Source organism: Pseudoalteromonas sp. SWYJZ12, assembly GCF_015864395.1.
GTDB classification, from domain to species: Bacteria; Pseudomonadota; Gammaproteobacteria; order Enterobacterales; family Alteromonadaceae; genus Pseudoalteromonas; species Pseudoalteromonas arctica.
Genome location: NZ_JADYXH010000001.1, coordinates 57,672 through 115,342 on the forward strand (window position 1 = coordinate 57,672; position 57,671 = coordinate 115,342).

50 protein-coding genes (2 of these 50 cut by a window edge) are annotated in these 57,671 nt (G+C 39.0%); 23 read left to right on the forward strand and 27 right to left on the reverse strand.

Translation table 11 applies throughout. The features are described 5' to 3' along the window. The 3 genes from I6F42_RS00245 to I6F42_RS00255 form a co-directional block, all read right to left on the reverse strand. On the reverse strand, window positions 1-9 hold the 5' portion of the coding sequence (locus tag I6F42_RS00245) for a helix-turn-helix domain-containing protein (RefSeq protein WP_029753647.1). Its footprint begins 318 nt before the window's first position; only the first 9 of its 327 coding nucleotides appear in the window; the start codon lies at window positions 7-9; its stop codon lies beyond the left edge, outside the window. Between the two features lie 272 nt (window positions 10-281). Then, a complete protein-coding gene (locus I6F42_RS00250) occupies window positions 282-1,415 on the reverse strand; it encodes a DUF1570 domain-containing protein (protein WP_197149849.1) in 1,134 nt (377 codons plus the stop codon). A gap of 2 nt (window positions 1,416-1,417) precedes the next feature. After that, window positions 1,418-1,903: a hypothetical protein gene (locus I6F42_RS00255; protein ID WP_197149852.1), complete on the reverse strand. Its 486-nt coding sequence runs from the start codon at window positions 1,901-1,903 to the stop codon at window positions 1,418-1,420. A 418-nt stretch (window positions 1,904-2,321) separates the two neighbouring features. On the opposite strand from I6F42_RS00255, the gene I6F42_RS00260 reads away from it, so the two are divergent. Next, window positions 2,322-3,326 carry a nuclease-related domain-containing protein gene (locus I6F42_RS00260; RefSeq protein ID WP_197149854.1) on the forward strand — a complete coding sequence of 335 codons (1,005 nt, stop codon included), beginning with the start codon at window positions 2,322-2,324 and terminating at the stop codon, window positions 3,324-3,326. A gap of 897 nt (window positions 3,327-4,223) precedes the next feature. Continuing rightward, the gene (locus I6F42_RS00265) at window positions 4,224-7,376 is read left to right on the forward strand and encodes a DUF3427 domain-containing protein (RefSeq protein ID WP_197149857.1); all 3,153 of its coding nucleotides are present in this window, start codon (window positions 4,224-4,226) and stop codon (window positions 7,374-7,376) included. Between the two features lie 28 nt (window positions 7,377-7,404). Here I6F42_RS00265 and I6F42_RS00270 read toward each other — a convergent pair whose 3' ends face one another. The 5 genes from I6F42_RS00270 to I6F42_RS00290 all read right to left on the reverse strand — a co-directional run bounded on the left by I6F42_RS00270 (window position 7,405) and on the right by I6F42_RS00290 (window position 14,311). Continuing rightward, window positions 7,405-9,375, reverse strand: coding sequence for a hypothetical protein (locus I6F42_RS00270; protein WP_197149859.1), 1,971 nt, complete (start codon window positions 9,373-9,375; stop codon window positions 7,405-7,407). A gap of 35 nt (window positions 9,376-9,410) precedes the next feature. Then, window positions 9,411-11,255 carry a hypothetical protein gene (locus I6F42_RS00275; protein ID WP_197149862.1) on the reverse strand — a complete coding sequence of 615 codons (1,845 nt, stop codon included), beginning with the start codon at window positions 11,253-11,255 and terminating at the stop codon, window positions 9,411-9,413. Between the two features lie 68 nt (window positions 11,256-11,323). Next, complete coding sequence (locus I6F42_RS00280) at window positions 11,324-12,037, reverse strand: hypothetical protein (protein WP_197149864.1); 714 nt, start codon at window positions 12,035-12,037, stop codon at window positions 11,324-11,326. Between the two features lie 580 nt (window positions 12,038-12,617). After that, window positions 12,618-13,718: an HNH endonuclease gene (locus I6F42_RS00285; protein ID WP_197150657.1), complete on the reverse strand. Its 1,101-nt coding sequence runs from the start codon at window positions 13,716-13,718 to the stop codon at window positions 12,618-12,620. Next, on the reverse strand, window positions 13,715-14,311 hold the full coding sequence (locus I6F42_RS00290) for a bifunctional 2-polyprenyl-6-hydroxyphenol methylase/3-demethylubiquinol 3-O-methyltransferase UbiG (protein ID WP_197149866.1): 597 nt from the start codon (window positions 14,309-14,311) through the stop codon (window positions 13,715-13,717). The genes I6F42_RS00285 and I6F42_RS00290 overlap by 4 nt, the downstream gene beginning before the upstream one ends. 340 nt (window positions 14,312-14,651) lie before the next feature. Here I6F42_RS00290 and I6F42_RS00295 point away from each other — a divergent pair, with 340 nt between their 5' ends. From I6F42_RS00295 to I6F42_RS00320, 6 genes are all read left to right on the forward strand, one after another. After that, window positions 14,652-15,392 carry an ABC transporter substrate-binding protein gene (locus tag I6F42_RS00295; RefSeq protein ID WP_197149869.1) on the forward strand — a complete coding sequence of 247 codons (741 nt, stop codon included), beginning with the start codon at window positions 14,652-14,654 and terminating at the stop codon, window positions 15,390-15,392. 7 nt (window positions 15,393-15,399) lie between these two features. Then, the gene (locus tag I6F42_RS00300) at window positions 15,400-16,140 is read left to right on the forward strand and encodes an ABC transporter substrate-binding protein (RefSeq protein WP_197149871.1); all 741 of its coding nucleotides are present in this window, start codon (window positions 15,400-15,402) and stop codon (window positions 16,138-16,140) included. A 292-nt stretch (window positions 16,141-16,432) separates the two neighbouring features. Next, window positions 16,433-18,031 (forward strand): ABC-F family ATPase, encoded by a 1,599-nt coding sequence (locus tag I6F42_RS00305; RefSeq protein ID WP_010555514.1) that lies wholly within the window; start codon window positions 16,433-16,435, stop codon window positions 18,029-18,031. 515 nt (window positions 18,032-18,546) lie between these two features. After that, window positions 18,547-19,290: a ferredoxin--NADP reductase gene (locus tag I6F42_RS00310; RefSeq protein ID WP_197149873.1), complete on the forward strand. Its 744-nt coding sequence runs from the start codon at window positions 18,547-18,549 to the stop codon at window positions 19,288-19,290. 251 nt (window positions 19,291-19,541) lie between these two features. Next, on the forward strand, window positions 19,542-20,285 hold the full coding sequence (locus I6F42_RS00315) for a nuclear transport factor 2 family protein (protein WP_197149878.1): 744 nt from the start codon (window positions 19,542-19,544) through the stop codon (window positions 20,283-20,285). A gap of 9 nt (window positions 20,286-20,294) precedes the next feature. Continuing rightward, window positions 20,295-20,615, forward strand: a complete 321-nt coding sequence (locus tag I6F42_RS00320) for a hypothetical protein (RefSeq protein ID WP_007583509.1) — start codon at window positions 20,295-20,297, stop codon at window positions 20,613-20,615. Between the two features lie 692 nt (window positions 20,616-21,307). Here the strand turns inward: I6F42_RS00320 and hemH are convergent. Beyond that, complete coding sequence (hemH, locus tag I6F42_RS00325) at window positions 21,308-22,327, reverse strand: ferrochelatase (protein WP_007583511.1); 1,020 nt, start codon at window positions 22,325-22,327, stop codon at window positions 21,308-21,310. Between the two features lie 74 nt (window positions 22,328-22,401). Further along, a complete protein-coding gene (locus tag I6F42_RS00330) occupies window positions 22,402-23,730 on the reverse strand; it encodes an HD domain-containing phosphohydrolase (RefSeq protein ID WP_007583513.1) in 1,329 nt (442 codons plus the stop codon). A gap of 200 nt (window positions 23,731-23,930) precedes the next feature. Here I6F42_RS00330 and I6F42_RS00335 point away from each other — a divergent pair, with 200 nt between their 5' ends. The 3 genes from I6F42_RS00335 (at window position 23,931) to arfA (ending at window position 28,084) form a co-directional block, all read left to right on the forward strand. Next, on the forward strand, window positions 23,931-24,884 hold the full coding sequence (locus I6F42_RS00335; protein ID WP_007583514.1) for a sensor histidine kinase: 954 nt from the start codon (window positions 23,931-23,933) through the stop codon (window positions 24,882-24,884). A gap of 253 nt (window positions 24,885-25,137) precedes the next feature. Beyond that, window positions 25,138-27,678 (forward strand): TonB-dependent siderophore receptor, encoded by a 2,541-nt coding sequence (locus I6F42_RS00340; protein ID WP_197149891.1) that lies wholly within the window; start codon window positions 25,138-25,140, stop codon window positions 27,676-27,678. A gap of 205 nt (window positions 27,679-27,883) precedes the next feature. Next, complete coding sequence (gene arfA / locus I6F42_RS00345) at window positions 27,884-28,084, forward strand: ribosome alternative rescue factor ArfA (RefSeq protein WP_165722939.1); 201 nt, start codon at window positions 27,884-27,886, stop codon at window positions 28,082-28,084. Window positions 28,085-28,722: 638 nt separating this feature from the next. Here the strand turns inward: arfA and I6F42_RS00350 are convergent. Beyond that, window positions 28,723-29,673: a helix-turn-helix domain-containing protein gene (locus tag I6F42_RS00350; RefSeq protein ID WP_197149893.1), complete on the reverse strand. Its 951-nt coding sequence runs from the start codon at window positions 29,671-29,673 to the stop codon at window positions 28,723-28,725. A 220-nt stretch (window positions 29,674-29,893) separates the two neighbouring features. On the opposite strand from I6F42_RS00350, the gene I6F42_RS00355 reads away from it, so the two are divergent. The 3 genes from I6F42_RS00355 to eat are packed head-to-tail and all read left to right on the forward strand — an operon-like array spanning window position 29,894 to window position 33,650. Beyond that, entirely contained in the window at window positions 29,894-31,300 is a 1,407-nt protein-coding gene (locus I6F42_RS00355) for an ethanolamine ammonia-lyase subunit EutB (RefSeq protein ID WP_197149894.1), read from the forward strand. Beyond that, window positions 31,297-32,184 carry an ethanolamine ammonia-lyase subunit EutC gene (eutC, locus tag I6F42_RS00360; RefSeq protein ID WP_101164387.1) on the forward strand — a complete coding sequence of 296 codons (888 nt, stop codon included), beginning with the start codon at window positions 31,297-31,299 and terminating at the stop codon, window positions 32,182-32,184. The genes I6F42_RS00355 and eutC overlap by 4 nt, the downstream gene beginning before the upstream one ends. Before the next feature lie 59 nt (window positions 32,185-32,243). Next, window positions 32,244-33,650: an ethanolamine permease gene (gene eat, locus I6F42_RS00365; RefSeq protein WP_197149895.1), complete on the forward strand. Its 1,407-nt coding sequence runs from the start codon at window positions 32,244-32,246 to the stop codon at window positions 33,648-33,650. A 129-nt stretch (window positions 33,651-33,779) separates the two neighbouring features. On the opposite strand, the gene arfB is transcribed toward eat, so the two are convergent. Further along, complete coding sequence (arfB, locus tag I6F42_RS00370) at window positions 33,780-34,193, reverse strand: alternative ribosome rescue aminoacyl-tRNA hydrolase ArfB (RefSeq protein WP_007583522.1); 414 nt, start codon at window positions 34,191-34,193, stop codon at window positions 33,780-33,782. 192 nt (window positions 34,194-34,385) lie between these two features. On the opposite strand from arfB, the gene I6F42_RS00375 reads away from it, so the two are divergent. After that, window positions 34,386-34,958, forward strand: a complete 573-nt coding sequence (locus tag I6F42_RS00375) for a hypothetical protein (protein WP_010555231.1) — start codon at window positions 34,386-34,388, stop codon at window positions 34,956-34,958. Between the two features lie 162 nt (window positions 34,959-35,120). Here the strand turns inward: I6F42_RS00375 and katG are convergent, their stop codons facing one another. After that, on the reverse strand, window positions 35,121-37,301 hold the full coding sequence (gene katG, locus I6F42_RS00380; RefSeq protein ID WP_197149896.1) for a catalase/peroxidase HPI: 2,181 nt from the start codon (window positions 37,299-37,301) through the stop codon (window positions 35,121-35,123). Between the two features lie 907 nt (window positions 37,302-38,208). On the opposite strand from katG, the gene I6F42_RS00385 reads away from it, so the two are divergent. After that, a complete protein-coding gene (locus I6F42_RS00385) occupies window positions 38,209-39,099 on the forward strand; it encodes a tetratricopeptide repeat protein (RefSeq protein WP_007583526.1) in 891 nt (296 codons plus the stop codon). 284 nt (window positions 39,100-39,383) lie between these two features. Here I6F42_RS00385 and I6F42_RS00390 read toward each other — a convergent pair whose 3' ends face one another. The 3 genes from I6F42_RS00390 to I6F42_RS00400 form a co-directional block, all read right to left on the reverse strand. Continuing rightward, on the reverse strand, window positions 39,384-39,602 hold the full coding sequence (locus I6F42_RS00390; RefSeq protein WP_165722933.1) for a hypothetical protein: 219 nt from the start codon (window positions 39,600-39,602) through the stop codon (window positions 39,384-39,386). Window positions 39,603-40,388: 786 nt separating this feature from the next. Further along, window positions 40,389-41,093: a purine-nucleoside phosphorylase gene (gene deoD, locus I6F42_RS00395; RefSeq protein ID WP_002959109.1), complete on the reverse strand. Its 705-nt coding sequence runs from the start codon at window positions 41,091-41,093 to the stop codon at window positions 40,389-40,391. Beyond that, entirely contained in the window at window positions 41,093-42,325 is a 1,233-nt protein-coding gene (locus I6F42_RS00400; RefSeq protein ID WP_010555228.1) for a phosphopentomutase, read from the reverse strand. Before I6F42_RS00400 ends, deoD begins: the two co-directional genes overlap by 1 nt. Before the next feature lie 192 nt (window positions 42,326-42,517). On the opposite strand from I6F42_RS00400, the gene udk reads away from it, so the two are divergent. The 3 genes from udk to I6F42_RS00415 all read left to right on the forward strand — a co-directional run bounded on the left by udk (window position 42,518) and on the right by I6F42_RS00415 (window position 45,411). After that, a complete protein-coding gene (udk, locus tag I6F42_RS00405; RefSeq protein ID WP_007583533.1) occupies window positions 42,518-43,150 on the forward strand; it encodes a uridine kinase in 633 nt (210 codons plus the stop codon). A gap of 17 nt (window positions 43,151-43,167) precedes the next feature. Next, complete coding sequence (locus I6F42_RS00410; RefSeq protein ID WP_007583535.1) at window positions 43,168-44,394, forward strand: NupC/NupG family nucleoside CNT transporter; 1,227 nt, start codon at window positions 43,168-43,170, stop codon at window positions 44,392-44,394. A gap of 306 nt (window positions 44,395-44,700) precedes the next feature. Continuing rightward, window positions 44,701-45,411, forward strand: coding sequence for an ABC transporter substrate-binding protein (locus tag I6F42_RS00415; RefSeq protein WP_197149899.1), 711 nt, complete (start codon window positions 44,701-44,703; stop codon window positions 45,409-45,411). Window positions 45,412-46,277: 866 nt separating this feature from the next. Here I6F42_RS00415 and I6F42_RS00420 read toward each other — a convergent pair. The 11 genes from I6F42_RS00420 to I6F42_RS00470 all read right to left on the reverse strand — a co-directional run bounded on the left by I6F42_RS00420 (window position 46,278) and on the right by I6F42_RS00470 (window position 54,753). After that, a complete protein-coding gene (locus I6F42_RS00420; protein ID WP_002959120.1) occupies window positions 46,278-46,487 on the reverse strand; it encodes a cold-shock protein in 210 nt (69 codons plus the stop codon). A 235-nt stretch (window positions 46,488-46,722) separates the two neighbouring features. Beyond that, window positions 46,723-47,439 carry a hypothetical protein gene (locus I6F42_RS00425; protein ID WP_010555226.1) on the reverse strand — a complete coding sequence of 239 codons (717 nt, stop codon included), beginning with the start codon at window positions 47,437-47,439 and terminating at the stop codon, window positions 46,723-46,725. After that, window positions 47,436-48,176: an iron transporter gene (locus I6F42_RS00430; protein ID WP_197149902.1), complete on the reverse strand. Its 741-nt coding sequence runs from the start codon at window positions 48,174-48,176 to the stop codon at window positions 47,436-47,438. Before I6F42_RS00430 ends, I6F42_RS00425 begins: the two co-directional genes overlap by 4 nt. Continuing rightward, on the reverse strand, window positions 48,163-48,516 hold the full coding sequence (locus I6F42_RS00435) for a cupredoxin domain-containing protein (protein WP_007376645.1): 354 nt from the start codon (window positions 48,514-48,516) through the stop codon (window positions 48,163-48,165). The genes I6F42_RS00430 and I6F42_RS00435 overlap by 14 nt, the downstream gene beginning before the upstream one ends. Next, entirely contained in the window at window positions 48,509-49,822 is a 1,314-nt protein-coding gene (locus I6F42_RS00440; protein ID WP_197149904.1) for an ATP-binding protein, read from the reverse strand. The genes I6F42_RS00435 and I6F42_RS00440 overlap by 8 nt, the downstream gene beginning before the upstream one ends. Window positions 49,823-49,848: 26 nt before the next feature. After that, entirely contained in the window at window positions 49,849-50,508 is a 660-nt protein-coding gene (locus I6F42_RS00445) for a response regulator transcription factor (RefSeq protein ID WP_007583549.1), read from the reverse strand. Between the two features lie 7 nt (window positions 50,509-50,515). Beyond that, on the reverse strand, window positions 50,516-51,163 hold the full coding sequence (locus tag I6F42_RS00450) for a hypothetical protein (RefSeq protein ID WP_165735955.1): 648 nt from the start codon (window positions 51,161-51,163) through the stop codon (window positions 50,516-50,518). Window positions 51,164-51,184: 21 nt separating this feature from the next. After that, window positions 51,185-51,955: an SDR family oxidoreductase gene (locus I6F42_RS00455; protein WP_165735954.1), complete on the reverse strand. Its 771-nt coding sequence runs from the start codon at window positions 51,953-51,955 to the stop codon at window positions 51,185-51,187. After that, window positions 51,952-52,641 carry a TenA family transcriptional regulator gene (locus I6F42_RS00460; protein ID WP_165726406.1) on the reverse strand — a complete coding sequence of 230 codons (690 nt, stop codon included), beginning with the start codon at window positions 52,639-52,641 and terminating at the stop codon, window positions 51,952-51,954. Before I6F42_RS00460 ends, I6F42_RS00455 begins: the two co-directional genes overlap by 4 nt. Continuing rightward, window positions 52,634-54,103, reverse strand: a complete 1,470-nt coding sequence (locus I6F42_RS00465; RefSeq protein ID WP_197149907.1) for an AMP-binding protein — start codon at window positions 54,101-54,103, stop codon at window positions 52,634-52,636. The genes I6F42_RS00460 and I6F42_RS00465 overlap by 8 nt, the downstream gene beginning before the upstream one ends. Beyond that, a complete protein-coding gene (locus I6F42_RS00470; RefSeq protein ID WP_033026818.1) occupies window positions 54,100-54,753 on the reverse strand; it encodes a thermostable hemolysin in 654 nt (217 codons plus the stop codon). The genes I6F42_RS00465 and I6F42_RS00470 overlap by 4 nt, the downstream gene beginning before the upstream one ends. A gap of 277 nt (window positions 54,754-55,030) precedes the next feature. Between I6F42_RS00470 and I6F42_RS00475 the strand changes: the two genes are divergently transcribed. From I6F42_RS00475 to I6F42_RS00490, 4 genes are all read left to right on the forward strand, one after another. Next, window positions 55,031-55,654 (forward strand): fused MFS/spermidine synthase, encoded by a 624-nt coding sequence (locus I6F42_RS00475; protein ID WP_007583564.1) that lies wholly within the window; start codon window positions 55,031-55,033, stop codon window positions 55,652-55,654. Next, entirely contained in the window at window positions 55,647-56,531 is an 885-nt protein-coding gene (locus tag I6F42_RS00480; RefSeq protein WP_101216032.1) for a spermidine synthase, read from the forward strand. Before I6F42_RS00475 ends, I6F42_RS00480 begins: the two co-directional genes overlap by 8 nt. A 134-nt stretch (window positions 56,532-56,665) precedes the next feature. Continuing rightward, window positions 56,666-57,133 carry a MarR family transcriptional regulator gene (locus I6F42_RS00485; RefSeq protein ID WP_007583567.1) on the forward strand — a complete coding sequence of 156 codons (468 nt, stop codon included), beginning with the start codon at window positions 56,666-56,668 and terminating at the stop codon, window positions 57,131-57,133. An 8-nt stretch (window positions 57,134-57,141) separates the two neighbouring features. Continuing rightward, a protein-coding gene (locus I6F42_RS00490) for an HlyD family secretion protein (RefSeq protein ID WP_121953524.1) crosses the window boundary here: on the forward strand, window positions 57,142-57,671 show its 5' portion. 535 nt of this gene lie beyond the right edge of the window; 530 of the gene's 1,065 nt are visible here — the first part of the coding sequence; its start codon is at window positions 57,142-57,144; the stop codon falls past the right edge of the window.

Sequence of the window (57,671 nt, forward strand, 5' to 3'; positions counted from 1 at the left end):
TTCACTCATTAAAGGTCAACTATAGTTTACTTATACAATTTATTTTAGGGTAGCCCACCCAAAAGTCAAATATAACTTACTTTTAAGTTTGAACGTATATTTACTGCCCATAAGTAAACCTTAACTTACTTATAGACAGTAAAATAAAACCCAACTCCATAAGTAAAGCATAAGTTACTTATGGAAAGTTAATGACATTTTGAGCTTAATAGCCAAGCTAAACACCTGTAGGCGCGAAGCTTGCTCGCGCGAAAAGCGAAGCTTTCAAACTTTTACCTTATTTAAAATATATGCGCTTTCAAAAGTTTTTTTAACCTCTGAGAATATTCACGATTAAGATTAGGAAATTGCTTATACATCATCGTTTTTAATTGCTTTTCAGATAGCTTATTACAGAGAAATTCTTGCTCAGCAAGCATTATATTCTTAAGTAACGATCGCCCTGCTTGCGTATCCATTAAAAAGTAAATTGCAGCCCAACTGCTTGCGTACAGCTTACTGGTATCACCTTTTTTCCACGAGTCATCCAAACCCACTAACGAATCAATCGAAAATACACTTTTAGTAATATTGTTATTTTTCGTCCATGAACTATTCGACTCAACAATAGCTGTTTGCATATTACTTTTAGTAAGCTCAAAGTATTCTGCAAATCCCTCATTAAACCATCTCGGGGTGTAGCCTAAAACTACTTTATTAATGGCGTGCACTGCTTCATGTACCGCAGTTCGCATTGCACTGTGTGCATTATCATAATGAATAAAAGCAGAATTACTCGCGTGAAAATACATACCCGCAGTGTTTGTAGAGTCACCACCGCGTTGCTTAATTGCGGCCTCATAAGTACCACGCGTAGGCAATACCGTTAAATTAAGCTTTACCTTTTTAAGTGCATGCACGCCAATAATCTGTCCATATACCTTAAATACAGTATTGAGTTTTATGCGTAACTCTTGGTTAAATGACGAAGGTAAATTAGGCGTATTTAAAGTTAGGTCAAAGTAATCTAACGGTTCAATAAAACCTGTATCGTAAGTTGCTACTGCGAAGTCCGGTTTTTTATCACTAAAATGCGGCACCCCGTCACTGTCTGTCCATGTAAATATATCGCCACTTCGTTTATATTTAACCTTACCCAACGACACATCCACGCAGCGCGTATTGTTAGCTTGCGATAAATGATTATCGGCAGATACTGATACATTTTGTAAAGTTGCCGAGCTTACATTTTTGAGCTGTTTAGTTGCTAACGGTTCAGTAGCTACCTGCGACGATAAACTACTATAAATTCGTTTAACCTCGCCTATAGGATCATGATAATTAAATACCCGCCCAGTAAAATGATTAGCTATGAGCGCCGATGCAATTAGCAGCACAAAAAATACAAACACCACACGTAATTTTGTTTTGAACATATTTATGGGCGCCCTTGCCACTGTGCTTCAAATAACTCTTTTTGCTTACCCCGATACTCGCTACACCATACAAAGTCGGCCGACTCCATCCCTTTTTTACGGCAACGTTTAGGCAATTTATAAAATTTTGACCAAGCATCAAGCTTAGCGGCATCTTTATAGCTATCGCTGTGCAAAGACATGTTTGACACTTTTTGATTGAGTAACCAATTGCTATTAGGCGTACGAGTTGGGGTAGAAGAAGTAGCCTGATAAGCACTGCCACTCTTTTTAGGCTTACTGCAGTGATTAGCAAGTAAGGTAAATAGCGCTTTATCGCGTGCAGTTAAACGCTCACCTTCTTTATTACTGTAGCCACTTCTAAATTGAGGGCGAATAGCTTCGCGCTGCTTTTTAATGCTATCGCATTGGGATTGTGTGTAAGCCTCACCAGCTTGAGGAAAAGTTGTAAATACGCTAATAAATACCAGTAAAATCCATTTAATCATTATTCATTCCCTGAATTAAAACTTTAAAATAGTGTACCTACAAATGTGAAAAAACACATCAACATTACTAATCCAAAAAGCAAAAATTAAAGCTGTGGGTGGGAGTTCACCTTGTGTCTTGGTTTTTGTAAAGCACCCGCGAGGTATAAAACCTCACCCACAATAATTTAAACCACCACACTCAACAAAACCGTAGGTGCGATTTTACATCGCGCTTTCTCTTTAGTAACTAGCTCATTACCCCAATCAACGCTACAAAGCCCGCCTAAACACCTGTAGGCGCTCAGCTTGCTCGCGCGAAAAGCGAAGCTTTTAAATTGTAGGTGGGAGTTTATCTCGCGTTTTTTGAACTTAAGCAGTATTCTTATTCGGTACTTCAATGATATTCTAAGCAAATACATGATTGAAAGGACGCCTCATGATTCTAAAAGATAAAACCCTCATCAACAGCAACTCAGCTAAAATACAAGCAGGTCAAAAGCAAGAACTCGACGTTGCTTTTTATTTACGCCGCGCCTTTAAAGATCATAGTCAGGTATTTGTGTTTAACGATGTGAAATTTAAACACAATGGCGAAACCGCACAAATAGACCATCTAATCGCATACACCTATGGCTTTATTCTCATCGAATCTAAAAGCATTACAGGCGAAGTAACGATTAATGAACATCAAGAATGGAGTCGCAGTTATCGCGGCAACTGGCAAGGTATGCCATCGCCAATAAAACAGGTTGAATTACAACTAGAGCTATTAAAAAGCCTAATGCGCGACAATGCACCAAACCTACTCACTAAATTATTTGGCAAGCTGCAACAGGGTTTTGGTGGCAGAGAGTGGCATAGTATTTGTGCCATATCCAGCAACGCCATTATCAACCGGAAAAACACACCAAAAGCAATTGAAGACAGGTTAGTCAAATCAGAATTTATAACTGATAAATTACTCGAAATAATGAAGCTTCCTGCGTCTAAACCTAATGCGCTTCATCTTTTTACAACGAACGTTCGACCGTGGTTCAGTGAAGAAACACTCGATAGAATTTGCCAGTTTATTTTAGAGCAAAATATATCACCTAACTTACAAGAGCCTTCATATGTGTCTGCAAAGATAAGCGAATCAGAATCTTTTTACGATGAGGCTTTAATAGCGACTAAGCAAACCATTACTGAACAAGTAAAACCTAAAAGTGATCTAATCAAAGAGATAACATTAGCTTGTAAGCAATGTAATAGTTCGAGTAATTTACAGCCTCTTTCCGGACGTTATGGTTACTTTGTGAAATGCGGTAATTGCAGTGCAAATACACCAATGAAATCACCATGCCCAGAGTGCTCAAGCACCAATACTAAAACAAGCAAACGTAAAGAAAATTACTCTTTAGTATGCAAGGATTGTGAGATAAGTACGCCTATTAAGCTTTAGCATTTGTAGGTGCGATTTTACATCGCGCTTTCTCTTTAGTAACTAGCTCTATAGTAACTAGCTCATTACTCCAATCAACGCTACAAAGCTCACCTAAACACCTGTAGGCGCTCAGCTTGCTCGCGCGAAAAGCGTAGCTTTTAAAATAATTTACTTATATCGCGTTGGCGATGGCAACCAAAGAGAAGTAACCGCCGACTTCTCTTTGGAATCTCTCGGCGCCCCTCAATTTCACTTATCTTTAAACACTAAATTAATATGAACGTAAACGCGATGAAAGCACATCCATGTGCAAGCATCGCTTTCCTCGAATCCATGCGAGGTAATTACTCATTAATTATGTGTTTGTAGGTGAAGTTGAAGGGGGAAATGTCTGAGCAGCGTTCTTAAAACTTACTGTAGGCGCTCAGCTTGCTCGCGCGAAAAGCGTAGCTTTTAAAATAATTTACAAATATCGCATTGGCGATGGCAACCAAGGGGCGGTCTTCTTCAAATAAGCTCTGCTGCTAATAAGTCATCCCTGAAGCCGGGTTCCTGTCAGCATCCATGCTTCCACTTTCTCAAGCTGCAAAGCTACGCTTTGGTCATTCGTCACCCACGGCGCCCCTCAATTTCACTTATCTTTAAACAAATAATTAATATGAACGTAAACGCGATGAACGAACATCCATGTGCAAGCATCGCTTTCCTCGAATCCATGCGAAGTAATTACTCATTAATTATGTGTTTGCAGGTGAAGTTGAAGGGGATAATTTCTTAGCATCATCATTTGATTACTCTCTTGGCTAATACTTAACTCACTCGTTTGTACTTAATTACTAGTAACTTAGTCGATTAATACTTGTAGCTGTACCGTATTTAAGTAAACTAACCACTCGCAAACAGGGAGTGGTTTTAATGCAGCAAATTGGTATTTACGAGCAGTTAATTACGCAAGTAATTAAGCAAAACTTAAATCGTGATCAATTTTATGTGGGCGAGCGCCAGCTTGAAACGGCCGAAGCGGCAACTTGGCTTTCACGTTTTTTAGGTAAGCTTGTTGAGCATGCCATAAATGCCATTCCTAACTCGAACGAGCGCCTACAAGAACAAATTAGCCTAGCTAACAGCCTTGTACTTTGGCTTAAAGATCATATTCGCGATGACGAGCTAATTAACGAAAATCTTATCGACAGCCAAGGCCAAATACTCACTGCGCTGTTTAATACCCAAAACCCTATTGCGGCCAACCTTAAAGATTACTCAAGCGATATATTTCCACTCACAGGGCTTACACAAAGCGAATTATTTAGCGGTGCTAATGCAGGTATATCGCTCGAAACCGAGCTAAAGCGCGAGATTAAATCGTCCGACACTATTTACTGGCTGGTCTCATTTATAAAATGGACAGGCCTGCGCATTTTTAAAAATGAGCTTGAAGCGTTTACCAAAAGCGGCAATAAACTCAAAGTTATTACAACTTCGTACATGGGCGCAACGGATGCTAAAGCCGTTGAGTTTTTAGCAAACCTACCAAATACCGAAGTAAAGCTAAGTTATAATAATCAGCAAGAACGCCTACACGCTAAATCCTACTTATTTATGCGCAATACGGGTTTTCACACAGGCTATATTGGCTCGTCTAACTTATCTCATTCGGCGCTTACCAGCGGCCTTGAATGGAACTTAAAAATTACCGCGCAAGAAATTCCGCACATAATAGCTAAAACCAAAAGTACGTTTGAAACCTACTGGGAATCAAAAGACTTCGAGCTATTTACAGGCGCTGTTGAGTGTAAAGAAAAGCTCATCAATTCACTTAACGAACAGCGCGGTGTTGGGCAATCAAGCAGCCAGTTTTATTTTGATATAACACCAAAAACGCATCAGCTCGCTATTTTAGAAAAGCTAAGTGCTGAGCGCAGCGTACATAATCGTTTTAAAAACTTAGTAGTTGCTGCAACCGGCACGGGTAAAACCATCATATCGGCGTTCGACTTTAAAACCGTTTACGATAAAAACCCAAACGCACACTTTTTGTTTATAGCCCACCGTGAAGAAATACTAAAACAAGCACAAAGCGCTTACCGTGGAGTGCTTAAAAATAACGACTTTGGTGAGCTGTGGGTCGGTAACTACAAACCACAACGCTACAATCAATTATTTGCGTCAATCCAAACATTAAACAGCCAAATTGAATCGCTCAATTTAACCAGCAATTACTACGACTACATAGTGATAGACGAAGTACATCACGTAAGCGCTGCAAGTTATCGCGCTATTTTAAGTTACTTTACGCCCACAATATTACTTGGCCTCACCGCTACACCAGAGCGACAAGATGGCGCAAATATACTCGATGATTTTTGCGGAGTTATAGCCGCTGAAATTCGCTTACCAGAGGCAATAAATCAACGCCATTTATGCCCGTTTCAATACTTTGGATTGGATGACGACATCGACCTAAGCCAAATAACGTGGCGAGGCGGCCGTTACGATATAAGCGAACTAAGTAACCTTTATACAGGTGAAAACAGCCGCGCTAACAAAATTATATCCAGCCTTGCTGATATCGTAACCAATGTTCAAACCATTAAAGCACTCGCGTTTTGTGTAAGCCAAAAACACGCGGAGTTTATGGCCTCTAAATTTAACCTAGCAGGCATAAACGCCGATGTGCTCACCAGCAAAAACACCAATGAGCGCGCGGCTAAACAGCAAGCTCTACGCCAAGGCGAAATACAAATACTTTGCGTGGTTGATATTTTTAACGAAGGGGTCGATATTCCAGAAGTCGATACTCTACTGTTTTTACGCCCAACTGAAAGCTTAACGCTGTTTTTGCAGCAACTAGGCCGTGGTTTGCGCCTGCCCGACAACAGCCAAAAGCAATGCTGTACCGTGCTCGACTTTGTAGGTAATGCTCGCCCAGAATACGACTTTGCCAGTAAATTTCGCGCACTCATTGGTAAAAGTAACCAGCCTATAAAAACCGAGATTGAAAACAACTTCCCGCATTTACCGCTAGGTTGTCGTATAGAGCTACAAAAGTATACTCAACAAACAATATTAAAAAACATTCAGCAAGCTATAAACTCTAAACGCCGTTTACAGCAGCTTATAAATAGCTATTCGCAACATACTAATGACGCGCTTACGTTAAGTAATTTTTTACGCATAAACCCACAAGTTACTCTTGAAGATATTTACAAACCAAAAGATAAAAAGCTCGGCGGTTGGCACTGGCTTAAAGGCGATGAAATTTCAGCAGAGCAAGTCGATATTTACACTGCGTATTACCGCGCCATCAACACTCAACTACTCGGCTGCGACTCACTCAGTTATTTATGCTTTTTACGTGATTTATGTAAAAACGACTTTAGCTTTACCCCAACACCACAAAACCAACAGTACGCGCTTATGGCGCATTACAACTTTTGGGATTGCACAGGTAAAAGCTTGGGGTTTAAAACGCTTGAACAAAGCTTACAAGCACTTAAACACAAAGACCTACAGCACGAACTTGCTCAAGTAATTACACTATTAATAAACCGTATTCACCAACAAGAAAGTGACTTAGTGTGTTTACCTAATCACGCAATAAAATTACACAGCCGCTACACACGCCAACAAATACTCGCAGCTTTTGGGGCTCACACGTTTGATAAAAAATCGACCGCCCGCGAAGGCGTTTTAGAATTTAAAAAACAAAACTTAGAGCTGTTATTTGTAACACTTAACAAATGCGAAAAAACCTACTCGCCCACCACGCTATATCACGACTACGCAATCAGCCCTACTTTGTTTCATTGGCAAACACAAAACAGCGCCCGCCCAGAACACGGCCGTGGCCTTAGTTATATTAAACATCAGCAAACAGGCAAAACCATCCTGCTATTTGTGCGCGAACAAGGCAAAGACGAAAACGGCAGAACCATGGGGTTTGTAAACTACGGCGAAGTTATGTACCAACACCGCAACGGCAGTCAGCCGATGAATATAACGTGGGAATTAACAAACCCCATGCCAAGTGAAATGTGGCATGAGGCTGGGAAATTAGCTGTTGGGTGAATAAAATTATTTTTGCTTAAAAATATTTTTAATTAAATTTGAATGTATTATTTGGACAAAAATAATTTTCCCAATGGGCTTCCCAGTTATCTGATAACGAAAATAAAGGATTAGAGTTTCTATTATCAATAACTAACCATTGTTCATCCATAACAGTCTTGTTGTCACGTAATGCTCTAGAAATATTATTAGCTTTTTTTCTTTGTTCGTTTTTAGCAACATTCTCATTATAAGCTTGAGTTATTTCGGCCCCCGTACTTTTTTTAAAACCCATATTATCGCGGATGACTAATCCGATAAAAACAATAGGTATATACACTGTATTTTTTAACTTTAATGATCCGATATTAGGAGGTAGAGAGTTTATGATTTTAAAATTTGAATCACTATAGTCATCTTGGACTTTTCCCGTGTGCTTGGCATGCAGATATATGTCGTCTGTGGTTTCAAATAAAGGGAGAGTTGAGCTACTTTTATATTCTTGAAGGTCCAAAATTGCATCTTTAACAGATCTAAAGTCAATTTTTGGAATTTCCACATATTGACTATCATCAATTATCAGTCCCTTAGGTTCATCTTTAGTAGCCAATAAATCTGCATAGCATCCATAGTCTAATGCATATAAACTAAAGCGTTTACCTCTGTGGCTTTTGGCTGAAACTCCTTGCTTAACTAAGTGAATGATTCTCGAATCATATAAGAAATCTATAATTTCATCCTTAGTATCTAATTTTAATAAAAAGCCGCGTGAGTGCCTTTGTCCTATAACTTTATTGATGATCCAATCTAACATCTGAATAGCGCCGCTATTCGAATTAACATCCTTACTTTTATTCGTATTAAACCAACGACTTGCTGATTCCCTTATTGCAGTAACACTAATCCTACCAGAAGGATTATGTAATACTGCATTTGAAATAATATGTAGTCCATCTCTTGGAATACCTTCAGCAGCCCTTACAAACTCTTCAAATGCTCTGCTGGAGGCAAAAAGTTCTAATAAAAAAGATTTACAGTCACTATTACAAGTTGGCTCTAAAGCCATGCTATGTTTATGAATGAGCTGGCCAAAGAAATTTATAGCTTTGTTTCTATCATTATCAAATACCATAAATTCATCTAAATTGATTGAAGAAGAAGCTTCTGCTGATACTTCAATACCAATTGATTTATCACTATTATAAAGCCTGAGTTGACAACGATGCTCAATGGCCGCAATTTTTACATTTATACTAATTACACTAAAAATCGTTCTTTTAATGCTATCAGCTAAATAAGGTTGCAGTTCAATAGGAATCTCACTCCACTCGTCTAGTAAAATCCAAAGTTTTTTCTGTGGTAATAGATCTACTATTTTTCTAAGAGCGCGAGTGACAGACCCAATATGAATTTTTCTTCTTTCCACGCCAGAGTTTTTAACTCGAGTACCGTCCGTAGAACTTAAATTATCCGTTCTATTAAATTCAATAGCACATGATGGTGTTGAAAGAAATTTTGCTGTTTTTGTATTGGAAGAAGAAACAGCTTGATTATAAGATGATTCCACTTCTTTATTTCCATCAATGCTGACATTTGTCACTAACTCTAGAAATTGGTCAAGAAGTAAAACAGCCTCTGAAAAATTAAAATCTTCATTGCCACTAACATCCTGGACAATACCAACTAAAGCTTCATGGATATTACATAAAAGATCACAAAACAACCTAGCAGTTCGTTCCATTATGGGTAAGTTAGAATCAGAATAAATACCACAGGTGGATCCTAATAACCTCATATCCAAATCAATAACATGTTCATCATCATTGATTAATTGACTAGATAGATATTTTAATAAGTGTGTTTTTCCTGTTCCTCGGCGACCATAAATTAACTGATTCTCTTCTAAACATAGAGTTGGAAAAACATTATCTAATTGGACAAATGATTTTATTAAGTAATCACTGCCTTTGCGCTCAGCACGTTTAGCAATATTCATAACTATTTTATTATTAGCTAGCATGAGTACCTTCCAAAAGTTTTAGCTAGAAGTAAGAATTAAATATTTTTAGCTATTAACTCAGCCTTCAACAAGCCACCTTTAGTCAGTAGCTTAGGCGCGAAACTTGGGTTACGCTTTGACTTGTATGCATCAAGAATTAACTTAAGGCCATGTGCTTCGAGTAGTGAAATATTAACCTCGGTATCCATCTCAGCAGACTCTATAAAATCATCTGAAAAGCTAGGGGCAATTATTAATACCTGCGCTACGCGCTTACCTTGGTTTTCAGCGCGGGTTACATAGGCTTTTACTTGGCGAGACGTTGTTGAGTATTTTGCAAAATCACCATTTTTACAGGTTTTTGCTTCACCAATAATTATGTCGTTATCACTGAGTGAAATTACTATATCGGCTTTATCTTTAGCGGTGTTTAAGTCTTTTCGTAAGTCTTCATCAATATTAAGCTCTAGTAGTTCAAAAATGGCTTTTGTAACTTCTTCGAATTTAACGCCAATGTCGGCTTCTGTTACATCTGCGCCAGCTTCTCTTAATGCGTTAATATCACGACGTGCTAATGCGTCATAGTTCTCTATTAGCTTATCTGTCGCGTTTGCAAAGCTTTCTAAAATAGCAAAACGTGCATTGCCACGCTTAGAAAGCCCCATGCTGTCGCGAACTTCTCTTACTTCATCATTTGATAGTAAATATAAAATATCGTGAGGAGTAATGCTTAACGCACGTAGTTTTTCGGTATCAATAACTTCGTTCGCTTCAAGTTCAAACGCTTCTTTTAACACTGCTTGCATAGTTGGAAAGTGTTCTTCTAGCGTTTTTAAAAGCTGTTTGAAGCCGCTTGCGCTCAGCGAATCAAACTCTTTTTCTGTAGCGCCTGATAGCGATGACAGTATCAGACCAATGCGCTCATCTAAAGTAGTGCCTAGTTTTTCTGTATCAATTTCTAAATCTTGTATCAGCTGCTTTAATCTGTCTTTGCGTTGATTTTGGTTATCTTCAACGTTATGAATATCGTCTGATAATAATTTAGCTGCGCTAATTCCTGAATGTATAATTGTTTGAATTTTATCAGTTCGGCTTACGCCTCTAATTTTACGACCATGGGCTTTTAAGGCATTGGAAAGTTCGGCATCTGTTAGCGTTCTAAGTATTCTTAGCACGTATTTATCAGCTAAATCTTTTCCTTGGATCTCATTCAATAGCGTAACTATTTCATCAGGGATGAATACTTCTTGTCGCTTTTTGCTGATAAATAATAACCCCATATCTCTGAGGCTATTTAAGGCATCTAGCACTCCATTTTTAGGAATAACATCAACTAAATGCTCTACAGCAGCGCATTCATCAGTAGTTAAATTAAGTTCATTAGCCAGAACGTTGAGAACACTGCGCTCATCATCTGTAACTTTAGCTTCTCGATTATTTTTTTCATCATTAAAGTATGCTTCTTTCATACAAGCATGGTAAATTTTTAAGGCTCGGTTTCGCTCTAAAACACTTTCGGCTGCGCCTTGCTGGATACACTCTTTGAGCTCTTTTGATAGCTTAGATAACTCAACCCATTCTTTATCATAAAGTGACTCTATCCAACTAATTCTTGCTACACCATTCCCGTCTCGACTTAAAATATTCACCAATAAGTTAAGCTGAGCGCTACTCATTAATATTTGTTCTTGGACAGAGATTTTGAAGAAGTCACGAACAGTATTGAATAGTTGAGTAATTTCACTACCTGAGGCATTTTTAATTTGACCGTCGATATTATCGATTGTTTTAGCTAGTTTTTTATTGTTTTTAGCGGCATCAGAACAAAGACGATCGAGGCATGAAATGAATTTTGATTTTTCTACTTGGTTAACAACTGATAAAACTTGGTTGAGTTTCATTTTATAGAGTCCTTTCTAATTATGTTTCAAATAAGGTAACAGTAAATTACTACTAGGGCAATAATCGTTCAGCTAGGATTAATCTTATGGTTAGTGCTTCGAAACTCTATACAACTATTTGGGATTGTAATAGTTGTTTCCCCGTCATATATAGAATGATAAAGCGTAGAGCTTTTGATGTTGAAAAAAGGCCCTGAGAAAGATTTTGATACAGAATCACACTTTATTTTTATATTACTTTTTACAGAGCTTTTATCATTTTTCATTAGCTCGATTTGTTTGTCTGCATGGGCAAGTAAATCCTCAGCATCAACTTTAGCAACTAAAGCAGCTGGAATTATAGAAACAATTAAAAAAACAAATAAAGAATAAGCTATAACAAGAATATTCACCCCACAACGTTGAATTTTATTAGGTTTGTTAATCTCTATAGGTTTTATCAGGTCTCTCTCTGTGTAAGATTTAACGTTCTTGTTTGTACTGTTAAAGCTACTAAATTTTAACTTAGACCAATTGATAAATTTATCATTAATGAAGATAGCTATTACACCAAGACATATACATAAAAGTATGAAAACCAAGAAAGGTTGTTGTAGGTACATTGCCATTGTGTTTAATAGTACTTGTTCGAAGTTGATAGGATAATAATCAGTATCAACATTTAGCAGCTCTAAATATTTAGAATAATAAACAGTTCCTTGAATATAAAAGAAAACTGTTAACAGCCAAATATATTTTTGTAAAAGATCTAACGTAGTTTTTACTATCTCTGATATCTTCATTTTCATTTCCTAATTAGCCAAAATCAACCAACTGGTCTCAACTTTTCGAAAGCATGCCTAGAAGTTAAAAACCCCACTTTGCATGAGGAAGGTCAGTACTTACAACCAATAAAAATTGCATTTTTAATTTAACAAGCGCGATGTAAACTCCCGCCTACATTCATAAACATCAATCTACCAGCACACGCCAATTCCCCGTGATCACACCTGAAACTTAGTTAATGATGAGTAATTTACAGCATGGATGCTGTAAAAGGCGTAGCTTGGCCATGGATGGCCTATCTACGCTGGTTACGTTCACATCATTAACGTAAGTTGAAGATAAAGTGTGATCCTCGGGTGCGCCGTGGGATTCCAAAGGGCGGTCGGCGGCAGCCGCCCTTTGGTTGCCATCGCCAACGCGATATAACCTCGAATAGAGGTTTTTAATCCCTTGAAGCCCCACGATAAAACATCATTCATAAACGCCGCAAATTTAATCAACATTTAAAAGCTTCGCTTTTCGCGCGAGCAAGCTCAGCGCCTACAAGTTAAAGCCCAAGATACACTCCCGCCTACAGCACGAACTACAAATTCTGCCTTACAAGTCATACCTTGGCTTTTCTTCCGCTACTAAATCCAGCCCTGTACTTGGTTGCTGATATTTAAAGCTAGCCGCTTCTTCAAAATAACCTTTCTTTACCCATAACTTTGCACTGTTAGTCTGTGCAACCTGATACGCCCAATCACTAACCGAAAGCGACTTATCTGAATCGCAATTAAAGTAATCACTAAGTTGATTTGTTAAATGCTGGCTATTAATCACTAAATTTTGTTCTTGCCAGCGTTCGCGGTGAAGTTGCGCAGCTAAAAAGTCACTTTTACTGTTATTACAGGTGCTATGTGCTGCCACAAAGTTATGACCTAAATCATTTGCGTAGCGAGCAAACGGTATAAAGTGATCAACCTCGGTTTTACTGTTCAATGGTTTTTCGCAATAAAAACAATTACCGTGCTGAAGCTCTATCAACACAGGCTTTGCCTTACTCAGTGCATTGCGATCAAAGCCAAATAAAAAGTCATGTAGTTGGCTTTGTGGACCAATTAAGGCTTGGTTATGCTTAATACTTTGAATTTTTTGCAGCCATGCATTTTTTGCTAAATAAACAACTAGGTCGTAAAAACGCCTAAAGCAGCCTGCAATACCTTCATTTAAGGTAATGTATGATTGGCCTTTAATATGGGGATACAAGAAACACTCTTCTTTGCCATTTAATTTTTGTAATAGCCAAAGCGGGCCGTCTTTAATGGTTTGTAATGTTGAGCTGCGTATATTTTTCCAACCGTGGCTCTTTTTTAATTGGCTAATTGAATTAATATTATTTAATTTTGCATCATGAAGCGTAGTTATAATCTTGGCTTGTTTATTAGAGTTGGTATTTTGTAAAAGTAGTTGCTCTCTATTATTACCAATTGCGCCAAATGGCGATGCTTGGTGCCAATATAAAGTAATAAATTTATCGACTAATTCATCAAATTTTATTTGTAACTGTGCTTGTGGATCAGCGTGATGTTTTTCGATACTAATATCAGCCAGAGCATGTAAAAGAGCAAACTTATAAGTAGCACTAAAATCACCTTCAACTAATAAGCGCTGAATATACGCAATAAAGTCGAGTTGTTGCTGCATTGCTCCAATCATAAAACGTGCACTACTTTTATAAGCGCATTTAGCCATACTTCACTTTCGCGCTCTGGACGCTGATCAACACTTTGCCATTGTTTAATAGCTTTTAACTGCGTATGGCTAAGTAAATGCGTTAAAGCATTTTCGTTCAAATCGGTAAATTCACGACCATTATGCACACGCTCTGTATCGCCATATTTAAACGACACATATAAAACACCATTAGGTTTAAGCGCACGTTGTAGGTTTAAAAACACCTGCGGTAACTCAGCTTTTGGAACGTGTAATAAACTAGCGCAGCACCAAATCCCGTCGTATTTATTTACACAATTTAGCTGTTGGAATGTTTTAACCGCTACAGGTTGTTGTAAGTAACTGCTTGCCAACTCTGCCAACTCTGGGCTTGCATCAAACGCACTTACAGTAAAACCCTGTGCTTTAAAGAATGCGGCATCGCGCGCACTGCCACAACCGGCATCTAAAATACTCCCGTGTTGTGCAACGTGCGGTAAAAACTCAGCATAAAGCGCCGACATATCAACGTTAAGTGTTGAGTCGCTAAAAGCTTTGGCATTTTGGTTGTAATAAGTAAGTGTGGTGTTTGACACGAGACTCACCGCTCCTTGGCTAATCGTTTAACAGCTAAGACACTGTTAATACTGCATTCATTATTTGTTTAATCTACAGGAACAAGTGCATTAAATATAGGCTTAATAAGTAGAAATTTTTAAATTAATACGCCATTGTTATTAAGCACTGATGTTAAGTGATACATACGCAGTATAAAATTTAAAATGCAATACAAACGCCCTTCTATAAACACCTGCATACTAGGCGTTCTCATAATTACGGATGGTTTTTACATCTTTACACAAACCCGCACCACTAAAATACAAAAGCTGGTTTATACTGTTGTAATAATGAGCAAAATAATAACTATGAGGCGTAATGAATAAATTAATTACCGTGTTTTTATGTTTGCTGTTTACGGCCCCATTTAATGTATTTGCTTGTGAAAGAACCTTTAGCGTGGCATCGCACGATGCTTTTTGGCCGCCTTATGTAATGGGCATTAACGGTAAACTACAAGGCTCGGAGGTTGATGCACTTAACATTATATTTGCTGACTCCCCTTTTTGTTTTGAAGTTAAGTTGCTACCAAATTCTAAGCGGGCTTTTATTGAGCTTAAATACGGCCGTATTGATTTAGGATGGGCTGCAAGTTATACCGATAAACGTGCCAAATATGTGCACTTTAGTGATACCTACCGAACTGAAGTTATGCGTTTATACGAAAACAAAAATAATCAGCATAGCGTTAAAAACCTCGAAGATATTTTTAAACAAGGCTTTAGCGTTGGCGCTAACTTTGGAAGCTATTACGGCGAGGAATTTGAGCAATATAAAACTAAATATAAAAAGCAGATTGAATACACCAGTGCAACCAGTAAACGCTTTGAAATGCTTAATAAACAACGTATTGACTTTGCTATTGAAGACGAGTTAGTGGGTGCTTATTTTGGCCAAAAGGGCTCAAATATAAAATTAGTAACCAACATTGAGTATGTAAATAAAGACGATATTTATTTAATGTTTAGCAAAAAAACGGTGTCGGTTACTGAGCTTGCAGTAATTAATGAGCATATAAACAAAAACAAAACAGCACTTAAAGCGCTGTTTAAATACTAGGAGTGTAATGAAAACTTTATTTTTAGCGTTTACAACACTGCTATTTACTCACTTTAATGCCCTAGCATGTACAAAAACATTAATAATGGGCACCAACGAGACTAATTGGCCGCCTTATCTTGTAAAACAAGGTGATACATTTTTAGGCACAGAAGTGGATGCTGTTAGGGCTATTTTTAAAGATTCAAAATTTTGTATTAAATGGACTTATTTCCCGAGTTTTTCGCGTGTTCAGGCTGAGCTTAAAAATGGCCGAGTAGATATAACCTACGCGGCAAGTTACACAAAAAAACGTGCTCAATATGCGCACTTTAGTTTGCCCTACCGCGCAGAAGTTATGCATCTTTATAAACATAAAGACTCACCCGATATAACAAGTTTACCTGAGCTTTTTAGTAAAGAGTTTACAGCTGGTATTAACCGAGGAAGCTTTTTTGGTAACGAGCTTGAACAACTAAAAACTAAGTATTCAACACAGGTAGTGCTTACTGCTCAAGCAAATAATCGATTTAGCATGTTAGATAAAAAACGAATCGACTATGTTATTGAAGACTCTGTGGTTGCGCAGTACTTTGTAAAAAAACACCCCTCAATTACGCAGGTAAAGTCTATTACACCGATTAACGTTAACAATGTGCACTTTATGCTAAGTAAAGAGTCGCTAACACTTGATGACGTGGCGACCGTTAATCAATTAATTACTAAAAATGCGGCTGCTATAAAGTTAATTTATCAACCTGTGCATTAAAGCATGGGCAATAACTTAGCTCTTTGACTGCAACACTTCTTTAATATTGCTGTCGGTGGTGCTTATTTACATTTCCCGCTGTAACTAAGCACCACCGCTCACGCTAAAAATAGTGGCTTAAAAACGAGAATTGCCGTTATTTTTACTTGGTTATAAATTAGCTGCCTTTTATCTTTCATTCGTTGTGGCTGATCTGTATAATTCGCCAGCTAATTTACCCTATTGTCTGGTTCTTGTTTGTGGCGTTTTGCTGCAGCGTACTCCTGTCAGTACTAATCTAGGATTACCCTTTTTGATCTCCACCGCAAATATTACGATGCAGTTTGGCGCAGAGCCGTTGTTTGAAAACATTTCAGCTAAATTTGGTAACGGTAACCGTTACGGTTTAATTGGCGCTAACGGCTGCGGCAAGTCGACTTTCATGAAAATTTTAAGCGGTGCGCTTGTTCCAAGTGCGGGTAATGTATCTATTACTCCAGGGTTGAAATTAGGTAACCTAAGCCAAGACCAGTTTGCTTTTGAGCAATACAGCGTTGTAGACGCGGTAATTATGGGCGACGTGGAGCTTTGGAAAGTAAAGCAAGAGCGCGAACGTATTTACTCGTTACCAGAAATGAGCGAAGACGACGGCATGAAAGTAGCCGATCTTGAAAGCGTATTTGCTGAAATGGACGGTTACACGGCAGAAAGCCGCGCTGAAGAAATTTTGCTTGAAGCGGGTATCGATAAAGAATTTCATTACGGGTTAATGGCAAACGTTGCTCCAGGTTGGAAACTACGTGTGCTTTTAGCACAAGCGTTATTTGCAAATCCTGACATTTTGCTACTGGATGAGCCTACCAATAACTTGGATATTCATACAATTACGTGGCTTGCTAACGAGCTTAACAAACGTAAATGTACGATGATTATTATTTCGCATGACCGTCACTTTTTAAACTCGGTATGTACACACATGGCCGACATTGATTACGGCGAGCTGCGTATTTACCCTGGTAACTACGAGAAGTTTTTAGATGCTGCGGGCCTACAACGCGAGCAACTTTTAGCTGAAAACGCTAAAAAGAGCGCTGAAATTGACGAGCTACAAGACTTTGTTAACCGTTTTGGTGCTAACGCTTCAAAAGCTAAACAAGCGAGTTCGCGCGCTAAAAAAATGGATAAAATTAAGCTTGATGAAGTTAAATCTTCAAGCCGTATGAGCCCATCACTTTCGTTTGACGAAGGTAAAAAAATGTATCGTCAAGCGCTTGAAGTTAATAAGCTTGGCCATGGTTTTGATGGCGAAACGTTATTTACTGGTGGCGACTTACTACTAGAAGCTGGCGCTAAGCTTGCTGTAATTGGCGAAAATGGTGTGGGTAAAACTACATTTTTACGCTGTTTAGTAGATGAGCTTAAAAGTAATGAAGGCGAAATTAAATGGTCTGAAAATGCGACCTTTGGTTATTGCCCGCAAGACAGCACTAAAGATTTTGAAAACGATTTAACGTTGTTTGATTGGATGTCGCAATGGCGTACAGCTAAGCACAACGATTTAATGGTTCGTGGCATGTTAGGCCGTTTGTTGTTTACAGCAGACGATTCAAACAAAAAAGCGCGTAACTGTTCTGGTGGTGAAAAAAACCGCCTGTTATTTGGTAAGTTAATGATGCAAGACGTTAATGTGCTTGTTATGGACGAACCAACTAACCACATGGATATGGAAGCCATTGAAGCGCTTAACAATGCATTAAAAGACTTTGAAGGTACGCTTATTTTTGTAAGCCATGACCGTGAGTTTGTATCGTCATTAGCTACGCGTATCATTGATATTAAAGATAAAAAAGTAATCGACTTCCAAGGTACGTTTGATGAATACCTAGCAAGTTGTGAAGAGAAAAAAGCGTAAACTTTTTCTAATTGCTTATAAAAACGGTGCTAAATTTAGCGCCGTTTTTTTATGTGTGGAATTTGAGTTTAACTATAAAATTAATTAATAAAGGCTTAAATAAATAATTCACTAAGAGGTTAAGAGACGCTACGCTTTTAGAGTCAGTGATAAAATACTCGTTTTCTGGCTTGGTTCTTCTCATTTACTCCTCTTTGGCTTCTCCTAGTGCAATAGTTTTTCAAGTAAATAATTCACTAATGGTGATATAAGACGCAGCGCTTTTAAAGTGAGTGATAAAATAAAAAAGCACTGTTTTTTTGACTTTATTTTTCTTAGTTACTGCTGCTTCGCTTTTCCTTATGCAATTAATGGCTCTTATCGCAGAGCTAATTATTCACATTATTTTATTGGTAAATTCTGCATACATCACTGCTTTAAATCTAGTCATATTCTCCTGTAAGTCTTTGTCACTTAATGCTAATGTTTATGGAGTGAGTTATTTAAAACTTTAATGGCTAAACCAAGAGGTAACTATGTCTAATTGGGTTGAAGCAACAGTAAAAAGCGTAACATGGTGGAGCGAAACGCTCTTTAGCTTAACCGTTAATGCTAATGTAGAGCCGTTTAAAGCAGGGCAATTTACAAAGCTTTCTATAATGGATGGCGACAAGCGTATTGCTCGGGCTTATTCATATGTAAACGCCCCTGAAAACCCCGATCTTGAATTTTACCTTATTAACGTTATTGACGGTTTGCTTTCTCCTCGTTTAGCTACATTACAACCTGGCGAAACCGTATTAATAGAACAACACGCAACTGGCTTTTTTACCCTTGATGAAATACCACAAAGCGATCAGCTTTGGATGTTAGGTACTGGCACTGCCATAGGGCCTTTTTTATCAATATTGCAACAGCCCGATGTATGGAAAAAATACAAATGCATAAACTTAGTCCATGGTGTACGTTTTAATAACGACTTAAGCTATCAGGCACTTATTAACGAGTTATTAAGAGTGTACCCAGAACAACTCAACTATATTCCCGTTGTAAGTAGAGAAGAGCCATTACAAGGCTTAAGTGGCCGGATTACTAACGCTATTGAGAGCAACGGCTTGTTTGAACATGTAAAATTAAACCCTGAGCCTAGTAACGCGCAATTTATGATTTGCGGAAATCCACAAATGGTAAAAGACACAACAGCGCTACTTCTCGATAAAAACTTTACGCGTAACCGCCGCAAAGCACCCGGTAACATTACTGTAGAGCAGTACTGGTAGGCTACAGTGGTGGTATTAACTACCCGATAACGTTAAAATTTGCTATGTTGCACCCTTATACCAATATTATCAAAAATATGATCATTCTATCGCATTAAATAACTCACTAACTGCGTTAAAAATTATTCATATAGAACAACTATATGTCACAATTTTCGCCTTGTTATTGTGCTATTTTCTTGACGCTATAATAGATCGCTTATTTAATATAATTGGTATTACACGTGTTTAGTGTTCATTTTAGGAAAGTTATGAAACCGTTATCTATTATTTTTGCCTCGTTAATTACCACCGTTGCGCTTATTACTTACGCCGCAGAACAAAGCGAGCCTGAGCAAAAAGAGCAGCAAGTTGAAGCTCAAGCAAACGCTGAAAAACCAAAAGTTGAAGATGAGCAATCAGTAACTCAAGTCAAAGCTGACGACAAAGTAAATACGCTTGAATACAAAGCACCTGAGCTTAAAAAGCCGACAATGGATGCGACTAAACCAGACGATTCAAAGGTATTGGGTAACGAGCAGATTAAACCTACTGAAAAGCCTAAAAATAAAATAGAAAAAGCAGTAGCTGTAGCCGAAGCTGAAAAAGCAGTTACGCAAGCAAAAGAAGCGCTGACAGTTAAGCAACAAACTAAAGCTAAGCAATCGCGCGAATCACTTGCGGTAGTAGAGCAGTTAGTTAAAGCGTATAACGCGCGTAACATTGAAGAGTTTCTTCGTGTATATGCCGAAGATGTTGAGTTTTATATTTTCCCTAATGAGCTATTATTTAAAGGTAAAGAAAAACTAATAGAACGTTATGGGCTAATGTTTAAAAAGTTAAAGTGTATTCACTCATCACCAATTAAGCGCATAGTGCACGGTGATATAGTGATTGATCACGAACTATCAGAAACCTGCTCAACTGACGAAAAGGTAGTTGATAAACGTTCAGAACTTATTTCGAGTTACCAAATTAAAGATGGAAAAATAGTACGCGTACTGTTTTTTAGATAAAGGCTTTATATGCAAATAAATGACGACAAAAAAATTCGCTTAATGTATCGCATCGAGCCCGGATGCCTTGGCCCTAAGGGTGCTGAGCATGTTGAAGATTTTTGTCGTTTTGCAAATAAACATATTAAGTCACCATTTTATGGCCAATTTGTATTTTTACCTCGTTACGATAAAACCATAGACGAGCGACAATATAGCGTTAACAGCCGTAATTTATCTCTTGTGCAGGCTCGAGCTTACTTAAAGCACTTTGATATTAATATTGAAGAATTTGAAGAACAACTCGACGAGCTCCTCACTAAAGCGATTGATTTATACTTTAAGCGATAGCGTTTAATTGCTGTTGCTTAGGTATTCTCCCCCTCCACAATGCGTTTTTATTTATTTTAATTATTATTAAAAGTATAAGTAATTTCTTCCACAAAGATAAGGTAATCAGTAATAACTGAGAAAAACCAGATCGGCCAATATGTATCACTTACTCTAAAAGCGCAGTGCCTCTTAACCTCTTTGTGAATTAATTAGCTCTTTAAAAGCTTTTATTTGCACAATGAGAAGTAAAAGAGGAGTAAATGAGAAAAGCCAAAAACAGTATTTTTATGTTTTATCATTACTCTAAAAGCGCAGCGCCTCTTAACCTCTTTGTGAATTAATTAGCTCTTTAAAAGCTTTTATTTGCACAATGAGAAGTAAAAGAGGAGTAAATGAGAAAAGCCAAAAACAGTATTTTTATGTTTTATCATTACTCTAAAAGCGCAGCGCCTCTTAACCTCTTTGTGAATTAATTAGCTCTTTAAAAGCTTTTATTTGCACAATGAGAAGTAAAAGAGGAGTAAATGAGAAAAACAAAAAACAAAAACCAGTATATTTATGTTTTATCATTACTCTAAAAGCGCAGCGCCTCTTAAGCTCTTTGTAAATTAATTAGCTAAATATTTTAAAAGCCCTAAAAAAAAAGCGGTGTTAATTTTAACACCGCTTAATGCGAAATATGTTTAGCTATGTGCTTTAGTAAGCTTGGGTTACAACATAGGTTTTATAACATCAAACACAGCTTCTATATGGTCGTCTCTGTCGTTTAGTGCCGCTATGTAACGGTACTTTTTGCCACCTGCGTTTTCGAATATTTCACGATTTTCGCCTTCTAGCTCTTCGAGTGTTTCTAGGCAGTCGGCGCTAAAAGCCGGGCTGATAATGGCTACATCGGTAATACCCTCATCAGGCAGGGCTTCAAGGGTTGCATCGGTGTAAGGCTTTAACCACTCGGCTTTACCAAATCGACTTTGAAAAGTACTAATTACTTTGTCTTTATCAAGGCCCAGTTTTTCTACAACCAAGCGTGTGGTTTGTAAACATAGGCAATGGTACGGATCGCCTCGCTCTAAAAATAGTTTAGGCATACCGTGATACGAAAAAACAATTTTTTGTGGCATACCATTCGCTTCTAAATCCTCACTAATACTATTAGCAAGTGACTCAATATAACGGGTGTTTTTATGATAGCCATTAATAAAGTGCAGCTCTGGCACCCAGCGCCATTTACGCAGTACGCTTGATACAGCATCGAACGTTGAACCCGTGGTTGGGCTAGAATATTGCGGATACATTGGCAATATAATAATACGCGTTAAGCCTTTATCACGAAGCTCCTCAAGGCCAGCCTCTATTGAGGGATTGCCATAGCGCATAGCCATTACCACTTCAGTATTGGTATAGCCTTGCTCTTTTAATAAGGTATTTAGCTTTACGCTTTGTTGGCGAGTGATGTGAGTAAGCGGTGAGCCATTTTCGGTCCATATACTTTCGTATAATTTAGCCGAACGCTTAGGGCGCACACGCAAAATAATGCCATGTAAAATTATCATCCATACTAGGCGTGGTATTTCTACAATGCGTGGATCTGATAAAAACTCACGTAAGTATATACGAAGCGCAGCAGCTGTTGGTGCATCAGGGCTACCTAGGTTAGTAAGCAGTATTCCCGTTTTTTGGTTAAAACGCCCATCATGGGGATTGTCAGTAACCGCAGAAAATCGCGACACAGAGTGCTCCTTCAAGCAAATTCAATAATGTATTTTATGCACATTGTAACGAAAAAAACTGCCGTTTAGATCAATCATTTAGCAGTTTTAACCATAATTCTAAATGGGGCTGGTTTTTTAGATTCTAGTTGCTGCAGTTTTTCTATTGATTTGCGGCTAAATACATGACCTTTAGGCAGCAACATTATACCCGAATGGCTGTGCAGAGCATGGCCGAGTATCATTTGATCTTTAAGCTCATGGGCATTACAAATTAGTACTGATCCTGCGATACTTTTTTGTTCGTGTAGTTTTGCATGGCTTGCTTCAAGCGCACGAACTATTTTAGGGTGGTAAAACGAACCACTATAAAGTTTTACACTTTCGAGTGCGTCCTCGTGGCGCTGCTTTTCATCGCTTGCATTGCTCTGCTCAAACGCATCCCAATAGTCGCGCGCTAAACCTAGCACCATAGCGCCTATCGGTATGTCGTTTCCAGCAAGGCCTTTGGGCATTCCATTTCCATTAAAACGTTCAAACTGATAATAAATAGCATCCGATAAATCGTGTAAATGTATTGCTGGCATTAGCATTAATTGTGCAGTACTTGGGTGAGTATAAAAGGTCTTACGTTGTTGCTCATTTAACCGATTTAGCGGTTTTTTATAAAGTTCAGGGTCCATAGCAAGCAAACCTATTTGTGCTAAATAACCCGCCATTGGGGCAAGATCAATGCTTTTTTGCGACAGGTTTAAGTAAAGCGCTATTTGTGTGCAGGTATTTGCAATATTTTGTGCTTTGTTGCCATCAAGGTAAGGATTTGCGTTAACAAAATTATATAGCAGCTCAACGGTTGATTTGTGCTCTTGTTTTTCGCGTTCGTTGGCGTCTTCAAGCTTTTTTAAAACTTGTTTGATTTGTAAGGTACGTTTTTCTACTCGTTGCTCTAACGTGTTGTTTAGCTCAAGTAGTTCTTGGTTTTGTGCCTTAACTTGTGTTTCTAATTTTTTGTTTTGCTTTTTTAGCGCAAATTTTTCTAGGCTATCTTTAATGCTTCGAAGTAATAAATCGTTTTGCCATGGTTTTTGAATATAACCATTTATTTGCCCTTGATTAACAGCCGCTAGGGTTGTTTGTATATCGGCGTAACCGGTTAATAAAATGCGTTGAGTGTCGGGTGCCAGCGCACGCGCTTTTTCTAAAAACTCGGCACCGTTCATTACTGGCATCCGCATGTCGCTAATAATTAAACCAAATTCATGATTTTTAAAAAGTGTTAATGCGTTTTGCGGATTATCGCAAACAATAACCGTTAAGCCATTTACTTCAAGTAGTCGTGTTAACGTACGTAGTACTATTTCGTCATCATCAATACAAAGTACATCAACCTGATTCATGGGTGTGTTTGGTGTTGCTTGAGTCATTGCGCCGCCTTTAAATTACTTCTGGCTAAATAATAGCTTAAAAAAACATCCGTGACCTGTTTATGCTTACCTTTTATATAGAGTAGGAGTCACCTAATATGGTTATTATCTATAAGTAGATAAATGCTCACACTAAAGTTGCAAATTTGCATGTAGACGACTAAACGTTAAGTATAAAGTTATCTATATGGATGAAAGGAATGAATGGATCAGATGGTAATTTTGAACGTGCTTTTTTAAACGAACAAAAGCTGCGCTTGGCCGCAGAACAATTACTCAAAGATAAAAGCACCGTTTTAGTTGCCATAAATAATGAATTACAAAAAAAAGTAGCCGATTTAGAACACCAGCAAATGCTGTTTGTGCAAACCGAAAAAATGGCAACCTTAGGAACGCTTTGTGCAGGCGTAGCCCACGAAATAAATACCCCGCTTGCCTATGCAATGAGTAATATAGAAAGCTTACAAAATTCTACTCCTTTGCTTATCACGTTGCTAAAGCTTAACGAGCAATACTTAAACAATGAAATTAAAGAAAGCCGTTTTAAACACGAAATAGACATACTCAATTTACAGTATCCGTATGCGTGGCTTTATAACAATTTGCAGGGACAAGTTAACGACAGCGTTGAAGGACTCAAACGAATAAAACAAATTGTGCATGACTTATTAAACTTTGCCCACCCCTCCTCCTCGCAAGATAAACAACTAACCGATGTAACAACGGGTGCTAATAATGCTTTAAGATTATTAAGTAACAAACTCAAACTATGCGAGATAAAAACGCGGTTTGAACCACTACCACTTATTTGGTGCAATTTATCGTCAATTAATCAAATTTTTGTAAATCTATTAATGAATGCTTGGCAAGCATGCGAGCTTGATTTAGAAAAAGGCTGCATTATTGAGGTCAATATTTTTGAACTAAACACAAATATCTGTATTGAGGTAAAAGATAATGGCTGTGGAATGAGTGAAGACACAATAGCGCATATGTTTGACCCTTTTTATACAACAAAAGAAGTTGGTGAAGGTACCGGTATGGGTATGACACTTGTATACGCTATGGTGAGCGATCATGGCGGAAAAATAGAAGTTAACAGCACATTAGGGACAGGTACGACCATCCGCTGCCTATTACCTTTAAAAGCGTAAACTAACGAACAAAACCACAATGTAAATAAAAAGTTAATAGATCTTTTTTTGAAGTTTAATGCCCTTTCAGCATGTATTTTAATCGATTAAAGGTGGTTTTTTCTTATCTTGAAATTTATTTGCATACTTAGACCAAATATTTAGTTTTTTTCATTTCTTTTTGTTTGCATATGTTGCTAGGATGTTTGCAACAGGTTATGAGCACCATAACCACACACATATTATAAGAACACAAAAAAACAGGGTCGTCACTATGCCAACATACCGTTTAAACACACTTGCTGTAGCCGTTGCTTTCGCGTTTAGCGCACCAAGCATTGTTAACGCAGAAGAAGCACCAGTGCAAGCTGCTAAAAACATTGAGCAAATATCTGTATTAGGATCGCGTGTATCTAACCGTACTTCTACTGAGTCTTCTTCTCCTATTGATTTAATTGACGCAGATGATTTAACCAAAGGTGGCTTTACCGAGCTTGGCCAAAGCCTGCAAGCGACAGCGCCTTCATTTAACTTTTCGCGTACACAAGTATCTGACGGTTCTGATTTATTTAGACCCGCCACACTTCGTGGCTTACAGCCAGATCAAACTCTTGTATTAGTAAATGGTAAACGTCGTCATAACCAATCAATTTTTGGCCTTAACGGTACAGTAGGCGCAGGCGCTGCGGGTACCGATATGAATGCCATTCCGCTAACGGCCCTTAAAGGCGTTGAAGTATTACGCGATGGCGCAGCAGCGCAATATGGCTCTGATGCTATTGCAGGCGTAATTAACTTATCTCTTAATAACTCAACCGGTATTACAACGGGTTTTGTACAATACGGCGGCACAAGTGAAGGTGACGGCGACACTATTTCAGCAGGTTTAAACCGTGGTTTTGATATAGGTAACGAAGGCGGCTTTATTAACCTATCGCTTGAGTACCGTGATGCCGATGGCACTAACCGCGCCGAGCGTGATACGGGGGGTTCGCTTAATGTTGAACCAGGTACGTTAAGTGAAGATGTACGCTGGGGCCAAGGTAACTCAGAAAGTGAATTTACATCGTTATTTTACAACATGGCATTACCAATGGGCGACGGCGAGCTTTACTCGTTTGGTGGCTACTCAGAGCGCACGGCGCTGGGTAATGGTTTTTACCGTAACTTTAACGAAGCCTCTAAAAACGTAACACAAGTATACAGCGATGGTTTTTTACCGCGCATATATAACGAAGCACAAGATATTTCAGTCGCGCTTGGTTTTAAAGGCGATATAAACACAGATTGGAATTACGATGTATCGGCTGTTTATGGTGAAAATCAATACGACTTTACATCACGCAATACATTAAACGCTTCTTACGCGGCTGAGTATTTATTTAACAACCCAAGTGCAAGCGATGCCGATATTGCAGCAAATTCAGGCCCTAGTGGCGGTTACTCAGGTGGTTTTAGATTTGATCAAACAACGGTTAACCTTGATGTAAACGGTATTGTAGATATTGGCCGTGGTGAACCTTTATATGTAACAGTAGGCGCTGAATACCGTAAAGAAAACTACGAAATAGTACCTGGCGATGAAGCATCATACGCCTGTGGACTAGCAAATATGGATACCTCGTACCCATCAGTAAACGATCCGGACCAATTTGCACAGTGTGGTTTTCAGGCTTATAACGGCCTACGCCCTGAAGCGGCTAACGACAGCGACCGTAACAGCTACGCAGTTTATGTAGACGTAGAAACTATGATCACCGATGCATGGAACGTCAGTGGTGCGCTACGTTATGAAGATTTCTCAGATGCTGGGGATGATTTAATTGGTAAATTAGCAACACGTTATGAATTTTCAGATGACTTTGCTGTACGTGGTGCGGTATCTACTGGTTTTAGAGCACCATCACTTCAACAAAGTGGTTATACAGCCTTTACAACTAACTTAGGCTCAGATGGTACATTAACGCAATCGTTCACTGCAAACACCGGTACAGCCTTCCCAAGTGCGTTAGGCGTAGATAGCTTAGAGCTTGAAACTTCAACAAACTACAGTGCTGGTTTTGTTTACGATGTAACAAGCGAGCTTTCGTTAACGGTTGATTTTTACCGCGTAGAAATTGAAGACCGTATTACGCTTGGCAGCTTACTTACCGCTGACGACGTATCGTTTAGCTCAGAAGCAGTTGCAGCGCTACAAGCAACAGGAGCAGTGCAAGCTAACTACTTCTCAAACTCGGTTGATTCTACTACGCAAGGTGTTGATATTATTGCATCGTACCGCACTGAAGTTGAAGGCGGCAATTTAGGAGTAACCTTTGCAGGTAACCTAAACGATACTAAAATTGACGGCGTAAATGCTGAAGACGGTATTCCTGAAGCGGTTGCTTTTGATGATTTACAACGTAGCTTTTTTACCGACGGACAACCTAGTGAACGTGCAACGCTTACGTTTGACTACGAACGCGATGCCTACACATCAACCATTCGCTTTAACTACTTTGGCGAAACAGACGTAAAATACTTTGGTAACGACCATATTTCATTACCAGGTGAGCTTTCGCCTACCGGTTCATTTAAACCAACAAGTACGGTTGAATCTGCTGTGTTAGTTGATTTAAATGTTAGCTACCAAATTAACGACATGTTTGCGCTTTCGGTGGGTGCCGATAACGTATTTGACGAAACGCCAGACGAGCTAGGCGACGACGAAGTACTTAATTTTATCACCAACGGCGCATTTAAATACCCAGTACGCGCATTGCCATACGGCTTTGACGGCAGAACGTACTACGCAAAAGTAAGCTTTAGTTTTTAATTATCTTATAAAAAAGTAAAGCAAACTAAAGTAATATTAAGCGCAGTTATTAACTGCGCTTTTTTATGCTTTTTTATTATTAAAAAAGTACCTGTTGGGCATTAAAAATACTTGCGCGGTTGAAAATTAAGCCTACAATCGCCATCTCTTAAATAGGCTAATATAAAAGCCTTTTTATTATTTAACTTTAGTTGATAGGAAATATATGACTAAAAAATCTAAAGCAAAAACCGCAAGCAACAGCGCGGTAGACACAGGACGAGGCGTTATAAACCACAATGCACTAGCGGCAATGGTCACCTCTAAATTATTTAAACCACAAGTGGTTAAAGCTAAAAAAGGCAAAGGTTCGTTTAAACGTAGCAACAAGCATTCAGGACAAGAGTCCTATTTAATCGCGGCTTAAATAGCACCGATCAAATAGGGCTTTTGAATATAGTAAGCGAGGTTTTATACCTCGCTTTTACTTTTAAAGCATACAAGCCACGTTACATAAGCGCGAAATAAATTCGCACCTACGGGTTTGGTATTTGCACGGTGTAGGTGAGGTTTTATACCTCGCTTTTACTTTTAGAGCATTTAAGCCACGTTACATAAGCGCGAAATAAATTCGCACCTACGGGTTTGGTGTTTGCACGATGTAGGTGAGGTTTTATACCTCGCTATTAAAGCATTGAAGCCACGTTACCTGAGCGCGAAATAAATTCGCACCTACGGGCTTGGTGTTTGCACGATGTAGGTGAGGTTTTATACTTCGCTTTCACTTTTAGAGCATTAAAGCCATGTTACATAAGCGCGAAATAAATTCGCACCTACGGGTTTGGTGTTTGCACAATATAGGTGGGGTTTTATACTTCGCTTTTACTTTTAAAGTATTAAAGCTAAATTACATAAGCGCGAAATAAATTCGCGCCTACGGGTTTGCTGTTTGCACGATGTAGGTGAGGTTTTATACCTCGCTTTCACTTTTAGAGCATTAAAGCCACGTTACACGAGCGCGAAGTAAATTCGCACCTACAAGTTTGTAGAGCACGGTGGTTTAAACTACTGTGCTGAATTTTTAACTGTTTGTGATGGGTTTTCACCAAATAGTTGCGTGTAATCTTTAGCAAATTGTCCCGCATGCCAAAATCCCCAATTGGCTGCTATTACTGAAATTGGCTTATCTTGGTTTGGTTTTTTTAGTTCCCGCCTTACATTATTTAAACGTGTTAAACGTAAAAACCGCAAAGGGTTAATTCCTAAAATACTCTCAAAACTATATTGAAGTGTGCGCCTACTTACAAAGGCAAGCTCGCACAGCTCGGTTATGGTTATTGGGTTTTGTGGATTTGTGGCCACGTAATCTTTTACTTTATCTACTACGGCTTTTCGGTGTTTATAACTTGGCGCAATATTTTGTTGTGGATTATCTGCCTGTAATAAGTGTAGTGCCAACATGTTTAGCATATCTTGTTGCGATTCGGTTTTAAGTCCAAAGCCCTTGCCCACAACCATGCTATTAATTATTTGCCTTGCCGTTTGTAATGATGAGTTGCTTACCGATAAGCGAGCTGATTGTGCTGATGATAGGTTTTTCAATGTTACGCCTTGTAGTTGCGCCATATATTCAATTGAATTCCAATCGATTACCAAACCATAAATATTAAATTGCTCAGGGGTTATCAGCTCAAAGTCATTATCACTTGTACGGCACATAAATTGATTACTTGCCACACTTAGACCATTAATCTTACTTTGCTGCGACTGACAAGGAATGCCAAGCCAAACCGAATTGGGGGCGATGTTACATTGCTGACGAAGCGCTCGCTCGGTGTATTCTTTAAACACATGAATATTGACGTAATCTGTTTCCTCAATAAAACCATAAAAGCTGCCGTCGCTCATTTGATCGTATTTTTGCTGCCATTGAGTAAGGCTATGCGCTTGCTCGTCTATATCGTGTGTTTGCACCTTGCTCTTTAGTGGTGCGTTGTAGCTACTTTGCTGCGCCATATAGGGGGTGCTCTTTTTCGTTACACTTTTATTATGGTTAAGTTAACACCGCTTTGCGTATGTAACCAATTGAATTGGATTAATAAATAATCTTTTGCCGAAATTCGATAGTTACTTGGTACAAAATAAGCTGTCTTGTAACTATTGAAAATTGATTTATAGCTAAAGATGTAGCAAAACCTATACCAAGGTTTATCATATTAGTTATGTGGAGTAAATCATGGGGCAAGCGTACAGTTACACTTTAGGTACACACACTTATAAATTCAAGAACTTAGCCCAGTTAATGGCTAAAGCAACGCCGCAACGTTCGGGTGATCGCTTAGCGGGTGTCATTGCACAATCAGCACAAGAACGTGCTGTGGCACAAATGACATTGGCCGATGTACCTCTTAAAACATTTTTAAATGAGGCACTTATTCCCTACGAAGATGACGAAATTACACGCTTAATTATTGACGAGCACGATGCCAATGCCTTTATGGCTATTGCACATTTAACCGTAGGTGATTTTCGTAATTGGCTTTTAAGCGACTTTGCAACACCCGCTGTACTTGCAAGTATAAGGCAAGGTATTACGCCCGAAATGGCTGCTGCTGTTAGCAAAATAATGCGTAATCAAGATCTCATATTAATTGCTAAAAAGTGCCATGTTACAAGTGCTTTTAGAAACACTATTGGCCTTCCTGGGCATTTATCTACACGTTTACAACCCAATCATCCAACTGACGATATTAACGGTATTGCTGCATGCATGCTTGATGGGCTGCTATACGGTAATGGCGATGCCGTAATAGGTATAAACCCAGCAACCGACAACGTTGCCCAGGCCATTAAATTAATGACATTAATGGATGATGTTATTCAAAAATACGCCATACCGACGCAAAGCTGTGTGCTTACCCATGTTACTAACACTATTGAATGTATAGAAGCTGGCGCACCGGTTGATTTGGTATTTCAGTCGATTGGCGGCACGGAGGCTACTAACTCAAGTTTTGGTTTTAATTTAAATACCTTAGCTGAAGCGCAAGATGCCGCTTTGAGTTTAAAGCGCGGCACTGTTGGCAATAATGTGATGTATTTTGAAACTGGGCAAGGCAGTTCGCTTTCAGCAAATGCGCATCATGGGCTTGATCAGCAAACGTGTGAAGCTCGCGCTTATGCAGTTGCTCGTAAGTTTGATCCGTTACTGGTTAATACCGTGGTGGGGTTTATTGGCCCTGAATATTTGTTTGATGGTAAAGAAATTACCCGAGCAGGACTTGAGGATCACTTTTGCGCTAAGTTACTAGGCATACCGATGGGGTGCGACGTGTGTTACACCAATCATGCAGAGGCCGATCAAAACGATATGGATAATTTGCTAACGCTATTAGGTGTTGCAGGTTGCTCGTTTGTAATGGGAATACCTGGCTCTGATGATATTATGCTTAACTACCAAACTACGTCGTTTCATGATGCATTATATGTGCGTCGAGTTCTTGGCTCTAGACCCGCCCCTGAGTTTGAAGCATGGCTAAGCAAAATGAAAATTATGCAAAGCACTTCCGATATGACACTTTCAGATACCTTGCCTCCCGCTTTTGCTAAACCTCTGGGTGCAATTGCTGGAGGTGGCTCATGAAATCACGTTCAAAACCGACCACTCCATTAGATAACTCAGTAAATGAGCATAAAAATAACGGTAATGTAGTGCACAACCCTTGGAGTGATTTACGGCGTTTTACCGACGCCCGTATTGGGCTTGGTCGCGCTGGTATAAGTTTGCCAACCTCAGAAATGCTGGCTTTTCAGCTATCTCATGCACAAGCGCGTGATGCGGTGAGTTTTCCGCTTGATATTAACGAAATGACTGAGCAACTAGGCAGTATTAGTGCTCTAAAAGAGGTTGCCCCTCCCCTGCATTTACACAGCCAAGCCGTTGACAGAGTTACTTACCTTCAGCGACCCGATTTAGGCCGCAAACTTGATGAAAATGGTAGGCAAGTACTTCTCAGCTATATGAATAAACAAAAACACACTACGCAGGTTAAATACGATTTAGCGATTGTAGTGGTTGATGGACTTTCGTCGTTGGCGGTACAAAAAAATGCATACCCATTTATAACAGAGCTATTAACGCACCTTACAACAGACAAGCAATTTAAAATTGCTCCCATTACTTTGGTTGAGCAAGGGCGAGTAGCGATTGGCGACGATATAGGTGAGCTGCTAAATGCGCAGGTGGTTATGGTGTTAATAGGAGAGCGCCCAGGACTTAGTTCGCCAGATAGCCTTGGCTTGTATTTAACATGGGAGCCCAAAACAGGACTTAACGATGCATGTCGTAATTGCATATCGAATATTCGCCCTGCAGGCCTACCTTATACAGAAGCGGCGAGACGCGCACTGTACTTATTACGTGAAGCTAAAAAACTGAAACTAACTGGGGTTAATTTAAAAGACCGCACACAAGATGATGTAATTGAGCATCAGGTTTCAACCACTAACTTTTTAATTGCTGAGTAATTTTAATTAAAAACACATGAAATAAAAAAATAAAAACTAAACATCAACGGAGAAAGGTTATGTCTACTAATAATAATACAGAGTACCTTGCTAAAAGACAGTTAAAACGGGGTACTGCGGGGTGGTTATTGCTCGCAGGTTTGGGTGTGTCGTATGTAATATCGGGTGACTTTGCAGGCTGGAACTTTGGTATCGCCGAAGCCGGTTGGGGTGGTTTTGCCATTGCTGCAGTATTAATGGCGGTTATGTATTTAGCGCTTGTACTATCGCTTGCTGAAATGTCAGCTGCAATACCTGCTGCAGGCGGTGGTTATAGTTTTGCGCGTCAAGCTATGGGGCCAGCGGGAGGCTATTTAACCGGGCTTGCCGTATTAATTGAATATGCCTTAGCGCCTGCTGCTATTGTTATTTTTATAGGCTCGGCAGTTGAAGCCCTAACCGGGTTTAATGGCCCATGGGTATATGCATTATTTTACTTACTATTTGTGGGAATTCATTTAGCGGGCGTAGGAGAAGCGCTTAAAGTAATGATGGTAATAAGTGGTTTAGCGGTATTAGCTATTATTGCAACGGCTTTTGTTTTAATCACAAATTTTGATGCATCGCGCTTATTTGACGTCCCCGTAACCGATGCAGTGGGAGCTAGTGAGTTTTTACCTTTAGGTTGGTACGGGGTTTGGGCTGCATTACCGTTTGCCATGTGGTTATTTTTGGCGGTTGAAGGTGTACCACTTGCTGCTGAAGAAGCAAAAGATCCCGCTAAAGATGTGCCAAAAGGCATTATTGGTGCAATGATCTTTTTGTTATTTACTGCTTTTTTAGTTGTTGTTTTAGTGCCTGGTGCTGGCGGTGCTGCTGCAATGGGCGCAAGTGCTGTGCCTTTAGTTGATGCATTAAATGCATCCGGTAGTGAGGGCTTAGCAACCGTTGTAAATATATTAGGGCTTGCGGGTTTAGTTGCTTCGTTTTTCTCTATTATTTATGGTTATAGTCGCTTAGTGTTTGCTTTATCTAGAGCCGGTTATTTACCACGTTCGTTGTCTATTACGACTAATCGCAAAGTGCCAGCACGTGCGTTGATTGTACCGGCAGTATTTGGCTTTTTAGTATCACTCAGTGGTGAGGGTGACTTAATACTTGCAATGGCAGTAGTAGGTGCAACGCTCTCGTATGCATTAATGGCGCTGAGCCATATTTTACTTCGCGTTAAACAACCTGATTTACCTCGCCCGTACAAAACTCCAGGTGGCGTAGTTACGTCAAGTATTGCTTTAGTACTGTCGCTTATAGCATTAACGGGTGTGTATGCGTTTGACCCTCGTGCATTTTTATACACTATGGTGCTGTTTATTGTGGGCGCCGCATATTACTTTGGCTATAGCTCAAAACACTTAGTTGCTAAAAGCGCTGATGAAGAGTTTGCAATGTTGGCAAATGCAGAATCTGATTTAGAACTGGCTAAGTAGGTTTTAATAGTTATTAAATATAAGTGAGGCTACCCCTCACTTATATTTTTATACGTACAATACGATGTAAAAATGGTGCCTGCATGTAGGCATCAAGTCCTTTATCTACTTTATTAATACCGTTTAAAACTAAAACTTTATGTTGCCGCGTAGCGCTTTGTTTTGCCCGTGTTTAGTTTTTTTGTCCATGCGCTTTCGCTGTGAATTACGGCTAGGCTTGGTGGCACGACGCGCTTTATTAACAACGGTAGCACTAAGAATTAAATCTTTTAAGCGCTTAAGGGCATCTTCTCGGTTTAGCTCTTGCGTACGGTGGCTTTGCGCTTTAATTATTAAAACGCCCTCTTTGGTAATTCTTGTATCATTTAAGGCTAGCAAACGCTCTTTATAAAAATCAGGTAATTTAGAGCGATTAATATCAAAGCGTAAATGAATGGCACTGGCTACTTTGTTAACATTTTGACCACCGGCACCTTGCGAACGAATAGCCGTAAGCTCTAGTTCCCATTCATCGATAGTGACAGTATTTGAAATTGTTAACATTGTGTTCAGCTCTATTTGTCAAAAATGTATTATATCATCAGTACATTAGCTTGTGGTGAATGAACTAAATTCTTAGAACTTAAATAAATTCTCATAAATTGTACTATAAAATCAGCCAATATATTATTTTGTGTTGGCAAGTGTTGCTTATTAGTTTCTAATTGGCACAACTTTAATACTAGGAAATGCTCAATGAAAAAAATACTTGTATCACTTAGCTTATTAGCAATGAGTTTCTCAAGCCTTGCAGTAGATATTAACGAAGGTCAACTTCAAAGCTATATGAAAGCACTGCCAGCTGTAACGAGCTGGGCAAGCAGCCAAGAGTCTTTAAAAGACTTAGACTTAGCAAGTATGTTAGGTGGTTCTGCAGATCAAAGTGTTGACGAACAAAGCTCTCTAGCTAATAGCGCACTAAGCATGATTAAAGAGCAAGACCTATACAAAAGCTTCGCGGGTGTTACAGGCCGCTACGGCTTTACACCAGAGCAACTAGTAACTGTAGGTTCTGAAGTATCAATGGCTTATATCGAAAACCTTAAATCGGGTTTATCTGCTGATAATCAAGAAACAGCGAATAAAGTAATGGGCGGTTTTCAAAGTATGAAAAGTGCTAAAGATAAAGGCGCTAGTTCGTTAATGGGTTCGTTTGGTAAATCGTCAAGCGCAGCTGAGGAGTCTACAGAGTCTTTAGTAAGCGAAAGCAACCTTGAACTTGTGAGCGAATACATGCCACAACTACAAAAGCTTTTTGCACTTCTATAAGTTTTATTGTTTTATAAAAAGGTGGCTTTTGCCGCCTTTTTTAATGCCTAATTTTTATATGACTTAGATAAATTACAATATTTTATAAGTAATACTGACCGGGACTATATGCAAAAACGGGGGAGTAAATTATTACTCCCCCGTTTTTATTTAGCGTACAGATTATTTAAGATCGAATCTGTCTGCGTTCATTACTTTTACCCATGCGTTTACAAAGTCATGTACAAAGCGCTCTTTGTTGTCGTCTTGTGCATAAAACTCAGCAAGTGCGCGCAATATAGAGTTTGATCCAAATACTAAATCAACGCGTGTTGCAGTCCATTTAGTAGTGCCACTTTTACGGTCTACTATATTGTATAAACCTTTTTGAGTTGGCTCCCAACGGTTTGACATGTCAGTTAAGTTTACAAAGAAGTCGTTGGTTAATGAGCCTACGCTATTTGTAAATACGCCATGTTCGCTGCCAGCATAGTTAGTACCTAGTACTCGCATCCCACCAATAAGTACCGACATTTCTGGTGCACTTAATCCCATTAGTTGGCTGCGCTCTAGTAATAACTCTTCCGCTGACACTGCGTAATCTTTTTTCAGCCAGTTTCTAAAACCATCGTGAATGGGTTCTAGTACATCAAACGATTCTGCATCAGTCATTTCATCTGTTGCATCTCCACGTCCTGGAGCAAACGGCACGTTTACATCAACACCGGCTTGTTTTGCTGCTTGTTCGATAGCAGCTGTACCACCTAAAACAATTAAGTCGGCGATGCTAACAGGTTTACTCAAGCCAGCCTGCACTTTTTCAAGCGCACTAAGTACTGATGCTAAACGTTCTGGCTCATTACCTTGCCAATCTTTTTGTGGTGCTAGACGAATACGTGCGCCATTTGCGCCACCGCGTTTATCAGAACCACGATACGTACGCGCACTATCCCACGCTGTATTTATTAAATCAGCGGCACTAACACCACAATTTAATAATGTGGTTTTTAAATTACTAATTTCGGCGTCTGTTAATGTGTAATCAACGGCTGGAATTGGATCTTGCCAAATTAAGTCTTCGCTTGGTACGTCGGCACCTAAGTAACATGATTTAGGACCTAAATCGCGGTGAGTTAGTTTAAACCAGGCACGTGCAAACACGTCTGAAAAGTAGTCAAAGTCGTTATAAAAACGCTCAATAATTTTACGGTACGTTGGGTCCACTTTCATGGCCATATCAGCATCTGTCATCATTGGGTTTAAACGAATTGATGAATCTTCTACATCGACAGGTTTGTCTTCTTCTTTAATATTAATAGGCTCCCACTGATGAGCGCCTGCAGGGCTTTTAGTGAGTTCCCATTCGTAGGTTAATAAAAGCTTACAGTATTCGTTATCCCATTGTGTTGGGTGCGTAGTCCATGCGCCCTCTACACCTGATGTAACTGTATCGCGGCCAATCCCACGGGTTGTAGTGTTATTCCAACCAAGGCCTTGCTCGTGTACGTCAGCAGCTTCTGGTTCTGGTCCTAAGTTTTCTGCTTTGCCATTACCGTGCGCTTTACCTACTGTGTGTCCGCCTACCGTTAATGCAGCGGTTTCTTCGTCATCCATTGCCATACGTGCAAAAGTTTCGCGAATTTGGGCCGCTGTTTTAAGCGGATCAGGGATACCATTTACACCTTCAGGGTTTACATAAATTAAGCCCATTTGTACTGCGGCTAATGGATTTTCCATGGTGTCTGGTTTATCTACACTTTCGTAACGGCCGTCACTTGGCGCTAACCATTCTTTTTCAGCTCCCCAGTAAACGTCTTTTTCAGGATGCCAAATATCTTCTCGGCCGCCGGCAAAACCAAAGGTTTTTAAACCCATTGATTCGTATGCCATGTTGCCCGCTAAAATAATTAAGTCGGCCCATGAAAGCTTGTTACCGTATTTTTTCTTTATTGGCCAAAGTAAACGGCGCGCTTTGTCGAGGTTACCGTTATCTGGCCATGAATTTAGTGGCGCAAAACGTTGATTACCTGTACCACCGCCCCCTCTACCATCGGCTAAACGGTATGAACCCGCTGAGTGCCATGCTAAACGAATCATTAAACCGCCGTAATGTCCCCAATCGGCTGGCCACCAATCTTGGCTATCGGTCATTAAGCTTTTTACGTCTGTTTTTAGCGCGTCAAGATCGATTGATTTAAATGCTTCAGCGTAATTAAAGTCGCTATTGTATGGATTTGATTTGGTGTCGTGCTGATGAAGAATGTCTAAGTTTAGGGCATTTGGCCACCAATCAGTATTGGGATTAGACGTTTTAGTATTACTGCCGTGCATGACCGGACATTGGCCTGCTTTAGGGTTGCTCATTCTGGAATCCTTATAATAGAAAAGTAAAATACTTAATCAATCAGTATTGTTGTTTATGTATTTATAACTTTTTAAAAAGTAACGGTTATTTTTATTTAATCAGCTTACTTATTATTTAGTGTGCCTGCCTAAACACTTACGTATCCTTAATATAGGCGCATAAATTATGCTACGCCAGCCTCAACATACTATTTAAAACGATTGCTCCAATTTATATTTTTGATTGGCCTTTTGCTAATGATGTATTTAACAATAGCTTTGTAATTACGTTCAAAATAATAGTAAAAATAAACCTGATGGCGCTCGTGTAAAGTATTACGTAAGATAAAAAAACAAATTAGTGAATTAACCTTAACCTTTTTACTAGACCTGTGATCGAATTGAAAAATTTCGGCGTAATGGTATGTGAAGGGTTTGAAAGTGGCTTTAATTTATTTAAAGCGCACATTGGAATACCCCCCTTCACCATGAAATTGTAGTTATATAGTTATAATTATAAAGGTGCATTACTTAACCCCAATGCACCTTTACTTTATAAACCGAATACTTTGAGTATTCTTATATTTTTAACTAATTGAATTGAATTAAGTATTTGTTCATAAAGATTCAGTTAGTATGAAGTTGTTCTCCTGTGAATCCCTACGACATATTGTTGTTTTAAGCAGTTTTTGCCAGCTCATATTGAGCTGGTTTTTTTTGCCTATTTTTTTCCTAAAACTACCTAAGTATTAGCAAAATGCTCATGCTTTACCCTATTATTGCTAAGCTCACTGGGCTAAAAAATTCTTACAACTATTACTCCTATCTAAATTAGGTCAATTTTAATCCTGAAAAGTCAACGCGCCCTAGTGCCATTCAGCCCTGCATGTTAAAGTTATTACAGTAATTAATTTAATTAGGCGTACCGATGCGTTATTACCTATCTACACTTTTTGTTTGTTTAACTTTTTTTTCGGGCATAGTAAATTCTGCTGAACAAAAACCAGCAGCCCCTACTGCACAACAAGAGCAACAAGCCCTCAAACAACTTAAAGAGTCTATGTTTAAACCGCTAATGGAGCGCTACATACTCGACGAGCTAAAAGCCGTAAGGCAAGATCAACAAAAACTCCGTGAGGATGTAACTAAGCAAGTTACTCATGCACAGCTTGATACTGCAGATCGCGCATTAACATACACTACCGATACTATTAATAATGTATTTTTTATAATTACCGCTACGGCTTCTATTTTGGTTTTAGTGGGCTGGAACTCACTACGCGATGTTAAAAACAAAGTAGAAGATATTGTAAATACACGTGTAAGTGTAATTACTGACGAGTATGAAGACCGATTAAAAATTCTTGAAGAAAAACTACGCGTACGCTCAGAAGAAATACTCAGTAACCAAGAGCGCATATCAGTTACCAACGAGGTTCATTCGTTATGGATGCGCGCCAATTTGGAAAGTGATTTTGCTAATAAAATTGAAATATTTGATGAGATTTTAAAACGTAAACCAGAGGATGTTGAAGCCATTGCTTATAAGGCCGATGCGTTATTAGAAATAAATGAAACAGCACAAGCCATTGAATTGTGTAATCAAGCCATTGATATAGATAGTGTCTATGGTTATGCCTATTGGCAACGAGCATGTGCTTATGCGCTAACACATAAGCATGCTGATGCATTAGCCGACATTAAAATGGCACTTGAATACTCTCCAAATTTACGTAATGAGCTATTACATGAGAGCGCATTTGCAAGCTTACATGACAACGACAGCTTTAATACGATAGTAGCTGGTGAAGTTGTTTAAGCACTCGGTATTTGGCCTGTATGATTAGGCGCAACATCATAAAAAAGGGCCTTGGCCCTTTTTTTGTTTTTAAAGGTTAAGTTTGTTGTGTAATTAGAAGCTTTACTGCGCTCTACAAACTCTGCTCTACCGTAGAGTTAAGACCTAAAGTGATTAATTCACAAATAGGTTTAGAGACGCTGCGCTTTTAGAGAAGAGCTTAGAAGTTAAAATAATAAAAACAATCAGAAACTGTGCTTCTAACATGAGCAACAAGTCATACTCTAAACTTGGTATAAACACTTCTATTCGCGCAGGTTACAAGCTTTTAAAGCAACGCTTGTACTTTTATAATGCCGAGTCAGCATTGGTTTTGCTCTTCTCATTTGCTCCTCCTTTTCTTCTCTGCGTGCATATTGTTTTTTAGGGCTGTTATACACAAATAGGTTTAGAGATGCTGCGCTTTTAGAGAAGAGCTTAGAAGTTAAAATAATAAAAACAATCAGAAACTGTGCTTCTAACATGAGCAACAAGTCATACTCTAAACTTGGTATAAACACTTCTATTCGCGCAGGTTACAAGCTTTTAAAGCAACGCTTGTACTTTTATAATGCCGAGTCAGCATTGGTTTTGCTCTTCTCATTTGCTCCTCTTTTTCTTCTCTGCGTGCATATTGTTTTTTAGGGCTGTTATACACAAATAGGTTTAGAGATACTGCGCTTTTAGAGTAGTTAGCTTAAGTAATTAGAAGCTGTGCTTCTCGCGCGAGCAAGCTTAGCGCCTACGTGGAAAACTTAACCGGTGGTTAAAATTCACTTGTAGACGCGCTGCTTGCGGGCGTTTAAAAACGTAGTTTTTAGGATGGGTGATTAAGTAATTAGAAGCTGCGCTTCTCGCGCAAGCAAGCTCTGCGCCTACGTGGAAAACTTAACGCGGTGGCTAAAATCCACCTGTAGACGCGCTGCTTGCAGGCGTTTAAAAACGCAGTTTTTAGATGGTTGAATTAATACCAACCCGCAATAATACTTAATCATTTTTAGGGGCTAAACGTGTCGCTACCTGCGTTAAAAAATTCTCATTTAGAACAACTAAATAGCGAATTTTTTGCCTAGCTATCAACACGTTTTTCCATCCTCAAAATAGATCACTTAATTAAGCGAATTGGTATAAGTAATTAGAAGCTGCTACCCATTTTCTTCAGGCATAAAAAAAGCCGCATAAAATGCGGCTTTGGAGGTTTAGTCTCACTTCACTTTGGGCGTGTCTCCAAAACTTAGTGAATACGTTACCAAGGAACTGTTATGTATTATTTAAGCTATTGACTCTAATGCAATTTTAACCATTTCGTTAAACGTGCTTTGACGCTCATCAGCAGGTGTTGCTTCGCCAGTGATTACGTGATCACTTACTGTAAATAATGCCATTGCGTTTGCGCCGTATTCAGCTGCAACGCCGTATAAACCTGCTGTTTCCATATCTACTGCTAGCATGCCTAACTTGTCTAAGTCTTTATAGAACGAGTCATCTGCTTGATAGAATGTGTCTGTCGTAAATACGTTACCTACTTTTGCTTTAATTCCTAGCTCTTTAGCAGCGTTTACGCCGTTTAAAAGTAGGTCAAAGTTAGCAATAGCAGCAAAATCGTAGCCACGTACGCGTGCACGGTTTACGTTTGAATCTGTGCTTGCACCTTGTGCAAAAATTACGTCACGAATTTTGATATCTGTGCCAATACCGCCACACGTACCAATACGTATAATATTTTTAACGCCAAAGCTTACAATTAGCTCACGTGCATAAATAGACATTGATGGAATGCCCATGCCTGAACCCATGATACTTACTGGCTTACCTTTGTAAGTACCAGTGAAACCGTACATGTTACGAACGCCTGTAACTTGTACTGCATCATCTAAAAAGTTTTCAGCAATATATTGCGCACGTAGCGGATCGCCTGGCATTAATACTGTTTCGGCGAAATCACCAACGTTTGCACTGATATGCGGAGTACTCATTAATTGTTTTCCTTTTTATTTGGCGTTTTTAGCTCATTTAAAAAGCTGTCGCCGTAATCAAGCGCAGATAAGCTAAACCACTGTGCCAGTGTTTGACCTATATCTGCAAAGCTGTTGCGTTCACCTAATGGTGTGTTACTCATACCTGGTTGGTATGCAATAACAGGTACGTATTCACGAGTGTGCTCAGAACCTGGAAAGGTTGGGTCACAGCCATGATCTGCAGTGATCATTAATACGTCATCTGCTTTTAACTGATTTAGTATAGTTGGTAAATAGTCATCAAATTCTTTTAATGCTTTTGCGTATCCTACTGGATTACGGCGATGACCAAATTTTTCATCAAAATCAACTAGGTTAGTAAAGATTAAGCTACGATCTGGCGCGCTTTCCATTACTTCGCTGGTTTTTTCTAGCAAGTTCATAAGCCCAGGTGCTTTATGCTTTTGGGTTATGCCCTGATGCGCGTAAATATCTGAAATTTTACCAATACTAATTACTTCGCCGCCGTCTTTTGCTAGTACATCTAGCAATGTTGGTGCTGGCGGAAGTACTGAATAGTCACGACGATTACCCGTTCGAGCAAAGTCTTGGCTATTTGAACCCAAAAATGGCCGCGCAATCACTCGTCCTATATTCATTTCATCAAGTAGCGCCCGTGCGATTTCGCAAACTTGATAAAGCTTCTCTAGGCCGAATGACTCTTCATGCGCGGCTATTTGAAACACGCTATCAGCTGAGGTGTAACAGATTGGTTTACCTGTTTTTACGTGCTCTTCACCTAGCTGTTCTAAAATGGTAGTTCCTGATGCATGGCAATTGCCTAAAATACCAGGAATACCTGTACGAGCAATAAACTCGTCTATAAATTCTTGTGGGAAACTTGGCTGTGTTTTTGGGAAATATCCCCAATCAAATAACACAGGTACGCCTGCCATTTCCCAATGACCTGATGGCGTGTCTTTTCCGCTAGAGATTTCTTTAGCGTAACCCCATGCACCTTGAGGAGCTTGGCGGTCTGAAATTAAACACGGTTCGCCACCGGCAGCTTCGCATGCATCCACTAACCCAAGTTTTGATAGGTTAGGAAGCGACAGCGCACTGCCTGTTTCGTCGTAATATGCTTTTAGTAAGTGAGCGAATGTATTAGCCCCAAGATCGCCGAATTTATCTGCATCTGGTGCTGCACCGATTCCTAGGCTATCTGCCATTAAAATAATTGCTCTTGCCATTTTGACCTCACTTTGATTCTAGGTGGTTACTTTATCCGCTGATCGAATTTTCCGTACAGGACAAAAGTCCTGTTTCATAAAACCTAAACATTATAAATTTGCACCCTTGAGCGAAGCAAAAGAGATTAATCGTGTCTTTTTTGCTATTGTGATCTACCAACAATATATCTTTCTGTGTGGATGAGAACTTTAGTGACACGAACTACTATTATAGCCATTGCAGGCGCATCAGCGTCGGGCAAATCTCTTTTTAGCCAAACAATTTACAATGAATTGGTTAATGAGCTTGAACCAGGCGCTATCGCCATTATTGAAGAAGATGCTTATTACAAGGATCAGTCGCATTTGCCGATGGCTCATCGTACGCAAACAAATTACGACCATCCAGATGCATTTGAACACGCATTAATGCTTGAGCATTTAACGCAACTTCGTTGTGGTAACTCAGTAGAAGTACCAACGTATGATTATGCACAGCACACGCGTAGCGCAACCACACGCCGAGTGCCAGCTGCTAAAATACTCATTGTTGAAGGTATTTTACTATTGAGTGATAAAGCGCTTAATAAAGAATTTGATATTAAGGTGTTTATAGACACACCTTTAGATATTTGTTTAATGCGTCGTATGCAACGTGATATGGAGCAACGAGGCAGAACATTACAATCTGTTGTTGAGCAATATCAGGCAACTGTTAGACCGATGTTTTATCAATTCATTGAGCCTTCTAAGCATAATGCTGATTTAGTTGTGACTCGAGGCGGCATGAACCGCGTTGCGATTGATATAATAAAAAGTAAAATTAAATATTTACTACAAGAATAACAACGGGAAACATTTGTATGACAACATTTATGAGCTTAGTAGGCATGTGTGTGCTACTAAGCATTGCCTTTGCTGCGTCAACTAATCGCAAGGCAATTAACTTAAGAACCGTTGGTATAGCATTTGCGATGCAAATTGTTATAGGCGGTTTTGTTCTGTTTTTCGAAGCAGGAAAAAATGTGTTAACTAGCATGTCATCAGCCGTCTCATCGGTTATTGGTTATGCTAATGATGGTATTGGGTTTTTATTTGGTCCACTCGCCTCACAAGACACATTAGGTTTTATTTTTGCAATTCAAGTTTTGCCAGTTATCGTGTTTTTCTCAGCGCTTGTTGCTGTGTTATATCACCTTGGCATTATGGATTGGATAATTAGGATTTTAGGCGGCGGTTTACAAAAATTATTGAAAACCTCGCGCACAGAATCGCTTTCAGCAACTGCAAATATTTTTGTAGGCCAAACTGAAGCACCGTTAATAGTTAAGCCATTTATAGCAACGATGACAAAATCGGAATTGTTTGCAGTAATGGTAGGTGGCTTAGCCACTGTAGCAGGCTCTGTAATGGCCGGTTACGTAATTATTGGCGTAGATCTTAAGTATCTTATTGCTGCGAGCTTTATGGCTGCACCAGGTGGTTTCTTAATGGCCAAGATGATTGTGCCAGAAACTGAAACGCCTAGAGATAACTTAGCTGATTTAGATTTAGATGACGAAGATAAGCCTGTAAATGTAATTGATGCAGCTGCATCAGGTGCTGCAAACGGTATGCATTTAGCACTTAATGTAGGTGCAATGTTACTTGCTTTTGTAGCGCTAATTGCACTATTAAACGGTTTATTAGGCGGTATTGGCGGGTGGTTTGATTACCCAACATTAACGCTTCAAGAAATATTAGGTTATGTATTTGCTCCAGTTGCATGGTTACTAGGTGTGCCATGGGATGAAGCGATTATAGCCGGCAGCTTTATTGGTCAAAAGATAGTAGTAAACGAGTTTGTTGCTTACTTAGACTTTATAAATTATCGCGATACGTTAAGCGCGCACACACAAGCAATCGTTACTTTTGCTTTATGTGGGTTTGCTAACTTATCATCGATAGCCATTTTACTAGGTGGGTTAGGCGGTATGGCGCCTAGTCGGCGGAAGGATATCGCACGCTTAGGGCTCAGAGCAGTGTTAGCAGGATCTATGGCTAACCTTATGAGCGCAGCAATTGCTGGGTTTTTCCTCTCGCTAGCTTAGAAACTTATTGAGATGAACACCGGTGTTGCAAAACAAGAGGATAGCGCTTTAAGGGGTTAAAGCTCTATCTGACTTGAACGATACTTCACCAAGGGCCGCAAGGCCCTTTTATCGTTTTAGGCCTTAATTTTTAGCCTCAACTACTTCTAACCTCAAGCCACTTATCTATCTAGCCCCCTTTATAGTTATACATAACTCAAATAAACCAATATCTTAGTAACAAGTTCACATAAATAATTTTTGTGTTTTTCATATTTTCAGCCACACTTATTATTACTTAAGCTAACCGAATGACGATTCGCTATTGTGAAATATATTCTTTATTCTCTTTTTTTAATTTGTTCTGTGTATGTTCAAGCAAAGGAAGCCCTGCTTGTTGTTACAGAGTTAGCACCACCAAACCAAGTATTGATTAATGGCGAGGTAGCAGGTGAAGGTACTCAGTTTATTAGAGATATATTTGCTGAGGCTGATCTCACACCTAACATTCAAATGTATCCTTGGGCACGTGCTTATAAAATTGCAGATGAGTTAAAAAACACCTTTATATACAGCCTTGCACGCACTGTAGAGCGAGAAAATAAATTTTATTGGATTGGACCAGTTGGACGATTTGAGCTGGGCTTTATCGGCCTATCAGAGCGAAATGATCTTATTATAAATAATACTGAACAAGCAAAAGTGTATAAAATTGCAATGCAACGCAATGACTTTTCAACACAAACCCTCACGAAACTTGGATTTGAAGTTGTTTTAACCTCTGATATTCAAAAATCATACTCTTTACTATTAGCTAAAAAAGTAGATTTAATTGTAGACGATCCTTTATTCATGCAGCAGATGAGTGATTATCTAAAGCTCAAACCAGCACACTTAAAGTTTATTTATAAAATAGATGAGCTAACAATTGATGCTTATTTAGCTGCAAATAAAAAAACAGATATGTATTTAATAGAAGCACTGCAAGCTGCATTTTTAAAAATAAAGCAAAATAAAGGGCTTCCTTACGAAAGATAAATCATTGAAGATAAGTATGCTTATGGGCGACAAAATCATCTTTCATTTTTAACTTTTTATATTCTTTGTTAAATTACTTTATAACACGCACAACTACTTACTTATTAAATGCGATGCAATTGCTAGCAAGCGCACAAAGATGTAATTTTTGCAGCCTTTCAGCATCTTCCCCACTTTATAGTCAAAGGTTCAAACTGATGCATTATTGTCATTATGAGCCCAAAATTAGATCTATTTTCTTTTTAAAAACAAATCCATATATTGTTTTTGCCTCCAAATATTAGTAAGTTTTCGCCCGCTTTAAAACCAATTTTATATACGCCTAGAGCTGAATTGTTTTTTCGGCGTAAAATTTAGACCGCATACTTAATGGAATTGGTATAACTTACTTATCAGCTTTGAGCTTATAAAAGAAAGTTTGACTCGCGCCAGCGGCCCAGCCTAATAAAATGGTGGGTCACGTTCGATGTTTTTAATTATTGAAACAATGCCAAAGTAACGGGCTTTTAAACTAAGTTATAAGCACGCTTCCAAGGAAGCAATTTAAACTCGCAGGTTATATCAATAGCTGTGCAAATATCTTTTACAATATCGAGAGTACTACTAACAAGCTGGTCTTTGTCGTTTTGAATTTGTTGTTTTGAAATTATAAGGGAGAAATGTTCGGTATAAATTACAAGCTTAAACTCACTTGCATTAGCACAATGGCTTAGAAGAATAGAAAAACGAATATTAGGAGGGGATAAATAATAGCAATATCATTTAGTTAATTTACATTGATAATGGGCGTTGCTTGGTTTGAGTCAAATTTCAGACACAAAAAAAGCGCCTTAAGCGCTTTTTTTCATTTTACTTAAAAAGTAAAATTATACAGCTGTGATGTTATCAGCTTGTGGACCTTTTTGACCTTGTGAAAGAGTAAACTCTACACGTTGGCCTTCAGCTAAAGTTTTGAAACCTTCGCTTTTGATTGCTGAGAAATGTGCGAAAACGTCTGGGCCATTTTCTTGCTCGATGAAACCAAAACCTTTAGACTCGTTAAACCACTTAACTGTACCTGATACGATGTTAGACATTGTAATATCCTGAAATAAAAATAAAAATATGCTCATAAGAGCGGGTGTAGCAAAAAATGAGATGGTACTTTAAAAACTTCAGGACGGTACTACAAGTATTACTTATATCGAAATGGAGATTTATAGCTTACATGCTTTCTTTCTAGCTGCGGCCCACTATATAGAGTTTAAATAATATGTCAAGTACCTATCTATAATCAGAATGATAAACAACCAAAACAGCTATCATTGGTTATTAAAATTCAAATTCTAATGCGAGCCTAAAACTATGGTTTTTTTCTGATTGGCTTATCTCAGTGATGAAACCCGCTTCCCATTTTAATTGCTTTTGCCCATCAAAGCGCTGTAAACCTATAAAGCCAGGCCCTATACCAATAAAGTCTTCACCTACGTAAACCTCTATAGAAGGCTGGAAAGCAGAGCGATATCGATAGCGATATTGTGCTCTAAACTCACTTTCCCATTCGTTTTTAATGTCTTGCCCCCACTCATAAACCAAAAAAGCATTTAGCGTAAGACTTGTTTTTCCAAATTCTTTTTCGATCACAAAACCCGAGGTTGCCTCATACACATCTTCGTTATGCTTTTTTTCAAGCTCAAATAACGCGCCCCAATCAGCCCATAATTTACCTTGTTCAATTAATTGCCAACGTAGCTCAAGCTCATAAGCTTCTAATCCAAAGTCGCCGTTGTCGTCTCGCTCACCAACTAAATAGCCTTCGAGTGCCATTGTATCGTTAATAGCACCACCGCCACCCAAACGCTGCGCTAGTATGTTGCCACTATCTGTTTGGTGCGACACTAATCGCCACTCAAACTCACGCTCAAAAGGCAAAACATAAGGGTGATATACCTTATCAACAACAATACCATCGGCCTTTGCTTGGATTGAGAATACCAACAAACAAAGAGCGGTAAAACTAAGCGCTGAATATAGGTTGAGTGCTTTCATACACGTTCCTTAGTTATTGAAGCGGAAATAACATAACAAAGTAATAAAAATAACACGCTGCTTGTACTATATATAAGTACACTCATTAAATCAGGAGTGGCCTCGTAACCAACAAGAGCACGCAGTACGCGGCCTAGCTCAGAGTTTTCGCTTAACAAATTACGTAAGTCCCACACTGTTGAGGTGTTTGTAATTAAATCTATTTGGCTTGCCAAATCCAGTGCAACTAGTAACTTAGCCGCGCTGTTAAAAGCAAGCAAAGTAAAAAGCGGATACATACCAAAACGGTGCTTAATTGCATTCATTAAAAAGTACAGCAATACGCTAAAACTTAAACAAATTCCCACACCTAATAAAGTGCCAATAAATAAGCTTTGCCCTGCATCATTATTTTGCCAAAAACTGGTGAGGTAAATAATATAATGGCTTAAATACAGCGTTATTATGCTTATAACTGCGATATAAAATGCCGCTGACTTTTGCTTTAGTGCAAATACCAATACAGCAATAAATATAGTAATACATAGCCCTATTTGTGAGTACTCTAACCCTTGGTGTTCAAACCACTGGCTCACCCACGACGCACTTTGCATGTACAAAAACGACATTATCGCGCCTATTAATAAAGCAGACCCTATTTTTAAAGAGCTTTGTTTTTTAACTACTTGTAGTAATACTAATAAAATAGCCACTGGTAGTAATTGGTTAAGGCTCATGACTAAACTAGTTATTAGCATGCTGCGCCCCTTCATCGTTAACTATAACAACGCCCCTTGCTGTATTTGGCGAAAACTCACCAAAAAACTCGTAATGCCCTTTACTTAGCGGCCCTATATAAATAATGCTTTTACGATTTGGGTAGAGTACTTTTTCTCTGTTTAGATCAAAGCTATCAAACTCTTCTGGTGTGCTGTCTTGGTTTTCTATCAATAGTTTTACTTTTTTATTTGCGGGAATAATTATTTGCGAGGGATAAAACAAATGATCTTTTAAAATAATAAGGTACTCTTTACTCGCCGCGTTAAACGACAAAAATAACAAACAACAAAGGCACTGATTAAATAAACGTTTAGTCACTTTTTACTCCTGTAAAAGTAACCTTAACGGTTAGTCCGCCTAAAGGGCTATTCGCTAAATGAATACTTGCGCCATAAATAGCAATTATATGTTGAACAATCGCCATACCTAAACCCGCACCTTGCTCGCCTGATGGATGCTGGTCGCCACCTACGCGATAAAAGCGATTGAATATTCGCTCTTTTTGCTCTTCAGTCATACCCGCACCGGAATCATCAATTTGCCAACTAAAGCCGTTATTACTTGATGCTAATTTAATTATAATTTGACCATTATTGGGTGTGTATTTTATGGCATTGCTAAGTAAGTTAGCGATAAGCGTGGTTAATGTAAACTCATCACCATTAATTACAAAATCATCGCCTTCAAGACTAATGGTTTGGTTTTTTTCATCTATTTTGTCGTATTGCTCCGATACGACTTGCTGAGTAATCGTTAGCAATGATTGTTCGCTAAACTGCCTCTGCCATTGTTCAGGCTGAGTGCGCCCTAAAATTAGCATTTGTTCAACAATATTACTTAAGCGATTAATGCCCTGCGACATAGCTTGGAGTTCTTGATGGTTTTGCGAGTTGCTTTGTTTATTAGCCAAATTATGTACATTAATTTTTAAACTACTAAGCGGGGTACGTAATTCGTGAGCTGCATCTGAGGCAAAAAAGCGCTCTCGTAAGTAAGCGGTTTCTACTCGTTTAAATAAGTCGTTTAAACGATTAATAACCGGTTTAATTTCTTCGTCGGTTACCTGCCAGTTAATTGGCGTAAAGTCGTTTGCTTGGCGAGTAGCCAGCTGCTTAGATAATCGAGTAAGAGGGGCTAATGCGTATTTAACAAAAAAGCTAATAAAAATAGCAAGCAGAGGGACTGCCCATAGCATAGGTAACATTGCAGATAAAATAACTGCTTCAGCTAATTCAAACCGCTTTGCCATAGGTTCAGCAACAATGACTTTACGGGTGTTTTTACTCATCACAAACACTCGCATACGCTGCCCTGCTACATTGGCAGTTTGAAAGCCCTCGCTAAAACTAATTTGGTTATTCGTTAAACTCGATGAGCCACTAAGTAAACTATTATTTTGCCAAATTTGATACAACAACTGAGCGCTATTATTACTTACTTGTACTGCATCTGTGCTTAGTGCCAATGGTTGCTCAATTAAAACGCCAGCCACTATTTTAAGTTCATTATCAAGCAAGTTTTCGCCGTGCCGCATGCTTTTTTGATAGCCTTTTACTAATGCTAAAAAGCAAGTAAGCACCATCATTGAAAGTAAAATTAAGGTCAGACGTTTACGAATAGACATTTTCAACCTCGAAAAACAAACACACTCTAACGCTTACCAACCACGTAGCCAATGCCACGTAAGGTTTTAATAAAATCGCTAGGGAATTTTTTACGAAGATGATGAATATGCACCTCTATGGTATTAGAGCCAACTTCTTCACCCCATTGGTAAAGTTTGTTTTCGAGTTGTTGTTTTGATTGCACCCTTCCCTGATTTTCCATCAGCGCCTTTAAAAGCATGTATTCTTTTCGCGGCAGTGTAAGTGACTGCCCACTTAGTGTAACTGTATGAGCTGATGTATCCATTACTACATCACCACAGCGCAATAAGCTTGATTGTGTTTGGTTAATGCGCCGGCTTGCTACACGTAATCGAGCAAATAACTCAGCAGGGTCAAACGGCTTTGCAAGGTAATCGTCTGCCCCCATATCTAGCCCTTGGACTTTGTCATCAATACTGCCGCGAGCAGTTAAAATAACCACCGGAATAACTTTTTTTTGTGCTTTAATATGCTTTAAAACTTGCGAGCCGTCGCCATCAGGTAATCCTAAATCGAGAATAACAAGCTCAATCTCACCACTAGAAAGGCACTCTAAGGCATGCTTAACTGTGCCACTATGCTCTACGCTGTAGCCCTCTTGACGCAAAGAGCGAATAAGCCCTTGCGCCACTAAATGATCGTCCTCAACGAGTAATAAATGCATTATGTGTTTATCTTTTTAGTTTTTTATCTACTTTTACCAATAGCTGGCTTATTGCTTGTTGGCGATATTCATCTGCTTTTGCCCGAGTATCACGAATGCCCGCAGCTTGTGCTACAAGTAGTCGTGCTTTAGCTTGTTTATAATCGCCTTCGTCATACAAATATTCACCGTATAAGTAATTAGTATCAATGCCTTCGAGATTAAAAGCGAGCGCTTGTTTAAATAATTTTTCAGCTTTGTCGTCATCACCAAAACCAATTGGCCAACCGGGTACTTTGCTATAAAGCGTTGCAAGGCTTGCGTAAGCTGAGCCATTTAATGCACTGCCATCTATTGAGAGTGCATTTTCGAGTGACGTTTTTGCCTCTTTTGCTAAACCAAGTGCACCCAACCCGCCTTTTGCGCCTGCAAAACTGGCTAACACAATACCATTCCAAATATGTGTTTGCGCCGAGTTTGGGTAGTTTTTAACAAACAATGCACTTTGCTCACTTAGTTGCGTAAACGCGTCTATTTGCGCATCATCTTCAAGTTCGTAATTAGCAATTGCCCACTTTTGTTGAATAGAGGTTAAGTCTTGTGTTTCATCTGCGTGTACTGCGGTTGCAAATACAGTTGTTAATACTAAATAAAATGCGAGTATAAATTTATACATAATTTTGCCCTTGTGTGTTTGTTAACTTAAAAAACGTTTAATTTTAGGAAGTTGTTTTGCAATAGCGTTATCAACAACGCTTGGGAATGCGCCATTTATGCGTGCAAATAATTTTTCAGGAAAACCAATAAAACGCCTTGTTTGATTCGAATTTATAAGTGCTAATAACTCTTGAGCAACTAATTCTGGCGAGTCCATTTTATTACCGAGTTCTTTATTCATTGCACGCGCTTTACTGCTATTAATAGATGTATCTGTTGCTCTAGGCGCTAAATAGGTCACTTTAACGCCTGAGCCGTTAAGCTCACGCGAGAGCGCTTCTGTAAAACCACGTAAACCAAATTTACTGGCGCAATAAAGTGTTTGAAACGGGTAGCCAATACTGCCAAACGATGAGCCCACGTTAACAATGGTGCCTTTGGTATACGCTAACTGCCCTAAAAATAGCTGGCATAATTTAATAGGCACCGACAAATTAGTAATGAGCATATTGTCTATTTGCTCATTACTTGTGTGCTCTAAGCTTTGCATTGTATTTATACCGGCATTGTTAATAAGTAACTTAACGCCGCCGAGTTGCTTGGCTTTTATTGCTAAGTTAATACGTGTTGTATCGTCGGTTAAATCGCCAGCAAATATTTCACTGTCAGGGCATGCACGGCTCAGTTTTTCAAGGGCTTGGGTATTTCGCCCTACAAGCAGTAACTTCCACCCTTTTGCATATAGGGCTTTAGCAATCGCTTGCCCTATTCCGCCTGTTGCGCCAGTGAGCACACATAAAGTGCTACTCATGCCAATTTGCCTTGTGCACTAGCTTTAAAAAACGGTTCGTCATCGAGTCCACGAAATATATCGCCGTATAAACGATAAAAGCGCTTTGCACCATGAAGTATGGCTTGTTGATCCGCCTCATCTGTTATTTGGTTCATTAGGTTTTCAAAAAACTTCACATGCTCTATATCAAGTGCGCCGTGAGAGGTTAAATAACTAAATGCTTTTTTAGGTAAGCCCACAGCGCTTGCAATGTTTGAAGCTGCGCCATCAGCAAGTGCTATAGAAGTGCCTTCAAGCACATGTACCATGCCAAAAAAGCTCAATGGGTTTTTACGTGCAATAGAGTCGTACGCGTACGACACCATCATTTCGGTAGCAAATTGCGGCTGACTACACCGTACTATTTCTTTGTCAAAACCACAGGCTGCAATATCATTAAGTACCCACTCTTGATGGCCTATCTCTTCTTCAATGTATTCTGCAACGGCTTCGCGCAGCCACTCTTGATCATCGGTTAATCGCGCACCAACCGACATCATTAATGGCACGGTGTGCTTAACATGGTGATACGCTTGTGCTAAAAACGAGGCGTATTCTTCAAGTGATGCTTCGCCTTTAAAAACACGCTGAATAATAGGTGCTGCAAGCAGATAGTTTTGCTCTTGTTTAGTTTGCTCTTTAAGGGTGTTAAAAAAATCACTCATTAATTACTTCTCCAAGTCGGTAAAATTGCTCAAACACAGCATGGTACTGCTTACTTATGGCATATCGTTTTGGGCGATTATTTGTGGTTAATAATCCTTGTTGCACACTTAATGGGGCAGCTAAACGATGCCATTTTTGAATTCGTGCATAGTCAGGTAGTTGTTTATTAATTGCGTTAATGTATTGAGCTAACGCTGGGTTACTTAGCTTTGAATCGGCGTAAATAATGACGGTTAAAAAAGGTCGACCTTCACCAAACACAACCGCTTGTAAAATTCCGCTTTGACTTAGTAATAGTGATTCAGGCCACTCGGCACTGATGTTGCGACCCATGCTGGTAATAATTAGGTTTTTTAATCGGCCTTTAATAAATAAAGTATTTTTACGCTGCTCGACCAGATCGCCGGTTGCATACCACTGGTTTTTGTTGTGAGGTTGATGATTTAAGTAACCTAAAAACAAATCGCCTTTTATAAAAAGCTGGCCATTTTCAATTTTGGTTTGAATATGAGGTAACACAGAGCCTGCACTGTGAAGGTTATCGTTTGTGGGCGTATTTAAACTAACTACAGATGCCGCCTCAGAAAGTCCATAACCTTGGTAAACCGGTAAGTTTAAACTACGCGCTTTGGTTAATAGCATTTCGCTGACAAGCGCACCACCTACTGCAATAAACTGTAACGAACTAGGCGGTTGCCACCCATCTTCTGCAAAAGTAACTAAGCATGCTAATAGTTCAGGCACTAAAATAAGCGTATTTGGCTTAACTTTATCAATCGCAGCTATAAGCTGTGCGGGCTGTTTTAATGCAGTTCCAACAAAACCTAATTCATTTAACGGCATTAAATGCACTGTACCGCCACTTTTTAAGGGGGCATACACACCGGCTATATTTTCAAGCAATACAGCAAGCGGCAATAAACATAAATGAACAGGCTTTTTAATATTAATCTTATCGCACAGAGATTGAGCTACCTGCATTTGGCTCTTTGCAGATAAACACACGCCTTTTGGTTGCCCAGTCGATCCTGATGTAAACGTTACTTTTTGAGTTTCTGGAAAATAACTGACAGCTTTAACTACAACAATTTCGTAGATATATAATGTGTAACACTCAAATAAAGTAATCGATGCAGTCGGCTCCCCAAGTAAAGGGTTTAGCGTGTCGCTAATAAATAAATGTGCGCCGCATTGCGCTAGTACATATTGAGTTTGTTGTTCACTAAAAAAGTGAGCAATTGGCACAGCCACTTTATTAGAAACCGCAGTAGCGGCATCAATAACAAGCCAAGCTGGCGTATTATCGAGCTTATAAGCGACACATTTGCCGTTAAAGCTTTGTAGTATTTTTACTACTTTTTGTATTTGCTGGTTAAACTCATCACCGTTAATTTCAAGTATTTGCTCTTTATTATGGGCAATAATTAATGGCGATACTGAATGTGTATTATAGTAATTCATACGTTCACCAATGCATTTACCAAAGAATTGATATTTGAGTGGTTTTGCTGCATCAAACTATAAAGCATTGGGGTATTTAGTACTTGTTGGTGAGCTTGCTCTAGGCTCACAATGCATACTGTTGGTTGGTTGGCGTAATAACTGCCCCACTTTAATGGGTTCTCAACTACAAAACTGCTCGCAAGTGCAATTTCAGTACACGTAACACCAAGTAAGCGCAATAAAGCACGCACTTTGTTGGTTGCACAAAACACTAAATGTTTTGCCCCCACACTTTGCAGAGCTTCGTTAACAATAATAAAATGTGCAAGTGTTGCTCTTCGGTTTGTAGAGCAGAGATTACCAAGTTCAAAAATTTTATTGCGAGAAATACTTTCATCTAAAAAATCTTCAACGGGTGATGCTAAATATTGCTCAATAAACAATGGCGAAGTTGCTTGCCTTAGCCCTAACGTGCACTTTCCTTGCTCGGTAACGTATTGGCAAAGTAGTGGCATAAAAGAAGTAAGCTTAGCGTTATACGCAACTAAAAAACCTTCTTTCACTGTATTTTCGAGATTTTTTCGATGCACATCATCAATACGAGCACTAATAAACTGACTGTTATTTTGTGTTAAATCTAATGATGTAGAAGTGTGGGCTAATTGCATAAGCTCGCTCATTTAAACCTGTTTATATTTCAGGGTTTAAATTTAACGAGTGAAACTTAAAGAAAACTTAAGAAAAAATTAATTTAAATAAAAAAGCGTCTTAAGTGTTAAATCGCGAGGGCCTAGGCAAGCTAAATAGATCAGAATTCAACTAACTAAAAAATCGCTATAACAAAACTTCTTTTTTAAAATTAAACTTAGGTTAATTATTACCCTAGCAGCTTTGTATGCATCACGTTAGTATAGTGTTCTACTTAAGTTACATAACGATAATTACATGAGCATAAAAACAAACGCGTTAATTTACTTTTTAGCTTTTTGCAGCGGCTTTTGCATAATGGGCATTGAGCTTTTAGGTGGGAGAATTCTTGCCCCCTTTTTTGGCAGTAGCGTGCATATTTGGGGCAGTATAATTACTGTGTTTATGCTTAGTTTATCTTTTGGGTATTTACTTGGTGGTAAACTCAGCACTAAAAATGCATCCCTTACCAAATATGGTTTAATATTTTTAATTGCCAGCATTATGGTTGTGCCTATTACATTATTTTCGCAGCCTATAATGGAATTTATATTTACCCATATTGAAGATAGCCGCTACGGCTCGCTCTTAGCGTCAACTGCTTTATTTTTTATACCTACCGTTATTTTAGGAATGATCTCGCCCTACTCTGTGCGCTTACTGGTAACAGATAGCGATAAAAGCGGCCAAGTTGCTGGGCGTTTATACTTTGTAAGTACGCTTGGTAGTGCCCTGGGTACTATTATTACCTCGTTTTACTTTGTGCTCGCGTTTGACGTAAATACAATTATTAGCGCCTTTGCTTTAACACTTGGGGCACTGGGTTTAGTCGCGATTGTTATTAATACCTTGGTTAATAATAAGGGGCTTGCTCATGCTTAAATATTTGCTACTGCCATTAATTGTGTTGTCAGGTTCTGCGTTTAGTAAGGTTATTCATGAAGAACGCTCGCTTTATCGCAATATTATTGTTGAAGAAACAAGCGACTTACGTTGCCTTAAATTTAATACTAAAAGTAGCCAAACAAGCCAAAGTTGCATGTATAAAAGCAATCCCGACAAACTTGTTTTTAATTACACAAAATTGACGTTTGCGAGCCTTTTAGTAGCCGACAACCCTAAAAGTGTACTTATTATAGGATTGGGTGGCGGTACACTTTCTAACGTTATTCATGAGCTATACCCCACTGCAAATATTCATAATGTTGAAATAGATCCTGCAGTAACTAAAGTTGCACGCGATTACTTTAACTTTATAGAAAACGACTTAGTGACATCAAGCGTGCAAGATGGCCGTATTTTTATAAAACGCGCCGCTATTAAAAAGCAAAAGTACGATTGGATTATTTTGGATGCGTTTAACGGTGACTATATTCCGGAGCATTTGCTCACTAAAGAGTTTTTTGAAGAAGTACAAAGCGTATTAGCCGATGGTGGCGTTATTGCCGCAAATACGTTTTCAAGTAGTAAACTTTATGAGCATGAGTCGGCAACTTACCACGCTGTATTTGGCGACTTTATAAATGTAAGCCGCGAAAATCGCAGCAACCGTATTATTTTAGCGGGGCTTAAATCAATACCGAGCGAAGCGCAAATTAACACGCGTGTTAATGCTCTCGCCCCTAAATTAGTAAAATACGGTGTAGATATAAAAGCGATTAGCCAACTTATGCACTTTACTAAAGACGGCCAAGATTGGCCTGCAGATACAAAAGTACTTACCGATCAATACTCCCCAGCTAATTTACTTAACTTTTAAAATCCCCTAAACCTCACCATTTTTTTACAGGTGAGGTTTAGCAAATATTTTGCCACTTCCCGCACTTACACATATTTACTTAGCAAGCTAAGTAATGATAAAATAGTTAGCTTGCTAACTATGTTGGGATGGCTATGCCTACACAAAAACCTTTTCACGAGACGCTCGATTTAACAGTTATCGGTAATATGGGCCGAGTTCATCGCTTATGCCGCGAAGCAGTAACCATTGCTGTTGAGCCTTTGGGGCTTACTCAGTCGCGCTGGACTGCACTAATGCATATAAATATGCGTGGTGAGGGACTAACACAACTTGAACTTGCTAATAGCTTAGGGATAGAAATGCCTTCACTGACTCGCACGCTTAAGCAATTAGAGGAGCAATCGTTAATCGTTCGCCGTGTAGACAAACATGATAAGCGCAGTAAAAGACTCTATTTTACTGAGCAAAGTGATGCCATTTTACATTCATTGCAAGAGACCATTTCCGATATAAAAAATCAGTTATACAGCGGTTTATCTGTTGAGCAGCTAGATGCCATTGCATTTGGTTTGATCAAAATAGAGCAAAACGCCCTTAAATGTATTCAAGTTAATAAGTAAGGCTAAAAATGACACCGGATCAAAAGTTTGCACGCTATGTAAGGTTTTCTCTCATAGGGTTTATCTTAGTATTTATTTACTATTTAGTGGCCGATATGGTTTTGCCTGTGACACCACAGGCACGTGTATACCACCCTGTTGTGCAAATATCACCGCAAATTAGTGGCCGAGTCACTAGTGTGCAAGTTAATAATAACCAACCAGTTAAAGCGGGCGATATATTATTTAGTATCGATGAAGGCCCATATAATTTAGCCAAAGAGCAAGCTCAACTCGCGCTTGATGATGCCAAATTACAAAACAAGCGTCTTGATACCAATGTTAAAGCCCTTGAAGCACAAATTAGTGCCGCAAATGCTAAGCAGCATGAGCAAAAGCTATTAAAAAGCAGAGGCGAAAAACTCTATACTCAAAAGTCTATATCGGAGCAAGAGCTTGAAAGCATTCGTGCTAATTTTGAAGCCAGTAAAGCAAATGTTGCGGCTCTAGAAGCGCAGTTAGCTGAAGCAGTTTTAGCTAGAGGTGACTCAGGTAATAA

Bases quoted from the DNA above. Each gene is read 5' to 3' on its own strand.
- I6F42_RS00250 (WP_197149849.1), bottom strand. From the start codon at position 1,415: ATGTTCAAAACAAAATTACGTGTGGTGTTTGTATTTTTTGTGCTGCTA.
- I6F42_RS00255 (WP_197149852.1), bottom strand. From the start codon at position 1,903: ATGATTAAATGGATTTTACTGGTATTTATTAGCGTATTTACAACTTTT.
- I6F42_RS00260 (WP_197149854.1), top strand. From the start codon at position 2,322: ATGATTCTAAAAGATAAAACCCTCATCAACAGCAACTCAGCTAAAATA.
- I6F42_RS00265 (WP_197149857.1), top strand. From the start codon at position 4,224: ATGCAGCAAATTGGTATTTACGAGCAGTTAATTACGCAAGTAATTAAG.
- I6F42_RS00270 (WP_197149859.1), bottom strand. From the start codon at position 9,375: ATGCTAGCTAATAATAAAATAGTTATGAATATTGCTAAACGTGCTGAG.
- I6F42_RS00275 (WP_197149862.1), bottom strand. From the start codon at position 11,255: ATGAAACTCAACCAAGTTTTATCAGTTGTTAACCAAGTAGAAAAATCA.
- I6F42_RS00280 (WP_197149864.1), bottom strand. From the start codon at position 12,037: ATGAAGATATCAGAGATAGTAAAAACTACGTTAGATCTTTTACAAAAA.
- I6F42_RS00285 (WP_197150657.1), bottom strand. From the start codon at position 13,718: ATGATTGGAGCAATGCAGCAACAACTCGACTTTATTGCGTATATTCAG.
- I6F42_RS00295 (WP_197149869.1), top strand. From the start codon at position 14,652: ATGAATAAATTAATTACCGTGTTTTTATGTTTGCTGTTTACGGCCCCA.
- I6F42_RS00300 (WP_197149871.1), top strand. From the start codon at position 15,400: ATGAAAACTTTATTTTTAGCGTTTACAACACTGCTATTTACTCACTTT.
- I6F42_RS00310 (WP_197149873.1), top strand. From the start codon at position 18,547: ATGTCTAATTGGGTTGAAGCAACAGTAAAAAGCGTAACATGGTGGAGC.
- I6F42_RS00315 (WP_197149878.1), top strand. From the start codon at position 19,542: ATGAAACCGTTATCTATTATTTTTGCCTCGTTAATTACCACCGTTGCG.
- I6F42_RS00320 (WP_007583509.1), top strand. From the start codon at position 20,295: ATGCAAATAAATGACGACAAAAAAATTCGCTTAATGTATCGCATCGAG.
- I6F42_RS00330 (WP_007583513.1), bottom strand. From the start codon at position 23,730: ATGACTCAAGCAACACCAAACACACCCATGAATCAGGTTGATGTACTT.
- I6F42_RS00335 (WP_007583514.1), top strand. From the start codon at position 23,931: ATGAATGGATCAGATGGTAATTTTGAACGTGCTTTTTTAAACGAACAA.
- I6F42_RS00340 (WP_197149891.1), top strand. From the start codon at position 25,138: ATGCCAACATACCGTTTAAACACACTTGCTGTAGCCGTTGCTTTCGCG.
- arfA (WP_165722939.1), top strand. From the start codon at position 27,884: ATGACTAAAAAATCTAAAGCAAAAACCGCAAGCAACAGCGCGGTAGAC.
- I6F42_RS00350 (WP_197149893.1), bottom strand. From the start codon at position 29,673: ATGGCGCAGCAAAGTAGCTACAACGCACCACTAAAGAGCAAGGTGCAA.
- I6F42_RS00355 (WP_197149894.1), top strand. From the start codon at position 29,894: ATGGGGCAAGCGTACAGTTACACTTTAGGTACACACACTTATAAATTC.
- eutC (WP_101164387.1), top strand. From the start codon at position 31,297: ATGAAATCACGTTCAAAACCGACCACTCCATTAGATAACTCAGTAAAT.
- eat (WP_197149895.1), top strand. From the start codon at position 32,244: ATGTCTACTAATAATAATACAGAGTACCTTGCTAAAAGACAGTTAAAA.
- arfB (WP_007583522.1), bottom strand. From the start codon at position 34,193: ATGTTAACAATTTCAAATACTGTCACTATCGATGAATGGGAACTAGAG.
- I6F42_RS00375 (WP_010555231.1), top strand. From the start codon at position 34,386: ATGAAAAAAATACTTGTATCACTTAGCTTATTAGCAATGAGTTTCTCA.
- katG (WP_197149896.1), bottom strand. From the start codon at position 37,301: ATGAGCAACCCTAAAGCAGGCCAATGTCCGGTCATGCACGGCAGTAAT.
- I6F42_RS00385 (WP_007583526.1), top strand. From the start codon at position 38,209: ATGCGTTATTACCTATCTACACTTTTTGTTTGTTTAACTTTTTTTTCG.
- I6F42_RS00390 (WP_165722933.1), bottom strand. From the start codon at position 39,602: ATGTTAGAAGCACAGTTTCTGATTGTTTTTATTATTTTAACTTCTAAG.
- deoD (WP_002959109.1), bottom strand. From the start codon at position 41,093: ATGAGTACTCCGCATATCAGTGCAAACGTTGGTGATTTCGCCGAAACA.
- I6F42_RS00400 (WP_010555228.1), bottom strand. From the start codon at position 42,325: ATGGCAAGAGCAATTATTTTAATGGCAGATAGCCTAGGAATCGGTGCA.
- I6F42_RS00410 (WP_007583535.1), top strand. From the start codon at position 43,168: ATGACAACATTTATGAGCTTAGTAGGCATGTGTGTGCTACTAAGCATT.
- I6F42_RS00420 (WP_002959120.1), bottom strand. From the start codon at position 46,487: ATGTCTAACATCGTATCAGGTACAGTTAAGTGGTTTAACGAGTCTAAA.
- I6F42_RS00425 (WP_010555226.1), bottom strand. From the start codon at position 47,439: ATGAAAGCACTCAACCTATATTCAGCGCTTAGTTTTACCGCTCTTTGT.
- I6F42_RS00430 (WP_197149902.1), bottom strand. From the start codon at position 48,176: ATGCTAATAACTAGTTTAGTCATGAGCCTTAACCAATTACTACCAGTG.
- I6F42_RS00440 (WP_197149904.1), bottom strand. From the start codon at position 49,822: ATGTCTATTCGTAAACGTCTGACCTTAATTTTACTTTCAATGATGGTG.
- I6F42_RS00445 (WP_007583549.1), bottom strand. From the start codon at position 50,508: ATGCATTTATTACTCGTTGAGGACGATCATTTAGTGGCGCAAGGGCTT.
- I6F42_RS00450 (WP_165735955.1), bottom strand. From the start codon at position 51,163: ATGTATAAATTTATACTCGCATTTTATTTAGTATTAACAACTGTATTT.
- I6F42_RS00455 (WP_165735954.1), bottom strand. From the start codon at position 51,955: ATGAGTAGCACTTTATGTGTGCTCACTGGCGCAACAGGCGGAATAGGG.
- I6F42_RS00460 (WP_165726406.1), bottom strand. From the start codon at position 52,641: ATGAGTGATTTTTTTAACACCCTTAAAGAGCAAACTAAACAAGAGCAA.
- I6F42_RS00465 (WP_197149907.1), bottom strand. From the start codon at position 54,103: ATGAATTACTATAATACACATTCAGTATCGCCATTAATTATTGCCCAT.
- I6F42_RS00470 (WP_033026818.1), bottom strand. From the start codon at position 54,753: ATGCAATTAGCCCACACTTCTACATCATTAGATTTAACACAAAATAAC.
- I6F42_RS00475 (WP_007583564.1), top strand. From the start codon at position 55,031: ATGAGCATAAAAACAAACGCGTTAATTTACTTTTTAGCTTTTTGCAGC.
- I6F42_RS00480 (WP_101216032.1), top strand. From the start codon at position 55,647: ATGCTTAAATATTTGCTACTGCCATTAATTGTGTTGTCAGGTTCTGCG.
- I6F42_RS00485 (WP_007583567.1), top strand. From the start codon at position 56,666: ATGCCTACACAAAAACCTTTTCACGAGACGCTCGATTTAACAGTTATC.